Genomic DNA, 41,160 nt, shown 5'->3' on the forward strand with positions numbered 1-41,160 from the left:
AGCAGACCGTGCAGGTCGGCGGTCATCGTGTCGTAGTCGTACCCGCCGGCGGGCTTCTCCGAGGCGCCGAAGCCCCGCCGGTCATAGGTGATCACGCGGTAGTGCGGGGACAGGGCTGCGACCTGGTCCTTCCACGAGTCGAGGGTCAGCGGCCAGCCGTGGATGAGGACCACGGGACGCCCGTGGCCGGCCTCCTCCACGTTCAGTCCGATCGTGCCGTGGTCCGTGGGGATCTGCATGAGGGTCATGTGCGTCTGCCTTCCTGTGCTCTCGGGGGACGACGGCGGCGCTCGGCCGCCGCTTCCTCCTCACGCTAGGCACGCGCTCGGCACGTGTCAGGCTTCGGTCTCCGCCATCCTGCGCAGCGTCAGCGCGTTGAACGCGGCGTGGCCGTGGTTGTCGTTGTTGAAGTAGACGTAGGCGGGGCGCGCGCCCGCCGCGTCCGCGCCGGTCAGCTCCCGCAGCCGCTCCACCCAGGGGGAGAGCTCGGCGTCGGAGAACGAGCCGCCGTAGCGCCAGTCCGGGTCCGCGTTGTGGAAGCGCACGTAGGCGAGGCGCCCGGTCGCGCGCAGCACCGGCTCCCGCCCGGCGATCACCGAGACCACGAACCCCGCCCCGTGCCGGTCGAGGAGGTCGAACACGTCCTCGTCCAGCCAGGACTCGTGCTGGACCTCCACCGCCACGCGCACCCGCTCGGGCAGCAGGCCGAGGAACCCGGCGAGTCGGTCGTCGTCGCGGTGCAGGTGGGCCGGCAGCTGCAGCAACAGCGGCCCGGCGTGGTCACCGAGCAGGTCCAGGGTGTGCACGATGCGCTCCACCCAGTCCTGCGGCTCGTTGAGCTTGCGGTAGTGGGTGAGGTAGCGGGAGGCCTTGACGGCCATCTCGAAGCCGGCGGGCAGGCGCTCGCGCCATGCCTCGACGGTGCTGTCCGCCGGCCAGCGGTAGTGGGAGCCGTTGAGCTCGACCGTCCGGAAGCGCTCCGTGTAGTGGTCGAGCTGGTCGGCGATCCGCAGCCCCTGCGGGTAGAAGGTCCCGCGCCAGTGCCTGTAGGTCCAGCCGGAGGTCCCGATCCGCACGTCCATCCCCCGACGATAGCCCCGGCCCGGGTTCCCGGGTTTTGCCTTCACCCTCCGTCGCCCGCGTAGCGTCCCGCTGATCATCGCGGTGGCTCAGAGGTACGACCGGAAGATGGGCATCGGCTCCCTGATCGCCACGATGCTCCCGTCCTCGATCGCCTTCCTGCCCGCGTGCACCGGCATGGTCATCGGCTGGAGGTGGCTGGGCCTGCCGCTGGGCCCGAACGCCCGGTCCAGTACACACCGTGACCGGCCCGGTGCCCGCCCGCGACCCGGGCGCCCGCCCACTACTGTGCCAGGAATGGACATGACGCGATTCGACGACGACCTGCGCGCGATGCTCGACGAGGTGGAGTCCGACCGTCGCGGTGAGCCCTCCGACTACCTCGAGGACGTCGCCGGCCAGCATGTGGACGGCCTCGCCGTGGCGGTGTGCACGGTGGACGGTCACCAGGCCGCCGCCGGGGAGACCGAGCACGCCTTCGCGCTGCAGTCGGTCTCCAAGGCCCTCACCTACGCGGTGGTGCTGCAGGAGATCGGCCTGGACCACGTGCTGGAGGACGTGGGCGTCGAGCCCTCCGGTGAGTCGTTCAACCACCTGTCCCTGCACGACGACGGCCGGCCGTACAACCCGCTGATCAACGCCGGCGCCATCCTGGTCCACGCCCTCCTGCCCGCCGGGGACGAGGATGAGCGGACGGCCCTGCTACTGCGCCGCTACAGCGCGATGGCCGGCGTCGAGCTGGAGGTCTGCGAGGACGTCCTCGACGCCGAGCGCACCCGCGCCGACCGCAACCTGGGCCTGGCCCACCTGCTCGCCGACGCCGGCCGGCTGCCCATCTCGGCCCGCGAGGCCGTGGCCGGGTACCTCGCGCAGTGCTCGGTCCTGGTCACCGCACCCCAGCTGGCCGTCATGGGCGCCACCCTCGCCGCTGGCGGCACGAACCCCGTGACGGGGGAGCGGGTGCTGGACGAGTGGGTAGCGCAGCAGGCGATGTCCGTGATGCTCACCTGCGGCATGTACGACGCCAGCGGCCAGTGGGTGGCCGAGGTCGGCGTGCCCGCGAAGTCCGGCGTCTCGGGCGCGCTGCTCGGCGCCGTGCCCGGGGCCCTGGGCATCGCCACGTGGTCGCCGCGCCTGGACGAGCAAGGTAACTCCCGGCGTGGCATCGGGTTGTTCGAGGGGCTCAGCGCACGCTGGGACCTGCACGTGCTCCAGCACCGTGGCGCCCTGCGCGGCCTCAGCGGGCCCCGCTGACCCCGCGTTGACGCCTAGCCGCTGCGGCGCCGTCGTCGCGTGGGCCACGCCGCCGACGACGCCGCGCCCCGTCCCTTGTCACCCTCTGGCGCTCGCCTCGTAGCATCGGGCCCATGACCACTCCAGAGAAGAAGGACGACGCCCCCGCGATCCCCGTGCAGGACTCCCAGCTGGCCCACGACGACCCGCGCACCCGCCACCCGAAGCTCCGCGTCGCCAAGCAGCGCCAGCCCGAGCCGGGCCTGGACGTGAAGACGGATCCCGTCCCGGACATCGGTCTGGACTCGTACCGGGGGATGGGCCGGCTGACCGGCCGCAAGGCCCTGATCACCGGCGGCGACTCCGGCATCGGTGCCGCGGTCGCCATCGCCTACGCCCGTGAGGGCGCGGACGTCGCCATCGCCTACCTGCCTCAGGAGCAGCCCGACGCCGACCGCGTCCTGGCGGCGATCGAGGCGGCCGGGCGCACCGCCGTCGCGTTGCCGGGCGACCTGATGGACGCCGACTACCGCGCCGCCCTCGTGGACGAGGCGGCGAAGCGCCTCGGCGGCCTGGACATCCTCGTGAACAACGCGGGCAAGCAGTTCATCTCCGATGACCTGACCGATCTCACCGACGAGCAGGTCCACGAGACGTTCCAGATCAACATCATGTCCATGTTCACGCTCAGCCGCGCCGCGCTGAAGCACATGGGCCCGGGCAGCACGATCGTGAACACCACCTCGGTGCAGGCCTACAACCCCAACCCGAGGCTCCTCGACTACGCCGCCACCAAGGGCGCCATCAACAACTTCACCAAGGGCCTGGCCGAGCAGCTCGGCCCGAAGGGCATCCGCGTCAACGCGGTGGCGCCCGGGCCCATCTGGACGGTGCAGCACGTGTCCTACGGTGAGCCCGAGGAGAAGCTGCCCGAGTTCGGCCACAGCACCCCCATCGGCCGCGCCGGCCAGCCCGTGGAGATGGCGCCCGCCTATGTGTTCCTGGCCTCGGGCGAGTCCAGCTACGTCAACGGCGAGACCCTGAACGCCAACGGCGGCACGCCCACCCCGTGACCGCCCGCCTCCTCGCCGACGTCGACACCGGCATCGACGATGCCTGCGCCCTGCTCCACCTCGTGGGCGCCCACCGCCTCGGCGCCGGCCCCGAGCTCGTGGCCGTCACCACCACGGGCGGCAACGCGACCGCCCGGGACTGCGCCCTGAACACGGCCGCGGTGCTGGACCTGGTCGGCCGGGCCGACGTCGAGGTGGCCGTCGGTGCCGAGACCCCGCTGCGTCGGCCCGCGGTCACCACCCCGGAGACCCACGGCGACGGCGGTCTCGGCCATGCCCGGATCGATCGGCGCCCTGAGTGGCTCTCGCCCCGGCCCGCCGTGGAGGTGTGGCTGGACGAGCTTCGGGCCCACCCCGGGGAGACGACGATCCTCTGCACCGCGCCGCTGACGAACCTGGCCCTCGCGCTGCGCGTCGAGCCGCGCCTGCCGTTCCTCGCCCGCGGCATCGTGATCATGGGCGGCTCCTTCTATCATCCGGGCAACACCACGCCCACCGCCGAGTGGAACACCTGGGTGGACCCGGACGCCGCGAAGGAGGTGTTCGCGGCCTTCGAGGGCCTGCCCGAGGATCGCCTGCCGGTGGTGTGCGCGCTCGAGACCACGGAGCGGATCGAGTACACGCCGGCCCTGCTGGACGGCCTCCTGGCCGACGCCGGGGCCAGCCCCGTCGGCTGGTCCGCGGACCGACCGCGGGTCGCCGGGCCGGCCGCCGCGACCGGCCGCCCCGTCCTGGACGTGCTCGCCGACGCGCTGCGCTTCTACTTCGAGTTCCACCACGACTACGACCAGGGCTACATCGCCCACCTGCACGACCTCTTCGCCGCCCAGGTGGCCGCGGGCCAGGCCCGCATCGCCACGCGGGCCACCGTCGTCGACGTCGAGGCGGACTCGGAGCTGTTGCGCGGCACCACCGTCCACGACACGCGGGACATCTGGGGCAGGCGCCCCAACGCCCGGCTCGTCACGGCCAATGACCCCGCTGAGGTGTTCGCGGCCTTCGCCCGCGCGGTGGGCGCCGTCGTCGCGGGGGAGCGGACGTCCGACGGCGGCGCCCCGGCCCGGTGACCGCCGTCGGGAATGCCGGCCGCCCGCGCGCGGTTGCATCCGACGCATCCGCCCGACCCCGACCTTGCAGGAGCTCCCTCATGACCAGTGTGCCCACCGTCCCCTTCCACGACGGCCAGCAGATCCCGCAGCTCGGGCTCGGCGTGTGGCAGGTCGAGGACGACGTCGCCGCCGACGTCGTCGAGCAGGCGATCCGCGCCGGCTACCGCCACATCGACACCGCCGCGATCTACGGGAACGAGGAGGGCGTGGGCCGCGGCATCGCCGCGTCCGGTGTCGCCCGCGAGGAGCTGTTCCTCACCACCAAGGTGTGGAACTCGGACCAGGGCTACGAGGAGGCGCTCGCCGCCCTCGACGCCTCGCTCGACAAGCTCGGCACCGACTACGTCGACCTCTACCTCATCCACTGGGCCAAGCCTGCGCAGGGGAAGTACGTGGACACCTGGAAGGCCCTGATCGAGGCGCAGAAGCAGGGCAAGGTGCGTTCGATCGGCGTCTCCAACTTCCCGGCCGCCCAGCTCGAGGAGATCATCGAGGCCACCGGTGTGGTGCCCGCGATCCACCAGGTCGAGACCCACCCGTACTGGCAGCAGCGCGAGCTGCGCGAGGTCGAGGGCCGCCACGGCATCGTCCACGAGTCCTGGTCCCCGCTCGGTCAGGGCGGCGACCTCCTCGCCGATCCCGTGGTCACGGAGATCGCCGAGGTCCGCGGCGCGACGCCGGCCCAGGTGGTCATCGCGTGGCACCTCGCCCAGGGCTTCGTGGTCATCCCCAAGTCCGTGACGCCCGAGCGCATCGTCTCGAACCTCGAGGCCGCGGGGGTGGAGCTGACCGCCGACGACGTCGCCCGGATCGACGCCCTCGACCGCGAGGACGGCCGCCTCGGCCCCGACCCGGCGGTCATCGACTTCTGATCCAGCCGCCACCGCGCGCACCCGGCCCGTCCCCCTGGGGGCGGGCCGGTGATAGTTTTGCTCGAGAATGCCCGGTGGCCGCCGCGCCGCCCGGGCGCATCTGTCCAGGCACTCCACGGAAGGCATGCACCATGTCCCACCAGGCTCCCCCCGCCGATGCGTCGAAGGCCCGCGCGCCGCGGACCGCCGTCCCGGTGACCCCGCAGACCCGCGCGAGCTCGCTGACCGACCTGCTCGGCGCCGTCGTGCGCCTGTTGCCCCTGCAGATGAAGGACGAGCTCGCGCTCGCCAAGGGACACGTGGCCGCGAAGGGCAAGAAGGCCGGCATCGGCGCCGGCGTCGCGGTGGTGGGCCTGTTCTTCCTCGCGCTCATGGTGGTCGCCCTCGTGGTGACGTTGGTCGGCGCCTTCGCCGACCCGAGCTTCTGGTTCCCGGCGCTCATGGTGGCGCTCGCGTTTCTCGTGCTCGGCCTGATCTTCGCCGGCGTCGGCCTCGTGATGGTCAAGGGCGCCATGCCGCTCGTGCCGCAGGAGACCGTGCGCAACCTCGAGTACGACCTCGGCTACCTCAAGGAGGGCAACGCCTTCGACCCGGCCGAGTACGACCGCCTCAAGGCGGAGCGCGCCGAGGCCAAGCGTGTCGAGGCCGCCCGTGAGGCCGAGCGGAAGAAGGTGGAGAAGGAGGAGAACAAGAAGGCCCGCAAGAACGGCGAGGCCGCTCCCCACCCGGACCGCGACGACGCCACCGAGGCCGAGATCCGTCGCCGTGCCGACCTGCGCCGCCGCCACCTGGGCGACATCCGCTCCGGCCTGGACGAGAAGACCAGCGTGAAGGGCCAGCTCGCGGCCTTCGCCGCCCAGCGCAAGGGTCGCGGCGTCACCCCCGAGACCACGCACGCCACCGAGCAGACCGCGCCGTTCACCGGTGCCGCCCGCGCGGGGGAGCGGACCGCCGAGGCCGAGGACTACGTGAAGGACCACTGGCAGCCGCTCGCGCTGCTCGGCGCCTCCTCCGCCGCGTTCGTGGCGCTCGCCGGCCGCCTGCGCCGCCGCTGATCCGAGGGCGCCCGCCCTCCCCAGCCCCCGAGGCCCCGATCCCCACGGATCGGGGCCTCGTCGTCTGCGGGGAGGGGCGACGGCGTCGGTAGGCTGGGCGTGTGGGGCGCCCGGCGGGGGCGTCCGCCCGCGGACCCTGGAGGAGCGACCCATGCGTGTGATCGACGTCGGCCTGCGCGAGGGCCACGAGTACCGCGTCCGCGACACCTGGCTGACCGTGCCGAACCTCATCACCCTGGCCCGCTTCGCCCTGGTCCCGGTGTTCGTGTGGCTCACCGTCGACGGCCGGCACCTGGACGCGTTCGTGATCCTGGCGGTGCTCTCCGGCACGGACTGGGTGGACGGCTACGTGGCGCGCCGGTTCGACATGATCTCCACGGTCGGGCGGTGGCTCGACCCGGTGGCGGACCGCCTCTCCCTGCTGGTGGTGGCCGTGACGTTCGTGGCCACCGGCATCGCCCCGCTCTGGCTCGCCCTGGCCATCGCGATCCCGGACCTCGTGCTCGCCGCCGTGTGCCTGTGGCTGTTCGGCGGCAGCCCGGATCTGCCGGTCACGGTCCTGGGCAAGGTGCGCACCGCGCTGCTGCTGGTGGGCACGCCCCTGCTGCTGCTCGCCCGTGTGCCGGGGGTCGACGGCGGCCCGTGGAGCGGCGTGGCCCTGGCTCTGGTCGGCGCCGGTTGCCTGCTGCACATCCTCGCCGCGGGGGACTACCTCGTGCGCGCGGTGGGCAAGGCCCGCGGCCTGCGGGCGGACGGTCAGGACCCGCGCGAGCATCCGTCCCGCCGGGGCTGACCCCGGCGCATGGTCGTGCCGGCGCCGACGGTTGCTACCGTGGGACGCGCGCCGTGCCCGCGGCCGATCCGCACGGCACGGGCCGGGCGCCGTCGTGCCATCGCCACCACAGAGAGGGACCGCCGTGTCCGACCGTCCCGGGATCGCCGCCGACCGCCCCCTGAAGGTGCTGATCGCTGCTGACACCTATCCGCCGCACGTCAACGGGGCCGCCACCTTCGGCCACCGCCTCGCCACGGCACTGCACGCGCGCGGCCACGAGGTCCACGTCGTGATGCCGCGCAGCGAGGCCGGCCCGGACACCGTGGAGCACCGGCCGGAGGCCACCGTGCACCTGCTGCGCTCCCTGCCGGCGCCCACGCACGAGTACTACCGCGTGGTGCTCCCGCGGCACGCCAAGACCTCCTTCCGCCGCATCTACCGCGAGGTCCAGCCGGACGTCGTGCACGCCCAGTGCCACTACATGATCGGCGAGGCCGCCATCAACGAGGCCGAGCGGCGCCGCATCCGGATCGTCTCCACGAACCACTTCATGCCGGAGAACCTCGAGCCGTTCCTGCCGTTCCCGCAGTGGTTCCTGGACATCGTCTCCCGGGTGTCGTGGAAGGACATGGGTCGGCTCATGGGCAAGGGCGCGGTCGTCACCACCCCCACGGCCCTCGCCGCGCAGGCCATGGCCGAGCACGCCGGCCTGGACAACGTCCTCCCGGTCTCCAACGGCATCGACGCGAGCGCCTACGAGCTGCAGCCGGGGGAGAAGGTGGACCATCCCGGCCATCCGGTCGTGCTCTTCGTGGGGCGGCTGGCCGTGGAGAAGAACGTGGAGGTGCTGATCCGTGCGATCGCGCACCTGGCCCGCACCCGCCCCGACCTGGACGTGCACGCCGAGATCGTCGGCGACGGCGAGCAGCGCGACCGCATCCGTGCCACGGTGGACGAGGAGGGGGCGGCCGACCGCGTCCTGCTGCGCGGCCACGTCTCCGAGGAGGAGCTGCGGGCGGCCTACCTGCGCGCCGACGTGTTCTGCCAGCCGGGCACGGCGGAGCTGCAGTCCCTCGTGACCCTCGAGGCGCTCAGCGCGTCCACCCCGGTGGTCCTCGCGGACGCCCTCGCGTTGCCCCACCTCGTGGACGAGGGCGTCAACGGCCACCTCTTCCCGCCCGGGGACCACGTGGCCCTGGCCGAGCGGATCGCCCGGATCCTCGACCTCTCGGACGCGGAGCGCGCCGCCATGGGCGAGGCGTCCCACGCGAAGGCCCTGCACCATTCCGCCCAGAAGACGGTGGACATCTTCGAGCGCCTCTACCGCGGCGCGACGGCCGCCGAGGTCCGCGCGCTGCTCTGAGACCCGTCGGTAGGATGGGCGGGTCCCGCGCGATGCCGCGGGGGAGGGGCGTTAGCTCAGTCGGTCAGAGCAGGGGACTCATAATCCCTGGGTCGCGGGTTCAAGTCCCGCACGCCCTACGAGGAACGGCCCCCGGCCGCGCGGTATGGCGCGGGCCGGGGGCCGTCGTCGTGCCGGTGCTCAGTAGCGGGCGGCCACCGCGAGCATGTCGGACTTCATGATCGTCGTGGAGGTGAACACCAGGCCCGCGTCCTCGTTGAGGGCGTGGGCGAGCTGGCCGCCGCCCATGTACATGGCCACGTGGTAGATGCGGCCGGTGGACTGGTTCGCGTAGAACACGAGGTCGCCGGGCTGGGCCTGGGAGATCGGCACGTAGGACTTCGCGGCGAGGTACTGGTCGCCGGCGCGGCGCGGGATGGAGATGCCGGCCTGGGCCATGGCCTGCTGGGTGAGGCCGGAGCAGTCGAAGCCGGAGGGGCCGTTGCCGCCCCACGCGTAATAGGAGGACGGGTTCCGGACGGCGGCGCGCACGTAGTCGACGGCGGCCTGCTTGGACGCGGGCGCCGACGCAGGGGCGGGGGCGGGGGCGCTGGAGGTGGAGACCGAGGTGGTCTTCAGGACCATCCCCGGGTGGAGCATGGTCGAGGAGGTCATGCCGTTGATGGACTGCAGGATCGAGGCGGACACCCCCGTGCGGTAGGAGATGATCCACCAGCCGTCGCCGGCCAGCACGGTGTAGGTCGAGCCCGAGGTGGACGGCGCCGGGGCCGGGGCCGGGGCCGGGGTGGCGGTGCCGGAGGTCTTGAGGACCATGCCGGGGTGCAGCACGGTCGCGGCGCTCATGCCGTTGAGCGACTGCAGCGTGGACATGGAGACGCCGGTGCGCTGGGCGATGATCCACCAGCCGTCGCCGGAGCGGACGGTGTAGGTGGTCTCGGCGGCCTGGGCGGTCTCGGCGACGGACACGGTGCCGACGCCGGTCAGGGCGGCGGCGCCCAGGGCGAGCGCCACGGAGGCGGCGGCGGTGCGGGGGGCGCGACGCGCGGCGGCGTGCGGGGAGGTCACAGACATCAGATCTTCTTCCCGGACAGGACCTGCGGCCCGTGAGGGTGGTGCCTCGGGGCGGTGCCCGGAACGAGGCCGGACCGCGGGTGCGAGTTGACGAGCAGTGCGGATGACCGGGTACGCGAGGATGCGGAGGAAGCCCCGGTGTGGCGGACCAGCCGTAACCGATCCGTGATCAAGATACACGATCGTTATCGAAACGCAATCAGAAATTCGGATGACGCCCAGGTGGCCGCACGGTGCTCGACACCCCCCGCTCGGCACCCTCCGCGCGGCTGTCCCCGCCCCTCTCCGGCGCGGCGCTAGCGTGGTCCGGGTGAGCCCTTCCCGCCCCCTGCGCCTGCTGATGGACGCCCGCTACACCCGCACCGACTTCCACGACGGCATCTCCCGCTACGGCGCGAGCCTCATCGAGGCGGCCGCCCGCCGGGCCGCCGCACCGGGCCCGGCGGGGGCCGACGTCGAGGTCGCGATGCTGATCTCGGACGAACGACAGCTGGCCCTGCTCCCGGACGGCGTGCCGTGGCACCTCGTCTCCGGCCCCACCTCCCCACGCGAGCCGTTCGTGGCCCGTCAGGTCGCGCGCCTGCGACCGGACGTCGTCTTCTCGCCCATGCAGACCATGGGGTCGTGGGGGCGGGACTACGCCCTGATCCTCACGCTCCACGACCTCATCTACTACGAGCACCGCACCCCGCCACGGAACCTGCCCGAACCGATCCGCTGGCTCTGGCGGGCCTACCACCTGACCAAGACCCCGCAGCGGCTCCTGCTCGACCGCGCGGACGCGGTCGCCACGGTCTCCCGGACGACGGCGGAGCTCATCGCCCGGCACCGCCTCACCCGGCGTCCGGTCCACGTCATCGCCAATGCGGCGCAGGCGGTCCCGGAGTCGCGGGACCCGGACGAGACCCCGGACCGCACGCTGCTCTACATGGGCTCGTTCATGGACTACAAGGACGTCGAGTCCCTCGTGGCCGCCGCGCCCCTGCTGCCGGGCTACACGCTGCACCTGCTCTCCCGCATCAGCCCGGAGCGCCGCGAACAGCTGGAGGCCCGGCTGGCCGAGTGTCGCGCCGCCGCGGGGGCCGCCGGCGCAGACGTGGTGTTCCACGACGGCACCGACGAGGCCGAGTACGTGCGCCTGCTCCGCCGGGCCACCGCGGCCGTCACCCTCTCCCGCGCTGAGGGCTTCGGCCTGCCGGTGGCCGAGGCGATGGCCCATGGCACGCCGGTGGTGTGCTCGGACCTGCCGATCTTCCGCGAGATCGCCGGCGCGGGCACCCCGTCCTTCCGGGGTGTCCCGCTCGAGGGGGACCGGGCGGCCGCGCTCGCGGCCCGTGTGCGGGAGCTCGAGGACCCTGCCGAGTTCGCCGCGGCCTCCCGGGCGAGCGTCGCCCAGGCGGCCCGGTTCAGCTGGGACGAGTCCGCCCGCCGACTCCTGGACCTCACGGCCGCGCTGGGCGCGGAGCGGCGTGCGGCCAGAGCACGGATGGGCCGCTCCAGCCGATGAGCACCAGCGGGTCGAGGTAGCGGTCGAAGGCCGCGTCCCCCACCCGCCAGCCATCGGGCTCCCGCACGCCCCAGTGCACGCACGCCCGCGGGCAGTGGGGCGGCGTCCCGGCCAGCCGCCCCACGGGGTCGCCCGCGTCGACCACGGCCCCCACCGCGACGTCGGCCTCCACCGGCTCGAGGGAGCTGTACGTCCCGTCCGCATGCTCGAGGGTCAGCACGGGGCGGTCGACCACGACCCCGGCGAACACGACCCGGCCGGCCGCCGGTGCCTGTATCGGAGCCCCGGAGGGCACGGCGAGGTCCACGCCCCGGTGCCCCCGACTCCACGGTCGCTCGGGAGCGACGAACGCGCGGAGCACGTCATCCGGGGCGGCTCCGGCGACGGGCGGGTGCCACGCGACCGGCGCGGCCGTCGTGCCCGGACCTGCCGGGGACGTCGCGACGAGGAGCCGCGCCTCGCCCCCCGATGGTCCGGTCGCGGCCCGCGACACGGGGTCGAGGCCGCCCATCCCCAGGGCGAGGAGGAGCCAGGCGAGCAGGGCTGCCGCGACGCACCCCACGAGGCGCGGACGCGGGAGCGGACGGGGGAGGAGCGTACGAGGGGTCATGGCGTCAGCCTGGCGTTCCGGGCGGCCGCGTGGCAGGCCCGCAGTCCGATCGTGGAGAGCGCCCGCCGCACCGGCCCCTGTGCAGGAGTCGGCGATGGGAGCGGGCGCCCACCTGGGGTAGGATTCACCTCAGCGGTGTTCTGTGGCCGGCCCTGTGCTGTGCCCCGGACGCCGACTCCGCGCATCGCGGTGGGTCGCTTCAGCGGCCCAGCCCCCACGCTCGGTCCCGTCCCCGCCGTCCTCCTGGAGAGGACGTCGGCGCGGGTGCTCGTGGGGCCCGGCAGTCCGCCGTCGTGATGCCAGGGGCCGCCCGACCGGGCCGGCCGCCAACCGTCAAGAAATCGACCGGCAGACCGCCCGCGCGTGAAGCGCGGGGTGCCACGGCTGCCACAGAAGGGAACGTCATGCCCGTCGTGACCATGCGCCAGCTCCTCGACTCCGGTGTCCACTTCGGCCACCAGACCCGCCGCTGGAACCCCAAGATGAAGCGCTTCATCTTCACCGAGCGCAACGGCATCTACATCATCGACCTCCAGCAGTCGCTGTCCTACATCGACCGCGCCTACGAGTTCGTCAAGGAGACCGTCGCCCACGGCGGCACCATCCTGTTCGTCGGCACCAAGAAGCAGGCCCAGGAGGCCATCGCGGAGCAGGCCGGCCGCGTGGGCATGCCCTACGTGAACCACCGCTGGCTCGGCGGCATGCTGACCAACTTCTCCACCGTCTCCAAGCGCGTGCAGCGCATGAAGGAGCTCGAGGAGATCGACTTCGAGGACGTGGCCGGCTCGCAGTTCACCAAGAAGGAGCTGCTGCTGCTCAACCGTGAGCTCGAGAAGCTGCAGGCCAACCTCGGCGGCATCCGCAACATGGCCAAGACCCCCTCCGCCGTGTGGGTCGTGGACACCAAGAAGGAGCACCTGGCCGTCGACGAGGCCCAGAAGCTCGGCATCCCGGTCGTCGCCATCCTGGACACCAACTGCGATCCGGATGAGGTCGCCTACCCGATCCCGGGCAACGACGACGCCATCCGCTCCGTGAACCTGCTGACCCGCGTGGTCGCGGACGCCGTCGCCGAGGGCCTGATCGCCCGCCAGGGCGGCAAGTCCGGCCAGGCGGCCGCCGAGCCGATGGCCGAGTGGGAGCGCGAGCTGCTCGAGCAGCACAACGCCCAGCAGGCCGAGCAGGCCGAGGCCCCCGCCGCCGAGGCGCCGGCCGAGCAGACCGAGGCCCCTGCCGCCGAGGCGCCGGCCGAGCCGGCCGAGGCCCCCGCCGCCGAGGCCGCCCCGCAGGGCGAGTGATCCCTGCCGGTCCGTCGGCCTGGCCCCACCCGGCCGGGCCGACGGGCCGGTTCAGACCCCGAACATCCCGCACAACCCACACCACGGGAAGGACCGAACGAGCATGGCGAACTACACCGCTGCTGACATCAAGGCCCTGCGCGAGCGCACCGGCGCCGGCATGATGGACGTGAAGAAGGCTCTGGACGAGGCCGACGGCGACGCCGAGAAGGCCATCGAGATCATCCGCGTGAAGGGCCTCAAGGGCGCCACCAAGCGCGAGGGCCGCTCCGCCGCCGAGGGCCTCGTGGCCGCGACCGTCGAGAACGGCGTCGGCGTCATGATCGAGCTCAACTGCGAGACCGACTTCGTGGCCAAGGCCGACAAGTTCATCGCCCTGGGCGACGTGGTGCTGCGCGCCGCCGTCGCCTCCGGCGCCACCGACGTCGAGACCCTGCTGGCCTTCGACTACGAGGGCCGCACCCTGGGCGACTACGTGACCGAGGAGGGCGCCCTGCTGGGCGAGAAGGTGGCCGTGCGCCGCCTGGCCCGCGTGGAGGGCGCCTACGTGGACGCCTACCTGCACAAGACCTCCAAGGACCTGCCGGCCCAGGTGGGCGTGCTCCTCGCCGTGGACGCCGACTCCGCCGAGGCCAAGACCGCCGCGCACGACATCGCCGTGCACACCGCGGCCTACTCGCCCACGTACCTCACCCGTGAGGACGTGCCGGCCGAGACCGTCGAGAACGAGCGTCGCATCGCCGATGAGACCGCCCGTGCCGAGGGCAAGCCGGAGCAGGCCCTGCCGAAGATCGTGGAGGGCCGCCTGACCGGCTTCTTCAAGGAGATCGTGCTCGTGGACCAGCCGTTCGCGAAGGACCCGAAGCAGACCGTCGGCAAGGTCGCCTCCGACGCCGGCACCAACGTCACCGGGTTCGCCCGCTTCCGCGTCGGCAACTGACCGCCGCACCCGGACCGGCCGCTCCCGGTCCACGCCCCGCGGGGGCGTAGGATCGGGAGCGACCCGAGGTCCACTCCGGCGCCGGATGGCGCCGACGACCATCGCATGACGGGGTGGCCGCCCCGACCGGGCGGCCACCCCGTCCGCGTGTCCGCCCCCGGGACGGCCGTCCCCGGCCCGACCCCCCACCGACCAGGAGATGCTTCCCATGGAGACGAACCGCGCCCCCGAGGACCCGACCACCGCCCACGCCCCGCAGACCTCGGACGACACCGGCCGCCGTCGCGTGCTCCTCAAGCTCTCGGGCGAGGTGTTCGGCGGCGGCAAGATCGGCGTGGACCCGGAGACCGTCCGCGGCATCGCCGAGCAGATCGCCGCCGCGGCGGACCAGGTGGAGATCGCGATCGTCGTCGGCGGCGGCAACTTCTTTCGTGGCGCGGAGCTGTCCGAGAACGGGATGGACCGCCGTCGGGCCGACTACATGGGCATGCTCGGCACCGTGATGAACTGCCTGGCCCTGCAGGACTTCCTCATCCAGGCCGGGGTCACCACGCGCGTGCAGTCCGCCATCCACATGGAGCAGGTGGCGGAGTCCTACATCCCGCTGCGCGCCATCCGCCACATGCAGAAGGGCCGCGTCGTGATCTTCGGCGCCGGCACCGGCCTGCCCTACTTCTCCACGGACACCGTGGCGGCCCAGCGCGCCCTGGAGGTCGGGGCGGACGAGGTCCTGATGGCCAAGTCCGGCGTGGACGGCGTCTACACCGCGGACCCCAAGAAGGACCCCACCGCCGAGCGCCTCACGCACCTGACCTACGATGAGGCGCTGCTGCGGAACATCCGCGTGATGGACCTGACCGCCATGACCATGTGCAAGGACAACGACCTGGACATGCGCGTGTTCGGCATGGAGGGCCCGGGCAACGTGACCCGCGCCCTGCTCGGCGAGCCGATCGGCACCACCGTCACCGTCTGAGGCCCGCCGCGTAGGATGGCGGCAGACCTGATCCACCACACCGAGGAGACACCGTGATCCAGGAGACCCTGCAGTCCGCCGAAGAGCAGATGGACCGCACCATCGAGGCCACGCGTGAGGACTTCGCCACCGTGCGCACCGGCCGCGCCAACCCGGGCCTCTACTCCAAGGTGATGGTCGACTACTACGGCTCGTTCACCCCGCTGCAGCAGCTGGCGTCCTTCACCACCACGGACGCCCGCACGCTGCTCATCACGCCGTTCGACCAGTCGGCGCTGCGCAACATCGAGAAGGCCCTGTCCGAGTCCGAGGTCGGCGCGAACCCGTCCAACGACGGCAAGGTCATCCGCATCGTGATGCCGGAGCTGACCGCGGAGCGCCGCAAGGAGTACGTGAAGCTGGTCAAGTCCAAGGCGGAGGAGCACAAGATCTCCGTGCGCAACGCCCGCCGCAAGGCCAAGGAGGCCATGGACAAGGCCGTCAAGGACGGCGAGGTCGGCGAGGACGAGGGCGCCCGCGGCGAGAAGGAGCTGGACGCGCTCACCAAGCGCCACGTCGAGCTCATCGACGAGATGGCCAAGAACAAGGAGCAGGAGCTGCTGGAGGTCTGAGCCTCCCGCCGTCCGCGCTCGTCCCATGACCGCCGCCGTGCCCACCTCGCCCGCACCCCCGCGCGGCGGCCGCGACCTCAAGTCCGCCGTCCTCGTGGGGGTGGGGCTGCTGGCGACGGCCCTGGTCGGCCTCTTCTGGCTCGACTGGCTGCTGGTCCTCCTCGTGGTCGCCCTGCTGGTCGGCGCGGTGTCCGAGATCGCGACGGCGGTACGCGGCATCGGCCTGGACGTGCCGCGGCCCCCGCTCTGGGTGGCTGCGGCGGTCCTGCCGCTCACGGCGTGGCGGTGGGGGGTGCCCGCGCTGTTCGTCGCCCTCGTGGCGTGCCTGGCCCTGGTGGCCGTGTGGACGGCGCTGACGCGCCGGCGCCCGGCGGGCCAGTTCATGCTCGCGGGCGTGTTCATCGTGCTGTGGGCGCCGTTCCTGCTCTCCTTCGCCGCGGCGCTCCTGGACGAGCCGCTGGGGCACCGCATGGTGGCGGTCCTGTTGCTGATGGTGGTCTCCAACGACACGTTCGGCTACATCGTGGGCTACCGCTTCGGCCGCACCCCGATCGCCCCGCGCATCAGCCCCAAGAAGTCCTGGGAGGGCCTGGCCGGCTCCCTGGCGGGCTCGGTGCTGGTGGGCGTCGTCGCCGTCCCCGTGCTGGTCGGCCAGCCGTGGTGGGTCGGCGCCGTCCTCGGCGTGACCATCGTCGCCGCCGCCACCTCGGGGGACTTCTCCGAGTCCATGGTCAAGCGTGAGCTCGGCATCAAGGACATGTCCTCCGCCCTGCCCGGCCACGGCGGCGTGATGGACCGCCTGGACTCCCTCGTGTTCGCCGCGCCGGTGGCCTACACCGTGCTGGCGCTGCCCCTGACCTGATCCACCCCTCGACCCGGCACGTCCGGGACTCACACCGCAGGAGACGCCCATGACCCCCCGCACCACCCCGGACGCCGAGCCGGTCTTCGAGCTCGTCGAGCAGGACGAGATCGGCTACGAGACCACCCACGTGGACGCCTTCATGGCGCGTGCCCGTGAGGCGCGCGACGGCGGTGCCCCGCTGACGGCGGAGGAGGTGCGCCAGGCCCGCTTCGCGACCGTCAACGGCGGCTACGCCACGGACGAGGTGGACGACGAGCTGGACCGCCTCGAGGAGGAGCTGGCCGCCGCCGAGCGTCAGGCCTTCGTCGCCGAGCGCGGGGACGAGGACTGGGCCGCAGACCTCGAGGAGCGCGTGGCCGAGCTCGTGGCCCGCGCCGACCGGGCCCCGGCGGAGCGCTTCCGCCGCCCCTCCCGCGCGGACGCCGTGAGCTACGACGTGGACCAGGTGGACGCGCTCGTGGACCGCCTGCGCGTCACCCTGGCCGGCGCGGAGGGCTCGACGGATCCCGACGCCGAGGGCGGGCTGACCGCGGACGACGTGCGCCGCGCGTCGTTCGGCGAGGCGGAGGGTGCCGCCGGCTACGAGGAGGGCCAGGTCGACGCCTACCTCGACGCCGCCGTCGACGTGCTGCTGCGCCGCGCCTGACACCCGGCCCTCGCGCGGCGGCCCCGGGAGAGTGGCGCAGATCACACTGAAGTGATTACAATCACACCACCGAGGCGCCGCGCGCTCCACCCCTGCTCGCGCATGCGTACAACTCCCTCGCCCCGCACCGTGGGCGTCGATCGGAAGGCAGTCCAGTGACCCTCGTGGACCACACCCGTCCCACCGGCGGACAGTCCGCCGGCTCTCCGCCCCCGGCGGGCCCGGCCGAGGCCGTGATGCTCCAGGTGCTCGACACGGAGGGCCGCCGCCGTCCGCAGCCGGAGCTCGACCCGTGGATCGAGGACGTCGACGCCGACGCCCTCGCCGCGCTGTACCGCCAGATGGCCGTGGTCCGGCGCCTCGACGTCGAGGCCACGCACCTGCAGCGTCAGGGCGAGCTGGCCCTGTGGCCGCCGCTGCTGGGCCAGGAGGCCGCCCAGGTGGGCTCCGCCGTCGCGCTGCGCCCGGACGACTTCGTCTTCCCGTCCTACCGCGAGAACGGCGTGGCCCTGCTGCGCGGCGTCCCCGCGCTGGACCTGCTGCGGGTGTGGCGCGGCTCCACGTTCTCGAGCTGGGACCCGAACGAGACGCGGGTGGCCACCCAGCAGATCATCATCGGCGCGCAGGCCCTGCACGCCGTCGGCTATGCGATGGGCGTCCAGCGGGACCAGGCGGACGTCGCCACGATCGTCTACTTCGGCGACGGCGCCACGAGCCAGGGCGACGTCAACGAGGCCATGGTCTTCAGCGCCTCCTACCAGGCGCCCGTGGTGTTCTTCTGCCAGAACAACCACTGGGCCATCTCCGAGCCCGTGCGCCTGCAGACCCGCCGCAGCATCGCGGACCGCCCGTGGGGCTTCGGCATCCCGTCGATGCGCGTGGACGGCAACGACGTCCTGGCCGTGCTCGCCGCGACCCGCGCCGCCGTCGAGCGCGCGGCCGACGGGGGCGGCCCCACCTTCATCGAGGCCGTCACCTACCGCATGGGCCCGCACACCACCGCGGACGACCCCACCCGCTACCGGGACGACGCCGAGCTCGAGGCCTGGAAGGCCCGTGACCCGCTGACCCGCGTGGAGGCGCACCTGCGCACCCTCGATGTGGACGTGGACGCCGTGCTCGCACAGGCCCAGGCCGAGGCCGACGAGCTGGCGGCGGAGGTCCGCCGTGCCCTCGAGGCGCTCGAGGAGGACGGCGCGGACAGGCTCTTCGACGAGATCTACGCCGAGCCCCACCAGGAGCTCGAGCGGCAGCGCCGCGAGCACGTCCTCTACCTGCAGCAGTTCGACGACGAGGAGGCGGGCGCGTGAGCGAGCGCATGACCTTCGGCCGGGCGATCAACCGCGGTCTGCACCGTGCCCTGGCCGACGACCCCAAGGTCCTGCTCATGGGCGAGGACATCGGCGCCCTCGGCGGCGTGTTCCGCATCACCGACGGCCTGCAGGCCGAGTTCGGCGAGGACCGGGTGCTCGACACCCCGCTGGCCGAGTCCGGCATCGTGGGCACGGCCATCGGCCTGGCGATGCGCGGCTACCGGCCCGTCGTCGAGATCCAGTTCGACGGCTTCGTGTACCCCGCGTTCGACCAGATCGTGGCGAACCTGGCCAAGCTGCGCGCCCGCACCCGTGGCGCCGTGCCGATGCCGGTGACCATCCGCATCCCCTTCGGCGGCGGCATCGGCTCCCCGGAGCACCACTCCGAGTCGCCCGAGGCCTACTTCCTGCACACCGCGGGCCTGCGGGTGGTCTCCCCGTCCTCCCCGCAGGAGGGGTACGACCTCATCCGCGCCGCGATCGCCTCGGAGGACCCGGTGGTCTACCTCGAGCCCAAGCGGCGCTACCACGACAAGGGCGACGTGGACCTGGACGTCGCGATCCCCCCGATGAGCCCCGCCCGCATCCTGCGCGAGGGCCGGGACGCCACGCTCGTGGCCTACGGCCCGCTCGTGAAGACCGCCCTGCAGGCCGCCGAGGTGGCGGCCGAGGAGGGCGTCGAGGTCGAGGTGGTCGACCTGCGCAGCCTGTCCCCGCTGGACACCGGCCTCGTCGAGTCCTCGGTGCGGCGCACCGGCCGGCTCGTCGTGGCGCACGAGGCGTCCCGCACCGGCGGCCTCGGCGCCGAGCTCGTGGCCACGGTGGCCGAGCGCGCGTTCCACTGGCTCGAGGCCCCGCCGGTGCGCGTCACCGGCATGGACGTGCCCTACCCGCCGTCCAAGCTCGAGCACCTTCATCTGCCGGACCTCGACCGCATCCTCGACGGCCTGGACCGTGCTCTGGGCCGACCGAATTCGCTGGACTCCGTGGACGCGTTCGCCGTCCCCGAGACCGCCGAGCAGTTCCTCGCCGCCCAGAACGCCGGGGAGGAGACCCGATGAGCCAGAAGACCTTCCGCCTGCCCGACCTCGGCGAGGGCCTGACCGAGTCCGAGATCGTGACGTGGCGCGTGGCCGAGGGCGACGCGGTGAGCGTGAACCAGGTGCTCGCCGACGTCGAGACGGCCAAGGCCGTGGTCGAGGTCTCGAGCCCGTTCGCGGGCGTCGTCGCGGCCCTGCACGGCGCCGAGGGCGAGACCCTCGAGGTCGGTGCGCCCCTGGTGACCTTCACCCTCGAGGGCACCGAGCCCGACGTCGGCGGGCCCGCCGAGGGTGACGGCCGCGTGCCCACCCTCGTCGGCTACGGCGCCGCGCCGGACACCGGCAAGCCCGGCCGCCGTGCGCGGCGCGGCTCCGCGGCCCCGGCGACGTCGGCCGCCCCGGTGGGCGAGCCCGCCCGCGGACAGGCGCCGTCCACGTCGGAGGCGGCCCCGGCCGGCGCCGGGCGCCCGCAGCCCGAGGCCGCCGAGCCCGCCCGCGCGGACGCGGCGTCGGGCGCGGTGTCGGACGAGCGGCCCCGGTGCACTCCGCCCGTGCGCCTGTACGCGCGCCGCGCGGGCGTGGATCTGGAACAGGTCACCGGCACCGGTGCGGGCGGGGTCATCACCCGCGCGGACGTCGAGGCGTTCCTGGCCGGGGGCGGGCAGCCCGCGGCCGCGGCGACGCCGCCGCAGTCCGGCGCCGAGTCGGCTGCGACCGGGGGCGTCCGCACCCTGGGCGGCCGCCCGCGCACCGAGGCCGTGCCGGTCAAGGGCGTGCGCAAGGCGACCGCGGCGGCCATGGTGCAGTCCGCGTTCACCGCCCCGCACGTGACCGAGTTCCTGCAGGTGGACGTCACCGAGACCATGGAGCTGCTCGCCGAGCTCAAGGCCTCCCGCGAGTTCCGGGACGTCAAGCTCACGCCCATGACGCTCGCCGCCAAGGCGTGCCTCGTGGCGATGGAGCGCACCCCGGACGTCAACGCCCGGTGGGACGAGGCCGCCGGGACGATCGTCCAGCAGAACTTCGTGAACCTCGGTTTCGCCGCCGCCACCCCCCGCGGGCTGATGGTGCCGAACGTCAAGGACGCCCAGGCGATGAGCCTGAGGGAGCTGGCCGACGCCATCCGCGATCTCACGGGCCTCGCCCGCGAGGGGCGGCTGTCCCCGGCGGATCTGGCCGGCGGCACCTTCACGCTCACGAACGTCGGGGTGTTCGGCGTGGACGCGGGCACCCCGATCATCAACCCGGGTGAGGGGGCGATCATCGCGATCGGCCAGGTCCGGAGGATGCCGTGGGAGCATCGCGGCGAGATCGCCCTGCGGGACGTCATGACGCTGTCCCTCTCGTTCGACCACCGCTTCGTGGACGGCGAGCAGGGCTCGCGCTTCCTCGCGGACGTCGGCGCGATCCTGCGCCGCCCGGGTCTGACCCTGGCCATGGTCTGACGGCCCCGGACGCGCCGCGGCCCTGCCGCCCGGGCACCGGGAGGCGGGGCCGTCGTCATGGCAGGCCGGTGCGGCCGCCGACACGGCGGGGGCCGCGGGGCGTGCTCAGTCGGCGGCGGGCAGCTCCATCACGAGCTCGGTGATGACCTCGGCGCGGGCGTTGGAGAAGACCCTCTCCTCGCCGACGGTCTCGAAGCCGCGGCGGGAGAGCACCTTCACGGAGCCCACGTTGTCCTCGGGCACGTGCGCCCGCAGCGGGCGGGCGGTGTGCTCCTCGAGGAACCGGTCCACGGCCGCGGTCGTCAGGCCCAGGCCCCAGTAGTCCTGCGCGGTCCAGAAGGACAGCTCGCCCACGCCGTCCTGCTCGGTGCATACGAGCGCGCCCACGGCGCGGCCCTCGTGCTCGATGGTCCGCACGATGGTGTCCTCGTCCCCGAGCAGGTGGGCCCAGTGGTAGTCGAAGACGCCGCGGTCCCGGGGGTTGCGGGGGGCGAAGGCGGACATCAGGTTGGCCTGCTCGTCCTGCTGGTGGAGGAAGAACTCGTCCAGATCCTCGGGTCGGACGTCACGAAGAAGCACGGCGGTGGACCTCTCGGGGCGGGGTTCGACGGCGTCCGCCGTCGCGGGTACCGGCCACCGTACCACCGGGCACGACGCCGGCCCGCCGGGCCGGTGCCGCCCGCTCAGTCCTCGCCGGACAGCGGCCCGGGGGCCGTGGCCGCGGCCCAGGCCATGGCCACGAGGGTCGCGCGGCGGGCCGCGCGGTCGGCTGCGGTGCGCCGCACCGAGCGGGGGGTGGAGTTGAGCAGGCCCAGCACGGCCTGGGCGCGGAACACGGCGGTGGCCTGGTCCTCGTGGGGGTGGACGACCTGCAGCTGGCGTGCCCACACGTCGATGTAGGCGCGCTGGGTGCGCGTGATGGCCGTGCGCGCGCCGTCGGGCAGGGCGGACATGTCGCGGTCCTGCACGCGGATCACGTCGCGCTGGGCGAGGGCGAAGTCCGCCTGGAAGCCGATGAGGGCCCGCAGGGTCTCCGCCCCCGGCGCGTGCTGCGCCTCGGCGGCCAGCCCGCCGTCGAGCAGGTCCTGCGAGGCCGTGTCGAGGATCGCCGTGAGCACGGCGGCCTTGCCGGCGAAGTGGCGGTAGATGGCGGGGCCGCTGATCCCGACGGCGGCGCCGATGTCCTCGAGGCGGACCGCGTCGAAGCCCCGGGCCGCGAACAGTCGCGCCGCGGCCGCGAGCAGGTCCACCCGGCGTCGGGCCTTGGCGGCCTCCCGGGCGGTCGGCGGGGTCGCCGGGGCGGTGGGGGACGCGGGATCGACGGCGGGCATGGGATCCACTGTAGGACGGGACGAGGCGCGCCGGGCGCCCGGTCGACGTCAGTGACGATCGTCACTACACTGAGGCTCGGTTCAGTTAGTCGTCATTCACTGAAGGGGGTCCCATGACCGCCAGCACCCCGGCCCCGGCCGCGCAGTCCGCGCCCACCGTGGCCGAGCGCAACGCGGCCGGCCACGCCCGGCTCGAGCAGGAGCTCGCCGACCTCGTCGCCCGCACGTCGCTCGGCGGGCCCGAGCGTTCGCGCGAGCGCCACACCGGCCGCGGCAAGCTGCTGGTGCGGGACCGCATCGACGCGCTGCTCGACGAGGGCTCGCCCTTCCTCGAGGTCGGCGCGCTGGCCGCGCACGGCCTGTACGACGGGGACAGCCCCGCCGCGGGCGTCGTGGCGGGCATCGGCCTGGTCCACGGCCGCCTCGTGATGGTGGTCGGCAACGACGCCACCGTGAAGGGCGGCACCTACTACCCCATGACGGTGAAGAAGCACCTGCGGGCCCAGGAGATCGCCCTGGAGAACCGCCTGCCGTGCATCTACCTCGTGGACTCCGGCGGCGCGTTCCTGCCCCGCCAGGACGAGGTCTTCCCGGACCGCGAGCACTTCGGCCGCATCTTCCGGAACCAGGCGCTGCTCTCCTCGCGGCGCATCCCGCAGCTGGCCGCGGTGTGCGGCTCCTCCACGGCGGGCGGCGCGTACGTGCCGGCCATGTCCGACGAGACCGTGATCGTGCGCGAGCAGGGCACCATCTTCCTCGGCGGCCCCCCGCTCGTGAAGGCCGCGATCGGGGAGGACGTCTCGCCCGAGGACCTCGGCGGCGGCCGGCTGCACGCCGAGCGCTCCGGCGTCGCGGACCACCTGGCGGACGACGACCTGCACGCCATGCAGATCCTCCGGGACATCGTGGCCACCCTGCCCCCGGCCGAGGCGCCGGCCTGGGAGGTCGCCCCCGCCGCGGAGCCCGCCAAGGACCCGGCCGAACTGACCAGCGTCGTGCCCGTGGACGTGAACACCCCCTACGACGTGCGCGAGGTGATCGACCGCCTCGTGGACGGCGGCTCCGTCCACGAGTTCAAGCCCCTCCACGGCACCACCCTGGTCACCGCGTTCGCGCGGATCGACGGCCATCCCGTGGGCGTCCTCGCCAACAACGGCATCCTGTTCGGCGACTCCGCCCGCAAGGGTGCGCACTTCATCGAACTGTGCGACCAGCGCGGCATCCCGCTGCTGTTCCTGCAGAACATCTCCGGCTTCATGGTGGGCCGGGACGCGGAGGCCGGCGGCATCGCGCGCGACGGCGCCAAGATGGTCACCGCCGTCGCCACCGCCCGCGTGCCCAAGCTGACCGTGGTCATCGGCGGCTCGTTCGGCGCCGGCAACTACGCGATGTGCGGCCGCGCCTACTCACCCCGCTTCCTGTGGATGTGGCCGAACGCGCGCATCTCCGTGATGGGCGGCCCGCAGGCCTCCTCCGTGCTCACGCAGATCAAGCAGGACCAGCGGGCCGCCGCGGGGGAGGAGCCGATGTCCCCCGAGGAGGTCGAGGCCTTCCAGGCGCCGGTCCGTCGGCAGTACGAGGACCAGGGCAGCCCCCTGTACTCCACCGCCCGCCTCTGGGACGACGGGGTGATCACCCCCGGCCAGACCCGCCGGGTGCTCTCCCTGGCCCTCGACGTCATCTCCCGTTCCCCGCTGCCGGACTCCCGGTTCGGCCTGTTCCGCATGTGAGGCACCCGTGACCGAGAACCACGCCCAGGGGACGCCCCTGTTCGACACCGTGCTGGTGGCCAACCGCGGCGAGATCGCCGTGCGCGTCATCCGCACCCTGCGCCGCCTCGGCATCCGCTCGGTGGCCGTGCACTCCGACGCCGACGCCGACGCGCGGCACGTCCGCGAGGCGGACACGGCGGTCCGCCTCGGCCCGGCCCCGGCCCGCGAGTCCTACCTGGACATCGACGCCGTCGTCGACGCCGCGCGCCGCACCGGCGCCCAGGCCGTGCACCCCGGCTACGGCTTCCTGTCCGAGAACGCCGACTTCGCCCGCGCGCTGGACGCGGCCGGCATCGTGTTCGTCGGCCCTCCCGTGGCCTCGCTCGACGCGATGGCGGACAAGATCCGCGCCAAGGAGACCGTGGTCGCGTACGACGTGCCGGTGGTCCCCGGCATCCAGGACCCCACGCTCACCGACGAGCAGATCACGGCCGAGGCCGAGCGCGTCGGCTTCCCGCTGCTGATCAAGCCCTCCGCGGGCGGCGGCGGCAAGGGCATGGTGGCCGTGCGCGCCGCCGAGGAGCTGCCCGGCGCCCTCGCCTCGGCCCGGCGCACGGCGCGCTCGGCGTTCGGCGACGACACCCTGCTGCTCGAGCGGCTCATCACCGCGCCCCGGCACATCGAGGTGCAGGTGTTCGCGGACGCCCACGGCGCCACCGTGCACCTGGGTGAGCGCGAGTGCTCCCTGCAGCGCCGCCACCAGAAGGTGATCGAGGAGGCCCCCGCGCCCCTGCTGACCGGGCTGGCGCACGGGGCCGAGCTCCGCGAGCGCCTGGGCCGGGCCGCCGTGGACGCGGCCGTGTCCGTGGGCTACCGCGGCGCCGGCACCGTCGAGTTCCTCGTCTCGGACGAGAACCCGGACGAGTTCTTCTTCATGGAGATGAACACCCGCCTGCAGGTGGAGCACCCGGTCTCCGAGGAGGTCGTCCGGGTGCGCGGACGACGCCTGGACTTCGTGGAGCTGCAGCTGCGCATCGCGGCGGGGGAGCCGCTCGGCTTCGCCCAGGCGGACGTGAGCCTCGACGGCGCCGCCGTCGAGGCCCGCGTCTACGCGGAGGACCCCGCGAACGGCTTCCTGCCCTCCACCGGGCCGGTGCTGCGCTGGCGCGAGCCCGCCGGCGAGGGCGTCCGCGTCGACACGCTCCTGCTGCCCTCCCGGCCGTCCGAGGAGCGCGCGTTCGGCTCCGGGCCGCAGGCGCGGCCCGCCACCGCCGTCGGCGCCGTGGACCCCGTGGACGTCGACGGCGCTCAGCCCGAGATCACCGGCTTCTACGACCCGATGATCGCCAAGCTCATCACCCGCGGCGCCGACCGCGCCGAGGCCCTCGACCGGCTCGACGCCGCGCTCGCGGACACCGTGCTGTTCGGCGTCCGCTCCAACCTGGGCTGGCTGCGCGAGCTCGCGGCCCGCACGGATGTGCGGGCCGGCCGGCTCACCACCGAGCTGATCGACGGCCTCGAGGCGTGGACCGCCCCCGCGCTGCCCGAGGACCTCGCCGCCCTCGCGGCCGAGGCCCTGGCCGACGTGTCCGAGGACGCGGCCGCCGCCGAGCAGCGCGCGGCCGGCACCGCGTGGGCCCGGGCGGACGGCTGGCGCGGCGCGGGCGCCCCGCAGCCCGGGATGCGCGTGCGGGTCGGGGACGAGGACCGCATCCTCACCGCCCCCGCCGCCGACGCCGAGGTGGACGAGGACGCCGGAGCCCTGGCGGGCGTCAACCTCCTGGCCGGTGACCCGCGGGACCCACGCTCAGCGTGGCTGCACCGCGACGGCGCCGCGTGGCAGGTCCGCCGCCTCACCCGGGCCGAGGTGGTCGAGGCTGCCCGCGCGGCCGCGGCCGCGCGCCGTGCCCCGGCCGGCGCAGCGTCGCCCGAGGCACGCACGCCCATGCCGGGCACCGTCGTCGCCGTGTCCGTGGCCACCGGCGACACCGTGGCCGCGGGCCAGGAGCTGGCGGTGGTCGAGGCCATGAAGATGGAGCACCCCGTCACGGCCGCCTTCGCCGGCGTCGTGACCGTCCACGTCGCCGAGGGCGACGCCGTGGCCGCGCAGGCGTTGATCGCCGTCGTCGAGCCCACCGAGCACGCAGCACCCACAGAGAACGTCTGAGAACAGGAGAGGACCATGAGCACCAAGCACCGCACCCTGCCCGCCCTCGAGGAGGACTACCAGGTCCTCTCCGACACCGTCCGCGAGTTCGCCGACGAGGTCGTGGCCCCGGTCTCCGCCGAGCTGGACGCCCAGCACGAGTTCCCGTACGAGATCGTGGCCCAGATGGGCGAGATGGGCCTGTTCGGCCTCCCGTTCCCCGAGGAGTACGGCGGCATGGGCGGCGACTACTTCGCCCTGGCCCTGGCCCTCGAGCAGCTCGGCCGCGTCAACCAGTCCGTGGCCATCACCCTCGAGGCCGGCGTCTCCCTGGGCGCCATGCCGCTGCTGAAGTTCGGCACCGAGGAGCAGAAGCAGCGCTGGCTGCCGGACCTCGTGGCCGGCACGCACCTGGCCGGCTTCGGCCTCACCGAGCCGGGCGCGGGCTCCGACGCCGCCGGCACCCAGACCACCGCCGCGCTCGAGGACGGACAGTGGCGCATCAACGGCGCCAAGGAGTTCATCACCAACTCCGGCACGGACATCACCTCGCTCGTCACCGTCACCGCCGTGACCGGCACGGTGGAGGGCAGGACCGGCCACGACGGCCGCCCCGCCAAGGAGATCTCCACGATCCTCGTGCCCGCCGGCACCGAGGGCTTCTCCGTGGCCAAGGCCTACGACAAGGTCGGCTGGAACTCCTCGGACACCCACGCCCTGCACTTCACGGACGCGCGCGTGCCGGAGGAGAACCTGCTGGGCGCCCGCGGCCGCGGCTTCGCCCACTTCCTCGAGATCCTGGACGAGGGCCGCATCGCCATCGCGGCCCTGGCCACCGGAGCGGCCCAGGGCTGCGTGGACGAGTCGGTCGCCTACGCCAAGCAGCGGACCTCGTTCGGCCAGAAGATCGGGCAGTTCCAGGCCGTGTCCTTCAAGATCGCCCGCATGCAGGCCCGCGCGCACGCCGCCCGCCTGGCCTACTACGAGGCCGCCCAGAAGATGCTGGCCGGCAAGCCGTTCAAGACCGAGGCCGCCATGGCCAAGCTGATTGCCGGCGAGGCCGCCATGGACAACGCCCGGGACGCCACCCAGGTGTTCGGCGGCTACGGCTTCATGAACGAGACCCTCGTGGCCCGTCACTACCGCGACTCCAAGATCCTCGAGGTCGGCGAGGGCACCACCGAGGTGCAGCTCATGCTGATCGCCCGCGAGCTGGGCCTCTGACGTGACGGAGCGCGTCGAGATCGAGCAGCGGGGCCGCTACGCGGACGAGCTGGCGGTCGGTCAGGTCTACCTGCACCGGCCCGGCCGCACGCTCACCGAGGCGGACAACGTCCTGTTCACCACCCTCACCATGAACCCGCAGGCCCTGCACCTGGACCACGCGTACGCGGCGGCCCAGCCGTTCGGCCGGCCACTGGTCAACTCGATGCTGACGCTGTCCACCCTGGTGGGCCTCGCCGTCGGGCAGACCACGCAGGGCACGCTCGTGGCCCAGCTCGGCCTGGGGGAGATCGCGTTCCCGAAGCCGGTCTTCCACGGGGACACGCTCTACGGGCGCTCCGAGGTCACCGCGATCCGCGAGTCCTCCTCGCGGCCGGGGCAGCGGATCGTCACGTTCGCGATGACGGGGGAGAACCAGCACGGCGGCGTCGTCGTCCGCGCCCAGCGCACCTGCCTGATGTGGACCGCGCAGGCGCACGCGGAGGCCAAGGCGAAGGCCGCCGACGCCGCAGGCACGGGGGAGCGGGCATGAGCGCGCTGACCCTCGGACCGGCCGTCATGTTCACCCCGGCGGACCGCCCCGAGCGGTACGCCACGGCGCTCGAGCGCGCGGACGCGGTGATCCTCGACCTCGAGGACGCCGTCACCCCGGAGGCCCGGCCCGCCGCGCGCGACGCCGTCGCGGCGGCCTGGGCGGGGCGGGCCTGCGGGGTCGACGGCGGCCCGCTGGACGGGGACCGCGTGGTGGTCCGCGTGAACCCCGCGGGCACCGCGGACCACGACGCCGACCTGGCCATGCTCGCCGGGACGGGCTGGCGCACGCTCATGCTCGCCAAGGCCGAGTCCGCCGCGCAGGTGGACGGGGTCGTCGCCGCCCTCGGACCGCAGACCCGCGTCGTCGCCCTGTGCGAGACCGCGGCCGGGATCCTCGCCGCCGCCGAACTGGCCGCCCACCCGCACGTGGGTGCGCTGATGTGGGGCGCCGAGGACCTCGTGGCGTCGATGGGCGGCAGCTCCTCCCGCACCCCCGGGGGCGCCTACCGCTCCGTGGTCCAGCACGCCCGCGCGACGGTGCTGCTGGCGGCGGCCGCGCACGGGGTGGCCGCGTGGGACGCCGTCCATCTGGACCTCGTCGACGAGGCCGGGCTGGCCGCCGAGGCCGAGGACGCCGTCGCCCTGGGCTGCACCGCGACCGTGTGCCTGCACCCGCGCCAGGTGCCCGTCGTGCGCTCCGCCTACACGCCCGCCCCGGAGGCCGTCGAGCGCGCCCGGCGCGTCCTCGCCGCGGCCGAGGGGCGGCACGGGGCCTTCGAGCTGGACGGGGCGATGGTCGACGAGGTGGTCCTCGCCCAGGCTCGCGCGCTCCTGCGCCGCGCGGACACGCCCCGGCCGGGCAGCGCCTGACCGGCTCCTGGGCGGCTCCACGCCCCGGCGGCCCCGTGCCGTCGGGGCGCGTCCGCGTCCGCACGGCTGCGCCCCGGGGCTGTCACACGGGCGCACGGCCCCGGGGCGCGCTTGACGGCGCACCCCTCCGCCCGCCAGAGTGTGGTTGTCATCACAGTGATCTGTCTCACACTGATCCGTCCTACGCACCCCCGGAGGGCCCATGTCATCCAGCGAGCCCACGGCGCCGGTCCCCACGGCCGCGCAGTTCCGCGCCGCGCAGCAGTCCGAGGAGTTCATCGAGCTCCGGCGCACCCACCGATCCTTCGCCTTCCCCATGACCGTGGCGTTCTTCGTCTGGTACCTGGTGTTCGTGATCGTCGGCGCGTTCTTCCCCGAGTTCATGGCGATCCGCCTCGGCGGCAACATCACCCTCGGCCTGATCCTCGGCCTGCTCCAGTTCGTCACCACGTTCCTGATCACCTTCGCCTACGTCCGTTTCTCCAACCGGACCCTGGACCCCCGCGCCACCGCGCTGCGTGAGCGCCTCGAGCGCGAGGCCGCCGGCGCCCACGAGAACCCCGAGGCCACGCGATGAGCGCGCTCACCCCCCTGCTCCAGGCCGCCCCGCAGACGGTCGGCAACCCCGCCGTGAACATCGGCATCTTCGTCGCCTTCGTGGTGGTCACCCTCGTGATCGTGATCCGCGCGTCCAAGACGAACGCGTCCTCGGCCGACTACTACGCCGGCGGCCGCGGCTTCTCCGGCACCCAGAACGGCACGGCCATCGCGGGTGACTACCTCTCCGCGGCCTCGTTCCTGGGCATCGTGGGCGCGATCGCCCTCTACGGCTACGACGGCTTCCTCTACTCGATCGGCTTCCTCGTGGCGTGGCTCGTGGCCCTGCTGCTGGTGGCCGAGCTGCTGCGCAACACCGGCAAGTTCACCATGGCGGACGTGCTGTCCTTCCGCCTGCAGCAGCGTCCCGTGCGCATCGCCGCCGCCTTCGGCACCATGGCCGTCTGCCTCTTCTACCTCCTGGCCCAGATGGCCGGCGCCGGCGGCCTGGTGTCCCTGCTGCTGAACATCAACGACCGGGCCGGCCAGGCCCTCGTGATCGTGATCGTGGGCGTGCTGATGATCGTCTACGTGCTGATCGGCGGCATGAAGGGCACCACCTACGTGCAGATCATCAAGGCGATCCTGCTGATCGCCGGCGCGGGGATCATGACCGTGTGGTCGCTGGCCCTGTTCGGCTTCGACTTCAACGCCCTGCTGGGGGCCGCCGTCGAGATGAACCCGAAGGGCGAGGCGATCCTCGAGCCGGGCCTGCAGTACGGCGCCAGCGCCCTGACCCGCCTCGACTTCGTGTCCCTGGGCATCGCGCTCGTGCTCGGCACCGCCGGCCTGCCGCACGTGCTCATGCGGTTCTACACGGTGCCCACCGCCAAGGAGGCGCGCAAGTCCGTGGTGTGGGCCATCGTCCTCATCGGCGCGTTCTACCTGTTCACCCTCGTGCTGGGCTACGGTGCCGGCGCGCTGATCGGCCCCGAGCGCATCACGGCCGCGCCCGGCGGGCAGAACTCCGCGGCCCCGCTGCTGGCGTTCGAGCTCGGCGGCTCCATCCTGCTGGGCCTGATCTCGGCGGTCGCGTTCGCCACCATCCTCGCGGTGGTCGCGGGCCTGGCCATCACGGCGGCGGCGTCCTTCGCCCACGACGTGTACGGCTCCGTGATCGCCAAGCACCCGCTCACCCCGCAGGAGGAGGTGCGGATCGGCAAGATCACCGTGGTGGTGATCGGCGTCCTGGCGATCGTCGGCGGCATCGCCGCCCAGGGCCAGAACGTGGCGTTCCTCGTGGCGCTCGCCTTCGCGGTGGCGGCCTCGGCGAACCTGCCGACCATCCTCTACTCCCTGTTCTGGCGGCGCTTCACCACCCGCGGCGCGGTGTGGTCGATGTACGGCGGACTGCTCTCCGCGATCATCCTGATCGTCCTGTCCCCGGTGATGTCCGGGACGCCGACCTCGATGATCCCGGGCGCGGACTTCGCGGTGTTCCCGCTGAAGAACCCGGGCATCGTCTCCATCCCGCTGGCCTTCTTCCTCGGCTGGCTCGGCTCGGTGACCTCGTCGCGCGCCGAGGACCCCGACAAGCAGGCCGAGATGGAGGTCCGCTCCCTCACCGGCATCGGCGCCGAGAAGCCGGTGCAGCACTGATCCGCGGCTGACCCGGTCCCACGGGGGTCGGCGGGGCGGGATGTCGCGGCGCGGCGTCCGTCCGGTCGGCCCCCCGTCCGTGTCCAGGCCCGGCTGGCATCATGGCGGGGTGACGCACGGATCCCTCACCGACTACACGCTGCCCGCCCCCGCCCCGGCGGACGACGACGGCGCCCCGCGCGCCGTCGCCCTGATCGGCTCCACGGGCTCGATCGGCACCCAGGGCCTCGACGTGATCGCCCAGGACCCCGCCCGGCTCCGGGCCGTCGCGCTCGCGGGCGGGGCGAACACGACCCTGCTGGCCGAGCAGGCCGTGCGCTTCGAGGTCGAGGCGGTGGGCTCCGCCGCGGCGGGGGAGGAGGAGCTGCGCGCCGCCCTCGCCGACGCCGCCGCCCGCCTCGGGCGCCCGGCCCCCCGACCCGTGCTGTTCACCGGGCCACGCGCCGCCGAGCAGATCGCGGCGTGGCCCGGCGCCGACACCGTGCTCAACGGGATCACGGGCTCGATCGGCCTGCGGCCCACCCTCGCCGCGCTGCACGCCGGCCACCGCCTGGCCCTGGCCAACAAGGAGTCGCTCATCGTCGGCGGGGCCCTCGTGAAGGCGGCCGCGGCGCCGGGCCAGCTCGTGCCGGTGGACTCCGAGCACTCCGCGCTCGCGCAGGCGCTGCGCGGGGGCACGGCGGACGAGGTCCGCCGCCTCGTGCTCACGGCCTCGGGCGGGCCGTTCCGCGGCCTGGACCGCGCCGCCCTGCACGCCGTCACGCCCGCCCAGGCCCTCGCCCACCCCACGTGGGACATGGGCCGCGTCGTCACCACCAACTCCGCCTCCCTCGTGAACAAGGCCCTCGAGGTGATCGAGGCCCACCTGCTGTTCGACGTGCCCCTGGACCGGATCGACGTCGTGGTCCACCCGCAGTCCGTGGTGCACTCGATGGTCGAGTTCGTCGACGGGTCCACGCTCGCCCAGGCCTCCCCGCCGGACATGCGCCTGCCCATCGCCCTCGGGCTGTGCTGGCCGCGCCGGCTCCCGGGCGCGGCCCCGGCCTGCGACTGGACGCGGGCGGCCACCTGGACCTTCGAACCCCTCGACGAGGAGGCCTTCCCCGCCGTGCGGGCCGCGAAGGAGGCGGCGGCCGCCTCGCCCACCCACATGGCCGTGTTCAACGCCGCCAACGAGGAGGCGGTGGACGCCTTCCACGCCGGCGCCCTGCCCTTCGACGGGATCGTGGACACGGTCCGCGCCGTCGTCGCCGACTACGCCCCCGAGCACGTGCTCGCCGCGGCCGGCCACGACCCCGCGCCCGCCGCGCTCACCGTGGACGCCGTGCTCGCCGCCGAGGCCTGGGCGCGCCGTGCGGCGCGGGCCCGCTGGTGACCGTCGTGGAGATCCTCTGGTACGTCGCGGGCGTCCTCGCGGTCGCACTGGGCCTGGCGGTCTCGATCGCCCTGCACGAGGTCGGCCACCTCGTCCCGGCCAAGCTCTTCGGCGTGCGCGTCACGCAGTACATGATCGGCTTCGGCCCGACGCTCGTCTCGTGGCGCCGCGGCGAGACGGAGTACGGGTTCAAGGCCGTCCCGCTGGGCGGCTACGTCGCGATGATCGGGATGCTGCCCCCGCCGCGGCCCGGGCAGACGCCCCGCACGGCGTCCACGGGCTTCGTCCAGCAGCTGGGCCGCATGGCCGACGACGCGCGAGCCCAGGCCGCCGAGGAGGTCCGCCCCGGCGACGAGCACCGCCGCTTCCTCGCCCTGCCGGTGTGGAAGCGCGTGGTGATCATGCTCGGCGGGCCGTTCATGAACCTGCTCATCGCGCTGGGCGTCACCGCCCTGCTGGTCACGACGGTGGGCACCTCGCAGCCGAGCACCACCGTCGCCGAGGTCTACCGGTGCGTGGTCACGACGCAGGAGCAGCAGGCTCGCGCCGCCTCGGGCGGGACCGAGGACTGCCGCCCGGGCGATCCCGCCGGGCCCGCCCACGAGGCGGGACTGCGCCCCGGGGACACCGTGCTCGCCTTCGACGGGCGGCCGGTCTCCGACTGGGACGCCCTCTCCGCCGCGATCCGGGACCGCGCCGGACAGCCCACCCGGATCGAGTGGGAGCGCGACGGCGAGCGGATGAGCGCCACCCTGACCCCGCGCCTGACGGAACGGCCCGTGACGGACGCGCTGGGCCGGCCCGAGCGGGCCCCGGACGGGACCGTCGCGACCCACGAGGTCGGGTTCATCGGCATGGGCGCGCAGCTCGAGACGGTTCGCGGCACCCCGCTCGACGCCGGCCCGCTCGTCGCCCAGCAGGTGCGGGGCGTCGTCGACGTCGTCCTCGTGCTGCCGCAGCGGCTGTGGGACACCGCCGTCGCCGTGGTGACCCCGGCCGAGCGCGACCCGGACGGCCCGATGTCCGTGGTGGGCGTCGGACGGATCGCCGGGGAGGCGGCGGCGCTCGAGCAGGCCACGCTGACGGACAAGGCCGCCCTGCTGCTGTCCCTGCTGGCGGGCGTGAACGTGGCGCTCATGGTGTTCAACCTCATCCCGCTGCTCCCGCTCGACGGCGGCCACGTGGCCGGCGCCCTGTGGGAGGCGGTGCGCCGCGGCTGGGCCCGGCTCACGGGCCGCCCCGACCCGGGACCGTTCGACCTGGCCCGCATGCTGCCGCTGACCTACGCGGTGGGCGCGGCGATGCTGCTCATGGGCGTCATCCTGATCGTGGCGGACATCGTGGAGCCCGTCCGGCTGTTCTGAGTCCGGGCCGTTCGCCGTGGGCGGTCGCCCCGCGCCCCGGGGCGCCCGCGCGCCTAGGATGGACCGGAGAACCCGGCGGCCCCGCGCCGTCGACCCCGAGAACCCATGAGGAGCGCCCCCGTGCCCGTCAGCCTTGGAATGCCGTCCGCCCCGCCGCCCGTGCTGGCCCCGCGCCGCACCACCCGGCAGATCCAGGTGGGCTCGGTGGGCGTCGGCTCGCAGCACCCCGTCTCGGTGCAGTCGATGACTACCACCAAGACGCACGACATCGGCGCGACCCTGCAGCAGATCGCCGAGCTCACGGCCGCCGGCTGCGACATCGTCCGCGTGGCCTGCCCCACGGACAAGGACGCCGAGGCCCTCAAGGTCATCGCCCAGCAGTCCACCATCCCCGTGATCGCGGACATCCACTTCCAGCCGAAGTACGTGTTCGCGGCGATCGAGGCCGGCTGCGGCGCCGTGCGCGTGAACCCGGGCAACATCAAGAAGTTCGACGACAAGGTCAAGGAGATCGCGCTGGCCGCCTCGGACCACGGCACCTCCCTCCGCATCGGCGTCAACGCCGGCTCCCTGGACCCGCGCCTGCTGCAGAAGTACGGCAAGGCCACCCCGGAGGCCCTCGTCGAGTCCGCCGTCTGGGAGGCCTCCCTCTTCGAGGAGCAGGGCTTCAAGGACTTCAAGATCTCCGTCAAGCACAACGACCCGGTGATCATGGCCCGCGCCTACGAGCTGCTCGCCGAGCAGGGTGACTGGCCGCTGCACCTCGGGGTCACCGAGGCCGGCCCGGCCTTCCAGGGCACCATCAAGTCCGCCACCGCCTTCGGCTACCTGCTCGGCCAGGGCATCGGCGACACCATCCGCGTCTCCCTCTCCGCGCCGCCGGTCGAGGAGGTCAAGGTGGGCCTGCAGATCCTGCAGTCCCTGAACCTGCGTGAGCGCAAGCTCGAGATCGTCTCCTGCCCCTCGTGCGGCCGCGCCCAGGTGGACGTGTACACGCTGGCCGAGCAGGTCACCGAGGGCCTCCAGGACCTCGAGGTCCCGCTGCGGGTGGCCGTCATGGGCTGCGTCGTCAACGGGCCGGGCGAGGCCCGCGAAGCCGACCTCGGCGTCGCCTCCGGCAACGGCAAGGGCCAGATCTTCGTCAAGGGCGAGGTCATCCGCACCGTGCCCGAGGACCAGATCGTGGAGACCCTCATCGAGGAGGCCAACCGGATCGCCGGCGAGATGGACCTGGGGGAGGACGGCGGTGACCAGGCTGCCGCCGGTGCCCCGGTGGTCTCCGTCCACTGACCGGGAGGTCCGGGCCGCCACGGCTGACCGCGTCCGCCTGCTGACCGACGCGGACACCGCCGCGCTCGCGGCCCTGTCCGCCCGTGCCCCCGTGTCCAACGTGTTCGTGGACTCCCTGCTCGAGGCGGGCCGCCTGGCCGGCCCGCGCGGGGGAGCGGCGGGCACCCTGTTCCTCGGGATCGACGACGACGCCCCGGGCGCCGGGGGGCTGCGCGCGGCCGTCTGGATCGGCTCGAACGTGGTGCCGGTCGCCGCGTCCGAGGCCCCGGACGCGGGCTGGGCGCCGGGCGACGCGGAGGCGCTCGGCGCGGCGGCCGCCGCGCTGCGCCGCCGGTACGGGTCGATCTACGGCCCGGCCGGTCCCGTGCTGGCCGCCGGTCAGGCCCTCGCCGCCGCGGGCCACCGGTCCCGGTCCGTGCGCCCCGACCAGCCGCTGCTCGTGCTGGGCACGGCCGGGGGGATCGACCCGAACCCGTCCGTGGTGCAGGCGCAGCCACGCGACTTCGCGCGCGTCCTGCCGGCCAGCGCGGCGATGTTCGAGGAGGAGCTCGGCTTCTCCCCGTTCACCGGCGGCGCGGCCCAGTACCGGGACCGCGTCGAGCGGCTGATCCACGCCGGGCGCGTCTTCATCGACCCGGGCCCGCGCGACGCGGGCGGCCCGCTGCGCTTCAAGGCGGACATCGGGCTGCTCTCCTCCCGGTGCGCCCAGATCCAGGGCGTGTGGATGGCCCCCGCCGCGCGCGGCCGAGGGCTGGCGGCGTCGGCGATGGCCGCCGTCGTGGACTACGTGCGCCTCCAGGCGCCCGTGGTCAGCCTCTACGTCAACGCGTACAACACCCCCGCGCTGCGCGCGTACGAGCGCGTGGGGTTCGAGCGGCGCGGCACGTTCGCGACCGTCCTGTACTGACCCGGCGGACCCTGCGCGGGCGATAGGATCGGCGGTCAGGACGCCGGGCACCCCGTGTCGGCGTCGTCCCGTCCCGCGCGCCGCCCCCGACCGCGCGAGCCCGTCCGAGGAGGCCCCGTCATGCCCCTGCGCATGTCCACCCTGTTCCTGCGCACCCTGCGCGACGACCCGGCGGAGGCCGAGGTGGCGAGCCACAGGCTCCTCGTCCGTGCCGGCTACATCCGTCGCGCGGCCCCGGGCATCTACTCGTGGCTGCCGCTGGGCCTGAAGGTGCTGGCCAAGGTGGAGCGGATCGTGCGCGAGGAGATGGACGCGATCGGCGCCCAGGAGGTGCACTTCCCGGCGCTGCTGCCGCGGGAGCCCTACGAGGCCACGGGGCGCTGGGACGAGTATGGCGACGGGCTGTTCCGCCTGCAGGACCGCCGGGGCAACGACTACCTCCTGGCCCCCACGCACGAGGAGATGTTCACGCTCCTGGTGAAGGACCTGTACTCCTCGTACAAGGACCTGCCCGCGTACCTGTACCAGATCCAGACCAAGTACCGGGACGAGGCCCGCCCGCGCGCCGGCCTGCTGCGCGGGCGCGAGTTCATCATGAAGGACTCCTACTCCTTCACGGTGGACGACGCCGGCCTGGACGCCGCGTACGAGGCCCACCGGGCCGCCTACCTGCGGATCTTCGACCGCCTCGGCCTCGAGGTCGTGCCGGTGCGGGCCACCTCCGGTGCGATGGGCGGCTCCCGCTCCGAGGAGTTCCTGCACCCCACCGAGGTGGGCGAGGACACCTTCGTCGAGTCCGACGGCGGCTACCGCGCCAACGTCGAGGCCGTCACCACGGTGGCCCCCGCCCCGCTGGACGAGCCGGCCATGGCGGCCCTGCCCGCCGCCGAGGTCAAGGACACCCCGGTCTCCACCACCATCGCCGCGCTCGTGGACGTCGCCAACCGGCTGGCCCCGCGCGAGGGCGAGCCGTGGACCGCCGCGGACACGCTCAAGTGCGTCGTGGTCACCGCGGTGGTGGACGGCGGCGAGCGCCGCCCGTTCGTCGTGGGCGTGCCCGGCGACCGTGAGGTGGACCTCAAGCGTCTCGAGGCCTCCGTGGGCCCGGCGCTCGGCGTGGTCGGCGAGCCCACGCTCGAGGCCGCGACCGCCGCGGACCTGGCCGCGCACCCCGCCCTGGTCAAGGGCTACATCGGCCCCGCGGCGGCCGACGCGGTCGAGGGCACCCCGGTCCTCGGCGCGGAGGGCTCCGTCTCGGGCCTACCCTTCTTCGTGGACCCGCGCATCGCCCCCGGCACCGCGTGGATCACCGGCGCGAACGCGGACCAGCGCCACGTGTTCGGCCTCGTGGCCGGCCGCGACTTCATGTGGGACGGCGTGCTCGAGGCCACCGCGGTGCGCGAGGGCGACCAGGCCCCGGACGGCTCCGGCCCGCTGCACACCCGCCGCGGCATGGAGATGGGCCATATCTTCCAGCTCGGCCGCAAGTACGCCGAGGCCCTCGACCTGAAGGTCCTCGACGTCCACGGCAAGCAGGTCGTGGTGACCATGGGCTCCTACGGCATCGGCATCACGCGCGCCGTCGCCGCGATCGCCGAGCGCTACCACGACGACAAGGGCCTGGCGTGGCCGCGCGCGGTGGCCCCGGCGGACGTGCACGTCGTCGTCGCCACGAAGGGCGAGGACGGCCTCGCCGCCGCCGAGACCCTCGCCGCGGGCCTCGAGGCCGAGGGCGTGACCGTGCTCGTGGACGACCGTCCGAAGGTCAGCCCCGGCGTGAAGTTCAAGGACGCCGAGCTCATCGGCGTGCCCACCACCGTGGTGATCGGCCGCGGCCTGGCGGACGGCGAGCTCGAGCTCAAGGACCGTGCCACCGGCGAGGCGCGCCCCGTGCCCGTGGACGGGGCCGTCGCGGCGGTGCTCGCGGAGGTGCGCGACGGGCGCTGAGTGGTTCGGCGCCGTCGAGCTGACCGCCGGGCTGCTCGTCCTCGTGCTCGCCGCGGGCTTCGTGGCGGGCTGGATCGACGCCGTCGTGGGCGGGGGCGGGCTCCTGCAGCTGCCGGCCCTGCTGCTCGTGCCCGGGCTGAGCCCGATCCAGGCCCTGGCCACCAACAAGCTCGGCTCGGTGTTCGGCACGGCGACGTCGGCGCTCACCTACCGGCGGCGCCTGCGGCAGGACCTGTCCACGGCACTGCCGATGGCCGCCGTCGCCTTCGCGGCGGCCCTGGGCGGGGCCGTGGTCGCCGCGCATCTGCCGGCCGGCGTGATCCGGCCCGTGATCCTGGTGGCGCTGATCGCCGTCGCCGTGTTCACGGCCGTGCGCCCGGGCCTCGGACAGGTCGCCGGCGTGGGACCGCGGCGGAGCACCGCGCTGGCCCGGGCCGTGGCGCTCGGCGCGGCGGTGGGCTTCTACGACGGCGTCCTCGGCCCCGGCACGGGCACGTTCCTCATCCTGGGGCTGGTGCTGCTGCTCAAGTTCGACTTCCTGCACGCCTCGGCACAGGCGAAGGTGGTCAACCTCGCGACCAACCTCGGCGCGCTCGCGTACTTCGTGCCCTCGGGGCACGCGGTGCTGGGCCTGGGGCTGCTGCTCGGCGCGGCCAACCTCGTGGGCGGCTACGTGGGGGCCAGCATGGCGATCGCCCGCGGCACCGGCTTCATCCGCGTGGTGTACCTCATGGTGGTGGCCGCGCTCATCGTCAAGGTCGGCGCGGACACCCTCGCCCCGCTGCTGCGCTGAGCCCGCCCCGTCCGACCCGGTCGGGAGCACTCGGCCCCGCCGTGGGCCGCCGGTAGGCTCGGCCCCGGATCCCGACCCCGGCGCCCGCCCGCGTGGCGCGGCGGCCCTGACCCGACGAGTGAGGCACCCCATGGACAGCACCGACCGCCGCGACGACCTCGCCGAGCTGCGCACCCGCGTCGAGGAGGCCCTGGCGGCCGACGACGTGGTGGTGGAGCAGGTGCGCGCCACGGGCACCGCCGAGCACCGCACCGTCGAGGTGGTCCTCGACCGCGCCTCGGGCACCCAGGGCCTGAGCCTGGACGACGTCGCCCGCCTCTCCGGCCGGGTCTCCGCCGCCCTCGACGCCCTGGGCGACCACGTGCCCGGCGTCGGTGCGGGGGAGTACCTGCTGGAGGTCACCACCGCGGGCGTGGACCGCCCGCTCACCGAGCCCCGCCACTTCGCCCGCAACGTCGGCCGTCTCGTCGAGGTCTCGGTCGACGGCGCCGCGCCCGTGACCGCCCGCCTGAAGGACGTGACGGACGACGACGTCGAGCTGGCCGTGGTGCGCCCGCCCGCGAAGAAGGGCATGAAGGCCAAGGAGCTGCCCGCCGAGCGGGTCGCCCTCGACCGTCTCGGTCCGGCGATCGTGCAGGTAGAGTGGAGCCCCGCTCAGCAGGCCGGCGACGCCGACGCCGCCGCGGGCGAGGACACGGCCGAGCACACGGAGGCATGAGTTGGACATCGACATGAGCGCGCTGCGCATGCTGGAGGCGGAGCGGGAGATCCCGATGGACCGCCTCATCCCCACCATCGAGCAGGCCCTGCTCATGGCGTACCACCGCACCCCGGGGGCCCTGAAGCGCGCCCGCGTGGAGATCGACCGCGCGACCGGCCACGTCACCGTGTGGGCCACGGAGCTGGACGAGGACGACACGCCCATCGGCGAGTTCGACGACACCCCGAACGGCTTCGGCCGGGTGGCCGCCTCCACGGCGCGCCAGGTGATGATCCAGCGCATGCGCGAGGAGGACGACGACAAGGTCCTCGGCGAGTTCAAGGACAAGGAGGGCGAGCTCGTCTCCGGCGTCATCCAGCAGGGCCTGAACCGCCACATGGTCCAGGTGAACCTCGGCACCCTCGAGGCCGTCCTCCCGCCGCCCGAGCAGGTGCCCGGCGAGGACTATACCCACGGCCGCCGGATCCGCGCCTACGTGGTCTCCGCGACGCGCGGCGCCAAGGGCCCGTCCGTCACGGTGTCCCGCTCGCACCCCGGCCTCGTGCGCAAGCTCTTCGAGCTCGAGGTCCCGGAGATCGCGGACGGCTCGGTCGAGATCACGGCGCTGGCCCGCGAGGCCGGCCACCGCACCAAGATGGCCGTGCGCGCCACCCGCCCCGGGGTGAACGCCAAGGGCGCCTCCATCGGGGAGATGGGCAGCCGCGTGCGCGCCGTCATGACGGAGCTCAACGACGAGAAGATCGACATCGTCGACCACGTGGACGACCCCGCCGCGATGATCGCCAACGCCCTCTCGCCCGCCACGACCGTCTCGGTGGAGATCCTCGACGCGGACCAGCACTCGGCCCGCGCCGTGGTGCCGGAGTACCAGCTGTCCCTGGCCATCGGCAAGGAGGGCCAGAACGCCCGCCTCGCGGCCAAGCTCACGGGCTGGCGGATCGACATCGTCGGCGACGGGGTCACCACCTCTGCCCCGGGCCGCTGACCGTCCCCGGGAACAGATCCGGGCCCGGACGCGCTAGGATGGATGAGGTCCTTTCTCGATCCGACGCCCGTGAGGGGTGAACGCATGACGTCTCGGACGGTCGTGCGCACCTGCATCGGATGCCGATCGAGGGCGGACCAGCAAGAGCTGGTGCGCGTCGCTCTGGACTCCTCGACGGAACCCCCATCCGTCGTCTGGGACCCGGAACGACGCCGTCCAGGCCGGGGTGCGTGGCTGCACCCCGGTGAGGACTGCCTCCACCTCGCCCTGCGCCGCCGCGCGTTCGGGCGGGCCTTCCGGTCCGCCGTCGACGCCGACGCGCTGGGCCGCACTGCGGAGGCACCGGCTGACAGACCGACAGATGAAGGCGGGTCAGAGATCTGATGCGTACCCGATGAGCACTGAAGCATGAGTGCCCAGCGATGAACTTCACCCCCTGCTATCAGGCAGGCCGTGGTGCGCGTGCCCTGGTGGCGCGCGCGACGGCCTGGAGCAACGTCAACGGTCCCAGGACGCGCTGAGACGGACAGCCCGAGCGGCTCCGTTCCGGCCCGTGGGGCCAGAACAGGAGAACCGTGGCCAAGGTCCGCGTCCATGAGCTCGCCAAGGAGCTCGGCATCACCTCGAAGGAGGCCTTGAGCACGCTCAAGGACCTCGGCGAGTTCGTCAGCTCGGCTTCGTCCACCATCGAGCCCCCGGTGGTCAAGAAGCTGCGCAACGCCTACCCGGGTGCCGGCAAGTCCGCCGCCAAGCCCGGTTCCACGCCCGCCGCCCCGGGCCGTTCCGCCGCGCCGAAGCCGGCGGCCGCCCCGTCGCCGCGCGCCGCGGCCCCCACGTCGAATGCCGGCGCCCCGGCGCCCGGTCCCGCCGCGGGCCGCACCGC

General features: G+C 73.7%; 40 protein-coding genes, 1 tRNA gene and 1 pseudogene (1 of these 42 only partly in view). 36 read left to right on the top strand and 6 right to left on the bottom strand.

All coding sequences use genetic code 11. From position 1 onward, the window contains the following. Positions 1 to 248: the start of an alpha/beta fold hydrolase gene (locus KVS67_RS04780; RefSeq protein ID WP_010079170.1), read on the bottom strand. The gene continues 598 nt to the left of window position 1, outside the view; 248 of the gene's 846 nt are visible here — the first part of the coding sequence; its start codon is at positions 246 to 248; the stop codon falls past the left edge of the window. 87 nt (positions 249 to 335) lie between these two features. Continuing rightward, complete coding sequence (locus KVS67_RS04785; protein ID WP_217564791.1) at positions 336 to 1,082, bottom strand: DUF72 domain-containing protein; 747 nt, start codon at positions 1,080 to 1,082, stop codon at positions 336 to 338. A 76-nt stretch (positions 1,083 to 1,158) separates the two neighbouring features. On the opposite strand from KVS67_RS04785, the pseudogene KVS67_RS14390 reads away from it, so the two are divergent. From KVS67_RS14390 to KVS67_RS04825, 9 genes and pseudogenes are all read left to right on the top strand, one after another. Further along, positions 1,159 to 1,296 (top strand): annotated as a pseudogene (locus KVS67_RS14390) (AbgT family transporter); the annotation flags it as partial. A gap of 87 nt (positions 1,297 to 1,383) precedes the next feature. After that, complete coding sequence (gene glsA, locus KVS67_RS04790; protein ID WP_069941728.1) at positions 1,384 to 2,334, top strand: glutaminase A; 951 nt, start codon at positions 1,384 to 1,386, stop codon at positions 2,332 to 2,334. A 113-nt stretch (positions 2,335 to 2,447) separates the two neighbouring features. Then, positions 2,448 to 3,386, top strand: a complete 939-nt coding sequence (locus KVS67_RS04795) for an SDR family oxidoreductase (RefSeq protein ID WP_230282230.1) — start codon at positions 2,448 to 2,450, stop codon at positions 3,384 to 3,386. Further along, a complete protein-coding gene (locus KVS67_RS04800; protein WP_217564793.1) occupies positions 3,383 to 4,453 on the top strand; it encodes a nucleoside hydrolase in 1,071 nt (356 codons plus the stop codon). The genes KVS67_RS04795 and KVS67_RS04800 overlap by 4 nt, the downstream gene beginning before the upstream one ends. A gap of 80 nt (positions 4,454 to 4,533) precedes the next feature. Beyond that, complete coding sequence (locus KVS67_RS04805) at positions 4,534 to 5,367, top strand: aldo/keto reductase (RefSeq protein ID WP_060973449.1); 834 nt, start codon at positions 4,534 to 4,536, stop codon at positions 5,365 to 5,367. 131 nt (positions 5,368 to 5,498) lie between these two features. Next, entirely contained in the window at positions 5,499 to 6,422 is a 924-nt protein-coding gene (locus KVS67_RS04810; protein WP_217564794.1) for a phage holin family protein, read from the top strand. Positions 6,423 to 6,573: 151 nt separating this feature from the next. After that, entirely contained in the window at positions 6,574 to 7,215 is a 642-nt protein-coding gene (locus KVS67_RS04815; RefSeq protein ID WP_020624488.1) for a CDP-alcohol phosphatidyltransferase family protein, read from the top strand. A 124-nt stretch (positions 7,216 to 7,339) separates the two neighbouring features. Beyond that, the gene (locus KVS67_RS04820) at positions 7,340 to 8,560 is read left to right on the top strand and encodes a glycosyltransferase (RefSeq protein ID WP_095695491.1); all 1,221 of its coding nucleotides are present in this window, start codon (positions 7,340 to 7,342) and stop codon (positions 8,558 to 8,560) included. 45 nt (positions 8,561 to 8,605) lie between these two features. Beyond that, positions 8,606 to 8,679: transfer RNA gene (locus KVS67_RS04825), tRNA-Ile, on the top strand. A gap of 61 nt (positions 8,680 to 8,740) precedes the next feature. On the opposite strand, the gene KVS67_RS04830 is transcribed toward KVS67_RS04825, so the two are convergent. Further along, positions 8,741 to 9,631, bottom strand: a complete 891-nt coding sequence (locus KVS67_RS04830; protein WP_217564795.1) for a C40 family peptidase — start codon at positions 9,629 to 9,631, stop codon at positions 8,741 to 8,743. Between the two features lie 310 nt (positions 9,632 to 9,941). On the opposite strand from KVS67_RS04830, the gene KVS67_RS04835 reads away from it, so the two are divergent. After that, a complete protein-coding gene (locus KVS67_RS04835; protein WP_217564796.1) occupies positions 9,942 to 11,138 on the top strand; it encodes a glycosyltransferase in 1,197 nt (398 codons plus the stop codon). On the opposite strand, the gene KVS67_RS04840 is transcribed toward KVS67_RS04835, so the two are convergent. Continuing rightward, positions 11,074 to 11,748 carry a murein hydrolase activator EnvC gene (locus KVS67_RS04840; protein ID WP_063190280.1) on the bottom strand — a complete coding sequence of 225 codons (675 nt, stop codon included), beginning with the start codon at positions 11,746 to 11,748 and terminating at the stop codon, positions 11,074 to 11,076. The genes KVS67_RS04835 and KVS67_RS04840 overlap by 65 nt on opposite strands. A 404-nt stretch (positions 11,749 to 12,152) precedes the next feature. On the opposite strand from KVS67_RS04840, the gene rpsB reads away from it, so the two are divergent. From rpsB to KVS67_RS04885, 9 genes are all read left to right on the top strand, one after another. Next, positions 12,153 to 13,046, top strand: coding sequence for a 30S ribosomal protein S2 (gene rpsB, locus KVS67_RS04845; RefSeq protein ID WP_063190281.1), 894 nt, complete (start codon positions 12,153 to 12,155; stop codon positions 13,044 to 13,046). Between the two features lie 103 nt (positions 13,047 to 13,149). Beyond that, a complete protein-coding gene (gene tsf / locus KVS67_RS04850; protein WP_217564799.1) occupies positions 13,150 to 13,986 on the top strand; it encodes a translation elongation factor Ts in 837 nt (278 codons plus the stop codon). A gap of 208 nt (positions 13,987 to 14,194) precedes the next feature. Beyond that, a complete protein-coding gene (pyrH, locus tag KVS67_RS04855; RefSeq protein ID WP_002857706.1) occupies positions 14,195 to 14,962 on the top strand; it encodes a UMP kinase in 768 nt (255 codons plus the stop codon). A 53-nt stretch (positions 14,963 to 15,015) separates the two neighbouring features. Continuing rightward, positions 15,016 to 15,573 (top strand): ribosome recycling factor, encoded by a 558-nt coding sequence (gene frr, locus KVS67_RS04860; protein WP_217564807.1) that lies wholly within the window; start codon positions 15,016 to 15,018, stop codon positions 15,571 to 15,573. Positions 15,574 to 15,598: 25 nt separating this feature from the next. Next, positions 15,599 to 16,435, top strand: a complete 837-nt coding sequence (locus tag KVS67_RS04865) for a phosphatidate cytidylyltransferase (protein ID WP_217564815.1) — start codon at positions 15,599 to 15,601, stop codon at positions 16,433 to 16,435. A 49-nt stretch (positions 16,436 to 16,484) separates the two neighbouring features. Beyond that, positions 16,485 to 17,084, top strand: coding sequence for a DivIVA domain-containing protein (locus tag KVS67_RS04870; RefSeq protein WP_136940025.1), 600 nt, complete (start codon positions 16,485 to 16,487; stop codon positions 17,082 to 17,084). Between the two features lie 155 nt (positions 17,085 to 17,239). Next, entirely contained in the window at positions 17,240 to 18,394 is a 1,155-nt protein-coding gene (gene pdhA / locus KVS67_RS04875) for a pyruvate dehydrogenase (acetyl-transferring) E1 component subunit alpha (protein WP_217564817.1), read from the top strand. Between the two features lie 8 nt (positions 18,395 to 18,402). Beyond that, a complete protein-coding gene (locus KVS67_RS04880) occupies positions 18,403 to 19,458 on the top strand; it encodes an alpha-ketoacid dehydrogenase subunit beta (RefSeq protein WP_052007009.1) in 1,056 nt (351 codons plus the stop codon). Then, positions 19,455 to 20,882, top strand: coding sequence for a dihydrolipoamide acetyltransferase family protein (locus tag KVS67_RS04885; RefSeq protein WP_217564819.1), 1,428 nt, complete (start codon positions 19,455 to 19,457; stop codon positions 20,880 to 20,882). Before KVS67_RS04880 ends, KVS67_RS04885 begins: the two co-directional genes overlap by 4 nt. Before the next feature lie 105 nt (positions 20,883 to 20,987). On the opposite strand, the gene KVS67_RS04890 is transcribed toward KVS67_RS04885, so the two are convergent. Continuing rightward, positions 20,988 to 21,461, bottom strand: a complete 474-nt coding sequence (locus KVS67_RS04890) for a GNAT family N-acetyltransferase (RefSeq protein WP_217564821.1) — start codon at positions 21,459 to 21,461, stop codon at positions 20,988 to 20,990. A gap of 104 nt (positions 21,462 to 21,565) precedes the next feature. Continuing rightward, the gene (locus KVS67_RS04895; RefSeq protein WP_217564823.1) at positions 21,566 to 22,213 is read right to left on the bottom strand and encodes a TetR/AcrR family transcriptional regulator; all 648 of its coding nucleotides are present in this window, start codon (positions 22,211 to 22,213) and stop codon (positions 21,566 to 21,568) included. A gap of 113 nt (positions 22,214 to 22,326) precedes the next feature. On the opposite strand from KVS67_RS04895, the gene KVS67_RS04900 reads away from it, so the two are divergent. From KVS67_RS04900 to KVS67_RS04980, 17 genes are all read left to right on the top strand, one after another. Next, positions 22,327 to 23,943 (top strand): carboxyl transferase domain-containing protein, encoded by a 1,617-nt coding sequence (locus KVS67_RS04900; protein ID WP_217564830.1) that lies wholly within the window; start codon positions 22,327 to 22,329, stop codon positions 23,941 to 23,943. A gap of 7 nt (positions 23,944 to 23,950) precedes the next feature. Next, on the top strand, positions 23,951 to 26,092 hold the full coding sequence (locus KVS67_RS04905; RefSeq protein WP_217564844.1) for a biotin carboxylase N-terminal domain-containing protein: 2,142 nt from the start codon (positions 23,951 to 23,953) through the stop codon (positions 26,090 to 26,092). Between the two features lie 15 nt (positions 26,093 to 26,107). Further along, positions 26,108 to 27,295 carry an acyl-CoA dehydrogenase family protein gene (locus KVS67_RS04910; RefSeq protein WP_141843215.1) on the top strand — a complete coding sequence of 396 codons (1,188 nt, stop codon included), beginning with the start codon at positions 26,108 to 26,110 and terminating at the stop codon, positions 27,293 to 27,295. Between the two features lies 1 nt (position 27,296). Beyond that, positions 27,297 to 27,827, top strand: a complete 531-nt coding sequence (locus KVS67_RS04915) for a MaoC family dehydratase (RefSeq protein WP_217564846.1) — start codon at positions 27,297 to 27,299, stop codon at positions 27,825 to 27,827. Continuing rightward, complete coding sequence (locus tag KVS67_RS04920) at positions 27,824 to 28,699, top strand: CoA ester lyase (protein ID WP_141843219.1); 876 nt, start codon at positions 27,824 to 27,826, stop codon at positions 28,697 to 28,699. The genes KVS67_RS04915 and KVS67_RS04920 overlap by 4 nt, the downstream gene beginning before the upstream one ends. Positions 28,700 to 28,901: 202 nt before the next feature. After that, a complete protein-coding gene (locus KVS67_RS04925) occupies positions 28,902 to 29,276 on the top strand; it encodes a DUF485 domain-containing protein (RefSeq protein WP_041104222.1) in 375 nt (124 codons plus the stop codon). Then, on the top strand, positions 29,273 to 30,895 hold the full coding sequence (locus tag KVS67_RS04930; protein WP_141843220.1) for a cation acetate symporter: 1,623 nt from the start codon (positions 29,273 to 29,275) through the stop codon (positions 30,893 to 30,895). The genes KVS67_RS04925 and KVS67_RS04930 overlap by 4 nt, the downstream gene beginning before the upstream one ends. A gap of 139 nt (positions 30,896 to 31,034) precedes the next feature. Beyond that, positions 31,035 to 32,270, top strand: a complete 1,236-nt coding sequence (gene dxr / locus KVS67_RS04935; RefSeq protein WP_181743484.1) for a 1-deoxy-D-xylulose-5-phosphate reductoisomerase — start codon at positions 31,035 to 31,037, stop codon at positions 32,268 to 32,270. Further along, positions 32,267 to 33,634 carry an RIP metalloprotease gene (locus KVS67_RS04940; RefSeq protein ID WP_115165219.1) on the top strand — a complete coding sequence of 456 codons (1,368 nt, stop codon included), beginning with the start codon at positions 32,267 to 32,269 and terminating at the stop codon, positions 33,632 to 33,634. The genes dxr and KVS67_RS04940 overlap by 4 nt, the downstream gene beginning before the upstream one ends. 138 nt (positions 33,635 to 33,772) lie before the next feature. After that, positions 33,773 to 34,924: a flavodoxin-dependent (E)-4-hydroxy-3-methylbut-2-enyl-diphosphate synthase gene (ispG, locus tag KVS67_RS04945; protein WP_254629226.1), complete on the top strand. Its 1,152-nt coding sequence runs from the start codon at positions 33,773 to 33,775 to the stop codon at positions 34,922 to 34,924. Further along, positions 34,899 to 35,831: a GNAT family N-acetyltransferase gene (locus tag KVS67_RS04950; RefSeq protein ID WP_141843226.1), complete on the top strand. Its 933-nt coding sequence runs from the start codon at positions 34,899 to 34,901 to the stop codon at positions 35,829 to 35,831. The genes ispG and KVS67_RS04950 overlap by 26 nt, the downstream gene beginning before the upstream one ends. 120 nt (positions 35,832 to 35,951) lie before the next feature. Continuing rightward, positions 35,952 to 37,778, top strand: coding sequence for a proline--tRNA ligase (locus KVS67_RS04955; protein ID WP_141843228.1), 1,827 nt, complete (start codon positions 35,952 to 35,954; stop codon positions 37,776 to 37,778). 43 nt (positions 37,779 to 37,821) lie between these two features. Continuing rightward, complete coding sequence (locus KVS67_RS04960; RefSeq protein ID WP_217564857.1) at positions 37,822 to 38,571, top strand: TSUP family transporter; 750 nt, start codon at positions 37,822 to 37,824, stop codon at positions 38,569 to 38,571. Positions 38,572 to 38,701: 130 nt separating this feature from the next. Continuing rightward, entirely contained in the window at positions 38,702 to 39,289 is a 588-nt protein-coding gene (locus KVS67_RS04965; protein WP_036314068.1) for a ribosome maturation factor RimP, read from the top strand. A gap of 1 nt (position 39,290) precedes the next feature. Further along, positions 39,291 to 40,277, top strand: coding sequence for a transcription termination factor NusA (gene nusA, locus KVS67_RS04970; protein WP_206481343.1), 987 nt, complete (start codon positions 39,291 to 39,293; stop codon positions 40,275 to 40,277). An 84-nt stretch (positions 40,278 to 40,361) separates the two neighbouring features. Continuing rightward, a complete protein-coding gene (locus tag KVS67_RS04975; protein WP_228070540.1) occupies positions 40,362 to 40,661 on the top strand; it encodes a YlxR family protein in 300 nt (99 codons plus the stop codon). Between the two features lie 191 nt (positions 40,662 to 40,852). Further along, a partial coding sequence (locus KVS67_RS04980) for a translation initiation factor IF-2 N-terminal domain-containing protein (RefSeq protein WP_181161582.1) occupies positions 40,853 to 41,160 on the top strand: 308 nt, incomplete at its 3' end.

This window comes from Micrococcus sp. GbtcB5, assembly GCF_019091605.1.
Taxonomy (GTDB): Bacteria; Actinomycetota; Actinomycetes; order Actinomycetales; family Micrococcaceae; genus Micrococcus; species Micrococcus luteus.

What these genes read in the sequence shown, in the direction of transcription:
- KVS67_RS04900 (WP_217564830.1), top strand. Translation starts at nt 22,327, where the DNA reads ATGACCGCCAGCACCCCGGCCCCGGCCGCGCAGTCCGCGCCCACCGTG.
- KVS67_RS04815 (WP_020624488.1), top strand. Translation starts at nt 6,574, where the DNA reads ATGCGTGTGATCGACGTCGGCCTGCGCGAGGGCCACGAGTACCGCGTC.
- KVS67_RS04975 (WP_228070540.1), top strand. Translation starts at nt 40,362, where the DNA reads ATGACGTCTCGGACGGTCGTGCGCACCTGCATCGGATGCCGATCGAGG.
- KVS67_RS04930 (WP_141843220.1), top strand. Translation starts at nt 29,273, where the DNA reads ATGAGCGCGCTCACCCCCCTGCTCCAGGCCGCCCCGCAGACGGTCGGC.
- KVS67_RS04955 (WP_141843228.1), top strand. Translation starts at nt 35,952, where the DNA reads ATGCCCCTGCGCATGTCCACCCTGTTCCTGCGCACCCTGCGCGACGAC.
- KVS67_RS04840 (WP_063190280.1), bottom strand. Translation starts at nt 11,748, where the DNA reads ATGACCCCTCGTACGCTCCTCCCCCGTCCGCTCCCGCGTCCGCGCCTC.
- KVS67_RS04785 (WP_217564791.1), bottom strand. Translation starts at nt 1,082, where the DNA reads ATGGACGTGCGGATCGGGACCTCCGGCTGGACCTACAGGCACTGGCGC.
- KVS67_RS04810 (WP_217564794.1), top strand. Translation starts at nt 5,499, where the DNA reads ATGTCCCACCAGGCTCCCCCCGCCGATGCGTCGAAGGCCCGCGCGCCG.
- KVS67_RS04910 (WP_141843215.1), top strand. Translation starts at nt 26,108, where the DNA reads ATGAGCACCAAGCACCGCACCCTGCCCGCCCTCGAGGAGGACTACCAG.
- pyrH (WP_002857706.1), top strand. Translation starts at nt 14,195, where the DNA reads ATGGAGACGAACCGCGCCCCCGAGGACCCGACCACCGCCCACGCCCCG.
- KVS67_RS04885 (WP_217564819.1), top strand. Translation starts at nt 19,455, where the DNA reads ATGAGCCAGAAGACCTTCCGCCTGCCCGACCTCGGCGAGGGCCTGACC.
- KVS67_RS04865 (WP_217564815.1), top strand. Translation starts at nt 15,599, where the DNA reads ATGACCGCCGCCGTGCCCACCTCGCCCGCACCCCCGCGCGGCGGCCGC.
- glsA (WP_069941728.1), top strand. Translation starts at nt 1,384, where the DNA reads ATGACGCGATTCGACGACGACCTGCGCGCGATGCTCGACGAGGTGGAG.
- KVS67_RS04870 (WP_136940025.1), top strand. Translation starts at nt 16,485, where the DNA reads ATGACCCCCCGCACCACCCCGGACGCCGAGCCGGTCTTCGAGCTCGTC.
- KVS67_RS04965 (WP_036314068.1), top strand. Translation starts at nt 38,702, where the DNA reads ATGGACAGCACCGACCGCCGCGACGACCTCGCCGAGCTGCGCACCCGC.
- tsf (WP_217564799.1), top strand. Translation starts at nt 13,150, where the DNA reads ATGGCGAACTACACCGCTGCTGACATCAAGGCCCTGCGCGAGCGCACC.
- KVS67_RS04880 (WP_052007009.1), top strand. Translation starts at nt 18,403, where the DNA reads ATGACCTTCGGCCGGGCGATCAACCGCGGTCTGCACCGTGCCCTGGCC.
- KVS67_RS04830 (WP_217564795.1), bottom strand. Translation starts at nt 9,631, where the DNA reads ATGTCTGTGACCTCCCCGCACGCCGCCGCGCGTCGCGCCCCCCGCACC.
- KVS67_RS04805 (WP_060973449.1), top strand. Translation starts at nt 4,534, where the DNA reads ATGACCAGTGTGCCCACCGTCCCCTTCCACGACGGCCAGCAGATCCCG.
- ispG (WP_254629226.1), top strand. Translation starts at nt 33,773, where the DNA reads ATGCCGTCCGCCCCGCCGCCCGTGCTGGCCCCGCGCCGCACCACCCGG.
- rpsB (WP_063190281.1), top strand. Translation starts at nt 12,153, where the DNA reads ATGCCCGTCGTGACCATGCGCCAGCTCCTCGACTCCGGTGTCCACTTC.
- KVS67_RS04920 (WP_141843219.1), top strand. Translation starts at nt 27,824, where the DNA reads ATGAGCGCGCTGACCCTCGGACCGGCCGTCATGTTCACCCCGGCGGAC.
- KVS67_RS04925 (WP_041104222.1), top strand. Translation starts at nt 28,902, where the DNA reads ATGTCATCCAGCGAGCCCACGGCGCCGGTCCCCACGGCCGCGCAGTTC.
- KVS67_RS04795 (WP_230282230.1), top strand. Translation starts at nt 2,448, where the DNA reads ATGACCACTCCAGAGAAGAAGGACGACGCCCCCGCGATCCCCGTGCAG.
- KVS67_RS04895 (WP_217564823.1), bottom strand. Translation starts at nt 22,213, where the DNA reads ATGCCCGCCGTCGATCCCGCGTCCCCCACCGCCCCGGCGACCCCGCCG.